A 57,671-nucleotide genomic window follows, 5' to 3' on the forward strand; every position below is an offset into this window, starting at 1 on the left:
AGAAGCAGAAGCAGAAGCAGAAGCAGAAGCAGAAGCAGAAGCAGAAGCAGAAGCAGAAGCAGAAGCAGAAGCAGAAGCAGAAGTTACTGAAGTCGTCAGCGAGCCTGTTGTTGAGGAAGCGCCAGCTCCGAAAGAGAAAAAATCACTCTTTTCGCGCCTTAAAGAAAGTTTGTCTCGCACTAAAGCAAACTTAGGTAGCGGGCTAGTTAGCCTTTTCAAAGGCAAGGCGATAGATGATGAATTATACGAAGATTTAGAAACCCAGCTATTGGTTGCTGATGTGGGAATGGATACCACGCAAAAAATCATTACTCACTTAACAGACAGCGCGAGTCGTAAAGATCTTAAAGACGCAGAAGCCTTGCTGGATATCTTGAAACAGCAAATGGCGGGTATGCTCTCAAAGGTAAATGAACCGTTGAGTGATGCCATTAATGCTCATAACAGCGATGAAGGACCCTTCGTTATTCTAATGGTTGGCGTGAATGGGGTAGGTAAAACTACCACCATCGGTAAATTAGCTAAACAGTTCCAGCAGCAAGGCAAAAAGGTCATGCTGGCAGCGGGTGATACCTTTAGGGCTGCTGCAGTAGAGCAATTGCAAGTATGGGGTGAGCGAAATAGTATTCCTGTTATTGCGCAGCATACGGGAGCGGATAGTGCGTCAGTACTTTACGATGCGCTAGAAGCCGCGAAATCGCGCAAAACAGATATTCTTATCGCCGATACCGCAGGTCGTTTGCAGAATAAAGACAACTTGATGGAAGAGCTCAAGAAAGTGGTTCGCGTGATGAAAAAGTTGAACCCTAACGCGCCTCACGAAGTTATGCTTACCCTTGATGCGGGAACGGGGCAAAATGCCATTAGCCAAGCGAAGTTATTCAATCAGGCTGTTGGTTTAACCGGTATTACCCTTACCAAACTAGACGGTACTGCAAAAGGTGGCGTTATCTTTTCAATTGCTGATAAGTTTGGTATACCTATCAGATATATAGGGGTTGGCGAAGGTATTGATGACTTACGCCAGTTCGACGGCCAAGAATTTATTGATGCGCTATTTAGTGAAATTGAGAGCGGCGAGTAGACAGCATTAATAGCTAATTACGGGAATAGGGTAGTAGGAAACATGCATGATAAAGTTTGAGCAAGTAAGCAAAACCTACCCCGGCGGACAACGTGCGCTGAGTAAGGTCGACTTTCACATCGCCCCTGGAGAAATGGCTTTTCTTACTGGCCATTCTGGCGCTGGGAAAAGTACGCTGCTTAAACTTATCAGTATTATGGAACGCCCAACCGTAGGTCGTGTACTGATTAATGGTCATGATCTAAATGCTATTACCCGAAGAGATATTGCCTACATTCGTCGCGATATAGGCATGATCTTTCAAAGCCATCAATTGTTGATGGACAAGTCAGTTTTCGACAATGTGGCGCTACCACTTGTGATAGAAGGTTACACCCACAAGGAAATTGGCAAGCGTGTCGATGCTGCATTAGAAATGGTAGGCCTGCGAGATAAAAGCCGTAACTTACCCATTATGTTATCGGGCGGCGAACAGCAGCGTGTTGGTATAGCCCGCGCCGTGGTAAACAAGCCACCATTACTTCTTGCTGATGAACCTACCGGAAACCTCGACCCGAAACTGTCTATGGAAATTATTCGCTTGTTTGAAGATTTCAACCAAGCCGGCGTGTCGGTGTTCATCGCTACTCATGATTTAGGGCTAATTGCTCGAATGAAATATCGCACACTGACGTTGAAAGATGGCCAAATGATTACCGACGGCTTAACCGATGATTTAAATGGGAATTGGCAATGAGTATTCTATTTAAAGGTAGGAGCCAAGGCGCGTCGTCTAGAAAAGTAGGGCTAGTACAATCTATTGTAATGTTCTTCGTAAGCCATGTCAGGCAAGCCCTTTCAAGCTTGGGCGAACTATGGCGTCAGCCTGCTGCATCACTAATGACCATAGGGGTGTTGGGGTTAAGTATTACCCTTCCCAGCACCCTTTATATCATGGTTAAAAATACCGAAAAAATTACCGCAGGGTGGGAGCAAGCATCAGAGATATCTTTGTTTTTGAAACCTGATATTTCAGCCGCCAGTTCACAGCAATTGGTCGCTAGGTTAAACACATGGGAAGAAATCGATTCTGTGGTGTTTATACCTGCTGATGATGCCTTAAAAGAGTTTCAGCATTTATCAGGGCTAGGCGACGCTATTGCGTATTTGCAAAGCAACCCACTGCCTGATGTTGTTTTAGTGACACCCATTGATAAACATGCCACGCCGAATGCGGCTAAAACACTGCTTGATAAGCTTAAGCAGCAGCGTGAGGTTGATATAGGTAAGTTAGATATAGAATGGCTGGAGCGCTTGTATGCCGTTATTGATATCGCAAGCGACCTTGTCACCTTTATTGGAATTTTGTTGTTCTTCGCTGTGGTGCTGATCATTGGCAACACTATTCGACTGAACATTCTTAATAAGCACGATGAAATAGTAGTAATGAAGCTAGTGGGTGCAACCGATGCCTTTATTCATCGGCCATTTTTATATACTGGTTTTTGGTATGGTTTGCTTGGCGGGCTGATGGCATGGTTTGCTGTCATTATCATTTTATGGTGGATGGATAGCAGTATTGAGACCTTTGCCGCCATGTATCAAAAAGATTTCAATATCACTGGCCTGACCGGTACAGCGCTATTAACGATGTTGGGGCTATCTATTGCATTAGGGTTGCTTGGGTCGCTTATTTCAGTGCAACGCCATGTAAGACAAATCGAACCAAAGTAAGCATTAGTTTACTGGCTAGCTTTGAACGGCAGCACGTGGGAAGTGCGCAGAAATGGCGCTTCTCACACCGTTACCCCAAACAATGGCTTGGTTATAAAGAATATGCAGCTGCTTTTGGTCAATATCTAATACTTTCGCCTGCTTAATCACATTCATCCAAAGCGCTCCTTCAAAAGCGCGTACTAGGCTCATGTAGCTATTGAATTCAGGCGTCTTTCCTAAAATAGCGTCATTTAGGTCTTCAGATAGCGGAAGTTGTTTAAGCACAGCTTCTATGGATTGATCTAATAGTGCATCGAGTAACGAAAATAACCCAACTAAAAAGCCGATAGGTGGGTTAGCTTTTAAGCCACGCTTTGCTGACAATAAGTCGAAAAATTTGGCCCTAACTAACGACATGTGAATAATCTCTAACGGCTTATCATCACCTAAATTAGTTAGGCTGAGCAGAGCGATAAACTTCTTCACCTCCACTTCACCCATATAATTAAGGGCATGTTTGAGCGAGGTTATCTTGTGGCGCTTGTTTATCATTGGGTTATTGATAAATTTAAGCAATACGTAGCTCAGCGCGGCATCACGCTCAACAATTTGGCTAACTCTATTAATATCAAATTTATCATTTGAACATTCGCCAATAAGGTCGACAATATTCATCTTTGACGCAGGTAATTGGCGCAGGATGCGGGCTTCCGGTTGGGCAAAGAAATACCCTTGGAAGAAATCAAAACCTAAATCCATGCTGGTCGCAAATTGGTCTTGGGTATCAACTTGTTCGGCCACTAGTTTAACGTTTGCATCAAGGTATCGTGGGATATTCTTCTCTATATTTTCGAAACGAATTTGCGAGACATCCACTTTTACAATATCAACAAGGGGCAGAATTTCATGCTTGGCACTTAGCATCATAGGGTCGTCAATAGCAATACGAAACCCAAGATGCTTAATGTGTTGGCACGCTTCTAACAACCCGATTTGAGCGAAAGGATTGTCAGCTAATTCAACCACAACTGACTCTGGGTTCAGTGTGGTAGGAAAGCGAGAAATAATGGTTTCAGATGAAAAGTTGATAAACGAGGTCTTTTCACCGCTAATGTCGTCTAGCCCTAAAGGATGAAAGTGCTCAGAAATATATTGCGCTTTTTCAGGAGAGTGTTCGGGGTACGCGCCAGCCTTGCCATCTCGAAACAAAAGTTCGTAAGCAAATACATCCTTTGTTTTATCCAAAATTGGTTGGCGAGCGATAAACGCGAACATACGAGTTCCCTACTGGCACGTTGAACAATCATCAACGAATATTATTGCAATTTACACCACCATAACATGCATTTACGGAAATCGCGTTAATTTGCGCATTACATTTCGTAACTTATATTAATGAATGGATATTCCTCAGTGTTATTTCTCTACCTGAGCTGAAACATGTACGTGATGAGCCCATTTCATCGCTTCATTATAGTAGCCGTGAAGCAGAGTCTGCTGAATTTTATATTTACCTGAAAATTTCTTGATGCCTGCCCAGTTTGCCCTTTCAAAGTACTTAGCCAGAGTAAGACAGTCTTTCAACACGCCAGGCTCACCACAAAGCGCATCTTTTACATTATCGCTAATGGGTACTTTGCTAACCAACTCGTCGATATGCTGTTCCATCATGGCATCAAGCATAGATAATAGACCGGTTAGAAAGCCGGTGAGCGGATTTTCTCTTTCTTTAAAAGAGATAAACACAAGCTCACAGAATTTTGCCCGCACAAGGGCCATCTGCATCAACTCTTGAGGTTGACCGTCATTAAGGTTGGCCAGAGCAAGCAGCGCGATAAATTTTTTAACTTCAACTTCACCCATAAAGTTAAGCGCATGCTTAAGGGATGTAATCTTATTTCGCTTATTAATAAGCGGGTTATTGATGAAGCGTAATAGCAAATAGGTAAGGGAAGGATCGCGCTCAATGATTCGATTTACTTCATCAAAATTTAGCTTGGATTGGCTACTTAATGTGAGTAGCTCCATCATGGTAAGCGCACTTGGACCTAATTTGCGATGACGTACTATTTCGGGTTTAGCTAGAAAGTAACCTTGAAAATAGTCGAAGCCCATTTCTTTGAACTTGTGAAACTCTTCGTAGGTTTCAATTTTTTCGGCCACAAGTTTGATGTTATGCGATTTGAAGCGTTTAACCAACGAAGGTATGGTTTCGTGAGCAATTTCCGTAATGTCGATTTTAACAATACTGGTGAACGGGACAAAGGCATCCCATTTATCCTTCATATCGTAATCATCAAGTGCAATGGGGTAGCCGAGCCCTCGAATGTGCTTGCATGCGGCAATAAGGGCATCATCTACATCAACGGTTTCAACAATCTCAATAACCACTTTGCTTGCATCTAACGAGGTAGGAAATCGGTACATTAAGGTATCGCGGTGGAAATTAATAAATGCTTTTTTATCACCTGTTATTTCTTCAATACCCAAGCTTAAATGGGTAGACGTTAGAATTTTAGAGGTCGCCTCATCGGGCGGAATATCTGGAAAGCAATTATCTTCCCCTACCCGAAAAAGTAATTCGTAAGCGTAAACGTTCCTGTTTACGTCGAATATGGGTTGTCTTGCTACGTATGCGAACATCGAGTGCCTCTTTGCTCTCGCCGCGTAAAAACGCGATTGAAGTCGTTAAAAAGAAAATGAAAATCTTATTATTGTTATTATGCCGAGCGATTCTAAAACATAAAATTTATATCTCATTGTAAGTAAAAAAGCGATGCTAGCAATCGAAACTTTGTAATAGTCTTCGTATCTGAGAGTGGGTAATATAGATTTGTTGATACAGGAAAAGAATACGACCGAATTTAAGGTTGATATAACTTTTTGAAAGATGAATGGCATGTTTTATATACATTTTGAATGTATAATGGTGGCGTATCGTGAATATCTGCTTCGATAAGCTGTTTCCTCTGGGGAAGCGCTTATTCTTCTGTGAAGCGTTCGGCGATATTTATTGAGCGTTGTAGCGTAATAATGAATTCGATATACAACGTATGAGTGATTTGGAAAGAGATAGACGCTAATTGAACTGTTTTTTGGGTTTGTGGTCTTGATCTTTAGAAGATGGGTACTACATACCAATAACTGGTTTAGTTTCTCATCGCAATTAAGTCTCGCGCGGCTGATGTTACTTTGCTAATATCGAGTTGCAACGAATGAGGTGAATAATGAGCAATAAATTGCAATCCCTAGCACTATCAGTTCCTCACAGCGGTAGCATTGAAGGCTACGTACAAGCTGTAAGTCGTATTGATATGCTAACTGCAGAAGAAGAGCGCGCATTAGCGGTGCGTCTTCGTGAAGATGAAGATTTAGAAGCAGCACGTAAGCTGGTTATGTCTCATCTACGCTTTGTTGTGCATATAGCAAAATCTTATTCAGGATATGGTTTGCCACAAGCCGACCTTATTCAAGAAGGTAATATTGGTTTGATGAAGGCGGTTAAGCGTTTCGACCCAACAGTGGGCGTTCGTTTGGTTTCTTTTGCCGTACATTGGATCAAAGCTGAAATTCATGAATTCGTACTTAAAAACTGGCGCATTGTTAAAGTTGCTACTACGAAAGCGCAACGTAAATTGTTCTTCAATTTACGTAAAGCGAAAAAACGTCTTGGTTGGTTTACCCACGAAGAGGTGCAAACGGTAGCTAGCGAGCTGGGTGTGAGTACGAAGGAAGTGCTTCAAATGGAAGCGCGAATGAGCAGTCAAGATCAAGCATTCGATCTTTCTGCTGACGAAGACGAAACGGGCAATTTTGCGCCGGTTCAATTTCTTGAAGATAAATCAACTGATGTTGAAATGGACGTTATCAATAACGATTGGGATACTAATGCGAGCAAGCGTTTGTATTCAGCCATTAAAACGTTAGATGACAGAAGCCAAGATATTATTGAGACTCGTTGGTTGGCTGACAGCAAAATTACACTTCAAGATCTTGCTGATAAGTACGAAGTATCTGCTGAACGTGTTCGTCAAATTGAAAAGAACGCGATGAAAAAACTTCAGGCTGCCATGGTGGCTTAAGTAAGAGCTGCTTAAAAAAGGCTGCCCTAGTTAAACTTAATTGAAAAAAGCGCCTATTGGCGCTTTTTTTGTACGTGTCAATTATGAAAGCAAGAAGCGGTTAATAATATACCTTTGCACGTTACGCCTCAGTTTGCTCTGGAAGCACCCAAAACACCCCTTCAAACTCTGCCACGGCATTATCGCCATCTAAGATATCTACGTTCAAAGCGAATCGCGCCTTTTCCCCTTTTTCCAAAGGCTTAAATTTGCCCGATAAGGTTTCTATATTACAGATTGCACGAGGCTTCATGGTAATAGGCTTATGATAGTGGATATCGCCGTCTCCCAATACAATATCACCGGTTAGCCCACGCTCTTTTAGCTGTAAGTAAATCATTCCCCAGCCAGTTAAGGTGGCTAACGAAAAAATACTGCCGGCAAACATAGTGCCGTGAACATTAATATTCTTATTAAGTGACGCGCGGGTTTCTAATGTCCTGCCTGTATATTGATATAATTTAATGCCCATATGTTCTGTAATGGGAATGGTATCAGTCCAGGTTTGCTGTAATGATTTACACCATTTAGGATGCAGCACTAAGGTGTTATTTTCAGTTAGCTTTTTCACCATTTGCTGGCGTCTTAGCATGCCTAATTCGTTAGGCGCTTCACGTTCAACAACGAAGCCGCAGGAACTGAAAAAGTCGATAGAAACTTCTCGGCTGTTTGTCACCGCACGTATAGCACCCAATTCTTTCGCCACGTTCTCTAAAGCATCCATTATCATCTGTCCAAGCCCTTTACGCAGATGGTCAGGGTGTACGGCGATATGACGAATTTGTGCTTCTTCAGCGGTATTTAAATGGACACGGCCACAGGCAACAATGTCGCCTTTACCATTCACTATGGTGCGGTGCTCTGCCACCTGTTCATATTCATCTTTCTCTGAACCAGGAGGAAAATTCCATGGCTGGCGAAGGTAAGCCCAGCGAAAATGAAAATAGGCTTCGAATTCAGTATCGCTTTTAGGAGTTACAACCTTATACACAATAGAGAGGCCTTGTATGAAAGAGTGAAAAAACTATTTAACCTTACGCATGAAAACTGCACAAGATTAATTCTGGTATGTTCATTATACCTGAAACTGGAAGGTAGCGGGTCCGTCATTCACTAAGGCCACTTTCATTTCAGCGCCGAATTGACCTGTTTCCACGGGAATGCCTTTCTGTTTAAGAGATTCCACAAATTGCAGATATATAGCATTACCATGTTCAGGTGTCGCGCCCCTAGAAAAGCCAGGACGATTTCCTTTTTGCGTGTCGGCCACAAGGGTAAATTGCGATACTACAAGAATTTCTCCCCCAATTTGCGCGACGTTTAAATTCATTTTTCCATCGCTGTCTGAAAAAATACGGTAGCGGCATAACTTATTAGCTAGTTTTTCTATTTCTTCAGGGCCGTCATCTTTCTCAACACCAAGCAGCACTAGCATACCTTGCGCAATTTCTCCGATGATTTCATTGTTCACTGACACGCTCGCTTCAGACACCCGTTGAACTAACCCAATCATTGCTTTTGCTCCTTTAAAAACTTTGCCATATCTTTGGTTGCGCGGCACAGCGCATAAGCAATGCCCGGCTCAGACGTGCTGTGGCCAGCATCAGGAATGATTTGAAGTTGGCTTCCTGACCACGACTTATGTAATGATTCTGCCGCTTCAGTTTTGCATATCATGTCGTATCGACCATGGATAATAGTGCCAGGAATATCGCGTATTTTTTCTATATTATCAAGTATGTAGCCTTCGTCTATGAAGCACTTGTTCGTTAAAAAATGGCATTCGAGAGTGGCTAAGCTGGTGACAAGGGATAGGGGGTATTGGCTGGTGGAATCGCCAGTGCCAGGAGGTAAGGATATCCGAGAAAGCCTCTCCTCCCACTGATACCAGCGCTTTAACGCTGCATGACGCTGTACTTCGTTATCGGCTTTCAATGTAGTGAGGTAGTGCGCACAAATAGTGGAAGTACTTAGTGGGGCGTCTACCCCTTTAACAAACTGGCGATAGTATTCTGGAAAAAGCTGAGCAGCGCCACCTTGCGGTGACAAGAACCAGTCTCTGTCTTGCTGGCGGGCTAAGAATACGCCACGAAGAATAAGGCCGCTGACATGAGCAGCATACCTAAAAGCATAAAGGAGCGCTAACGTTGAACCCCATGACCCCCCAAACACTAACCAACTCGGTACGTTGAGCTGGCGCCTTAGTATTTCAATATCTTCTACATTTAGCCATGTATCGTTGTCTTTTGTACTCGCTAACGGCGTTGAACGCCCACATCCTCTTTGTTCGAATCCAATAATACGGTATCGGTTACTGTCGAAGAAACATTTATAATTCGGCGGTAAACCAGCACCTGGACCACCATGAATAAATAGTACTGGAATACCCTCAGGGGTGCCGCTCTGCTCGTAATATAGAGAGTGCCCACATCCCACCTCGATAAATCCATTTTGATAGCAGGTAACATCTGGGTAAAGTCGTTTCATTTTATTTCCGCGCGTTGTGCGGGTGCCTGTTTTAGTTTAGTTTATTCTTATGAAATACTACATAATCATATTCTGATAACAATTGCGAGGAAGTTTATATGTCAGGGCAAGGATCTGGCGGCAATGTAATTGCTGCAATTTGTAACTTTTTTATCCCAGGGTTAGGGCATTTAGTACAAGGGCGAATACTTGGCGCGCTATTTTATTTTATTGTGGTGGGAGTGAGCTATGCGCTTGCCGCAACCGTAGTATTAGCAATTGTATTTTGGCCACTTGGCGTTATTTTGCACATTATTTGTATTATTAGCGCGGCCCGCTATCGAGGGAGAGAGATGTTATGAGGCTAATAGCAACCGCTATTATTGCTATGTTGGTATTAACTGGCTGCCAATCTGCGTATTACGCAGCGTGGGAGAAAGTAGGCGTTGAGAAACGGGATATCCTTGTTGACCGTGTTGAAAACGCAAAAGAGTCGCAAGAAGACGCTCAGGAAGAGTTTAGCTCTGCGCTGGAAGCTTTTAGTGCTGTGGTGGCATTTGAAGGTGGTGAGTTAGAAGATGTTTATAACAAGCTTAACAGCGAGTATGAAAACAGTCTTTCTGCTGCTAATGACGTAACTGATCGTATCGATAAAGTAGAAAGCGTGGCTGAAGCGTTATTTGATGAATGGGAAGACGAGCTTGATAAGTATCAAAATGCATCGTTAAAACGAGAAAGTACTGCGAAATTGCGTGATACTGAGCGCAGATACAGCGCACTCATTAAAACCATGCGTAAAGCAGAAAGTAGAATGGCCCCAGTATTAAGTGCGTTTCAAGACAACGTTTTATACTTAAAACATAACTTGAACGCTAGCGCGATTGGCGCGTTGCAAGGTGAACTTTCAACTATTCAAAATGATGTTGACCAACTTATCGAACAAATGAATTCAGCGATTGCTGAATCTGATGCGTTTATTGCCGCTATGTCTAACTAATGAGTGTCTAATTAAAGCGTGTCCGACTACAGAGTGACAGGCTCGCTATTACCGATAACACGCCAGTACCCTACTAAAAAGGCGTTGTAGTTCCTACAACGCCTTTTCTTATTCCTCTGGTATTTGCCTTGGCTCGTCTTCCGCTTTTCGGTTTTCAAACGCTTGGCCTAAGCTACACGTAAACTCGGCGCCTAATAGCACCAATATCCATGAAATATAGACCCACAAAAACAAGATAGGCACCACAGCTAGCGCTCCGTAGATCAACTCATAGGAAGGGAAGTTGGTAATATATAGGGCAAAGCCAGACTTCGTTAACTCGAACGCGACAGTGGCCAATATGGCTCCTGAAATAGCGTGGCGGGCAAAAACGCGTCGGTTGGGTACTATCATGTATAAAATAAAGAAAGCCAGCATGGCTGCGAAGCTAGGTACAAGAGTAAGTAAAAATGTGCCTAACCCTGGCGTATATTCTTCCGCAAAAGCAGCAAGGCCTGCTAAATAAGAACTGATAATAACGCTAGAGCCAATCAGCATGGGGCCTAAGGTAATTACCATCCAATAAATGGCAAACGTATAAATGATAGGTCGATCGCTTTGCGTACGCCAAATCCGGTTGAGGGTTTTATCAACGTTGGATATCAACATTAGTGCCACTACCAGTAGCGATAGAATACCAATTGCGCCCATTTCAGAAGCATTGCCAACAAAGTCAGACATATACTCATGAACCGTATCGCTAGCGGTAGGCACAAAGTTATTAAAGATAAAGTATTCTAATTTACCTCGCACAGAAGCAAACGCAGGAAACGCTGACATGATGGTGAAAGTCACCATGATAAAAGGAACGAGAGAAAGTAGCGTAACGTAGGCTAAGTGGCCTGCGGAAATGGTAATATTGTCTTCACGGCAACGCTTGATGAAGATAGTGAAAAGATCGACAACTTGTGGTGCGAGCTTATGATAGATGGCTTTTACCCGATCCCAATTCACACTTTACTCCTAGTTATAACTCGCCTTGGTCATTAGCTACTCACCTTGGCATTTAAGCAGCGCAGGAAGGTGACAACGAGGCAAACGAGTCGTTCAAATACCCAATAATAGGTAAATGGTATACTGGTCTGCCCTATAGGAGCAAAGGTTTAATCGAAATTAACCTGCTCGAACACCTAGCATGTGGCAAATAGCGTAGCTTAATTCACTTCGGTTAAGGGTGTAAAAGTGAAAATGCTTCACGCCTTCTTTGGCGAGTACCTTAACCTGATCCATTGCGATGTTAGCACCAATGAGGTTCCGAGTAGCTTGATCGTCATCGTCAAGGCCATCGAACATTTTGTGCAAAAAACCAGGTACGTGCACATTGGTGAAACCAGCGAATTTTACCAAGGTTTGGTAGTTAGTTACTGGCAGTATGCCAGGTACTAAGTCTAGGTCGATACCCGCTGCTGCCGCACGGTCACGAAAACGCAAGAATACACTGGTGTCGAAGAAAAACTGTGAAATTGCTTCGCTCGCACCGGCTTCTGCTTTGCGCTTAAGGTTCAGTAAGTCGAATTGGGCATTAGGGGCTTCAGGGTGCTTTTCAGGGTAGGCGGCCACTGATATATCGAAATCAGCCACGTCTTTTAGTAGTGCTACCAAATCAGAGGCATACATTTCGGTATCTTTCACGCCAGGCGGTAAATCACCGCGCAAGGCAACAATACGACGAATGCCAGAATCCCAGTAGTCTTTTGCAATCTGCTTAAGTTCGTCTCGGCTAGCATCAACACATGTAAGGTGAGGCACGGCTGCAACACCAGTTTGTTGTTGGATACGTTTTACCACGTCATGGGTGCGATCACGCTCACCACTGTTTGCACCATAGGTAACCGACATGTAACTCGGCTTTAATGGTGCTAAACGTTCAACTGACTTCCACAAGGTTTGTTCCATTTTCTCTGATTTTGGCGGAAAAAACTCAAATGACACATCAATGTCACGCAGTTCCGAAAGGGACTGATTGAGTGCATCAACACCTTGTGCGTAAGAAACCATGGTAAATTACTCTTTTATAGACGTTTAGACGTCTAAATTAAAGAATTTACGTCTAGACGTCAAGAGGTTTACACTGCTCAATTGACCTTTTCGTCAACTTGTTTAGAATTTCTCTTCATAACATAAATAAGATCAGACAGAGTTAGCATTATGGCAGAGTGGAACGGTAAGTATATACACCCCTACGCAGAGCACGGTAAAAAGAGTGAACAGGTTAAGAAAGTTACCGTTTCTATTCCTATTAACGTGCTAAAAGCATTAACCGATGAGCGTACCCGTCGGCAGATAAACAATTTACGTCATGCGACGAATTCAGAATTATTATGTGAAGCATTTCTTCATGCATTCACAGGTCAGCCTCTACCGGATGACGAAGATTTGCGAAAAGACAACCCTAACCGTGTACCAGCTGAAGCTAGACGTATAATGGAAGACATGGGTATAGACGTTTCTATCGAGAACGAACAAGAAGATTAAAAAAAACGGCAATGAAAATTGCCGTTTTTTATAATATTTGAATACTAAGCTGCGCGCTAAATTCTACTTCTATATTGCCTTTACTCTGCGCGGCTAGGTACTTCTGGAAGCCTTGCAACGCCAGATTCAATCGCCGCTTTCGACACGGCAGTAGCAATGCGTTCACAAAGGCGGGGGTCCATTGGCTTAGGGATAATGTATTCTTTGCCGAAGGTCAGGCTTTTACTATTGCTAGCCGCTAACACAGATTCAGGTACGGGCTCTTTGGTAATAGCGCGAAGTGCTTCTACCGCTGCCACTTTCATCTCGTCATTAATGGCCGTTGCGCGAACATCTAATGCGCCACGGAAAATGAACGGAAAGCACAGAACATTGTTTACCTGGTTGGGGTAATCAGAACGCCCTGTTGCCATAATTAAGTCACTTCGAACCTCATGTGCTAGTTCAGGTTTAATTTCAGGGTCGGGGTTAGAGCAGGCAAAAACAATCGGATTAGGCCCCATTAAAGCTAGGGTTTCTGGGGGTAATACATCAGGTCCAGATACACCAACAAAAATATCCGCGCCTTCCATCACATCTTCTAGCGTACGTTTATCAGTATTATTGGCAAACATGCGTTTGTGTTCAGTAAGGTCTTCACGGCGGGTATGAATAACCCCTTTTCTGTCTAGCATGTAAATGCGCTCTCGTTGTGCGCCACACTTAATTAGCAATTCCATACATGCTACTGCTGCTGCGCCAGCACCCATACAAACTATTTTCGCGCTCTCGATATTCTTGCCTTGAATTTCAATGGCGTTCAACATGCCTGCAGCCGTAACAATAGCAGTACCATGTTGATCATCATGGAATACAGGAATATTGCAGCGCTTAATGAGTTCTTGCTCTATTTCAAAGCACTCTGGGGCTTTAATATCTTCAAGATTGATACCCCCAAAGGTGTCTGCAATGTTCGCAACAGTATTAATAAACTCTTCTGTTGTACGATGTTTTACTTCAATGTCGATAGCATCAAGCCCTGCAAAGCGCTTAAACAGCAGTGCCTTACCTTCCATAACTGGTTTAGAAGCTAACGGCCCTAAATTACCCAAACCTAAGATAGCGGTACCATTACTGATCACCGCTACCATGTTGCCTTTTGCGGTATATTTATAAGCATTATCAGGATCTTCAGCAATTTCTCGTACCGGTTCAGCTACCCCTGGACTGTAAGCCAGAGCAAGATCATCCACACTATCTGCTGGTTTCGATAGCTCCACGCTAATTTTACCTGGCGTGGGTTTGGCATGATAATCTAGCGCACGTTGTCTGAAATCTGACATTAGTAAACATATCCTTCGATGTAGGGGTTAGGCAATCTTCGTTACCGTAGGGGCAATCTGCGTTGCCGCAGTAGAATGACTTCGACTTTATCACAGGGTCATTTAAGTACATATCTGATCTGCCCTTAATACCTTTCAATCTAGGACAGTCTTGCTTGTATGACCAGTGACATCGTCGAATATTTGCCATTCACCACATTAATGACACTTTTGAATTTAATACATTATTTCTATTTTATAGACATATGTATAGTGGGTATCGAATAGGTCTTTGCAAAAAGGCACTAAGTCGACCGTTCAAGACGCTGGTGAGTGGAATAGGTATAATAGTAAACATGAAGAAGAAAGCGTAACTTAACATGTCTGAAAAGAAACTGATTGAAGCGCTAACTGCGGTGTGTGAGTGGGCAAAATCTGAGTCGGTAGGCTTTGAATGGCTTACGCATATGGGACACTGGCGCAGGCCAGAAATTATTGCGGTGTTTAAAACCGAAAAGCAAAAAAGCGAAGCACTTTCAACAAACTGGATCCAAGCATTCGAACTTGAACTTGATAATGTTTGCCCCGAATTGAAGGTGCACATTAAAGGAGTTCGCTACGACAGCGAGCAAGCATGCACTTTGCAAAGTAACGGCAACTGGGAACGACATCTAAAACGCCGGGATTTTCACTAACAGAGCTTTTCAATAATAGAGCATTGCATTAGCCGAGCATTCCACTTCGCTGCTCTATACTGGGCGAGCACGGTATTGGTTGAATACAGAATGAAGTGCAGATGTAAATCGCGGACACAAAAAAAGCGCCGATAGGCGCTTTTTTTAAAGAAACATAGTGTTTCTGAGTACTGAGCTTATTTAGCGCCCAAAGCACCGAAACGTTTCTTGAAGCGGTCAACACGACCACCGGTATCAACGTTACGTTGCTTACCAGTGTAGAATGGGTGACATGCAGAACATACGTCTAGGTTAATATCTTTACCTAGAGTAGAACGGATTTTCATTACGTTGCCGCAAGAACATGTTGCTGTCATTTCAGCGTATTCTGGGTGGATACCATTTTTCATTTTGGATTACCTTCAATATGAGGCCGTATCGCTATTTGGCCCGAAGCCAAACACCATACGCAACTTTAAATTCAATGACCGACCGCAGAAATTGCAGTCAGCCGCAAAAGAGCGGCGCATAATAAAGGAAGCAACTAAAGTGATCAAGCACTTTTTGTATGCGAAGTAAACAGAGGCAGCGTTAATTAAGCCCACTGGCGAAAATAAATTCCCTTCCCTTATTTGACATTATGTTTAAATGCCAGATCATTAGCGATTCTGAATTTACGTTTACTCACTTTAGGTTCATCAATTTTGGGGTATCAATTTTAATGGTATTCATTCAGGTGGCTGTACCTGTGCCACTTCGCCAGCTATTTACCTATTCTCATACCGATACGCTACAACCGGGTGTGCGGGTAAAAGTGCCTTTCGGGCCACGTCAACTGGTAGGCATTGTGGTTGAATCCGGTGTAGACATAGATGATACCAGTAAGATAAAAGCCATTATTGAGGTGGTAGATAGCGCACCTGTTATCGACGAATCGCTAAGAAAAATGGCGCATTGGTTATGGCAGTATTATCACCATGCGCCAGGGGAAGTGATACATGCCATGCTTCCTGTGCCGCTTCGTAAAGGTGAGACAGCCACGCCATCACCCGCACAATATATTCAAGTCACGCCAGAAGGTGCTGATACCGATATTAAGAGTTTAAGCCGAGCTCCGAAGCAGATGAGCTGCTTAGAAGCGGTTCAAACCACATCACTTATTGCTAGCGAAGCGCGTAAGACCTTTTCACCCGCAGTAGTGAAAGCGTTATTAGATAAAGCACTTATTGAGCTCGTAGAAATTACGCCTGAACTCACTGCACAAGCGTGGTTAGATACCTTCGAAATTGGTGAAAAACCCGTGCCTGATAAAGAGCAAGGGGTAGCGATAGCGGCATTAAACCAGCAACATGGCACCTTTGCGATCAGCTTGCTTGAAGGGGTGACAGGTAGCGGTAAAACCGAAGTGTATCTGCAATCTATTGAACCTTTGCTTAAAGCCGGTAAACAAGTGCTTATATTAGTGCCTGAAATTGGTTTAACGCCGCAAACCGTTTCGCGCTTCGAAAAGCGCTTCAATATTCCTGTAGGCGTATTGCACTCTCAATTGACGGACGCAGCGCGATTATCGGTATGGCAGCGGGCAAGGGCAGGCGAACTAGGTATTATTATAGGTACTCGCTCAGCGATTTTTACGCCCCTTAAAAAACCCGGCATGATCATTGTAGACGAAGAGCATGATGAATCGTTTAAACAACAAGACGGGCTTAGGTATCACGCGCGCGATTTAGCGGCCATGCGAGCCAAAGAGCACAGTATTCCTTTGTTGCTCGGCAGTGCTACCCCAGCGCTTGAAACGCTTAATAACGCGTTAAACGGCCGCTTTGCGCATTTGCAACTAACACGGCGCGCAGCAGGGGCGCAAAGTACCAAGCAGTATTTACTAGATGCAAGAGACCAACCTATTCATTACGGCATTTCAGAAGGCTTGCTGACAATTATGCGTCAGCATGTAAATGCAGGGAACCAGATTCTGGTTTTTGTGAATAGACGAGGTTATGCCCCCGCGCTTTTATGTCATCACTGTGGTACTACGGCAACGTGTAAGCGTTGCGACAGACCCTATACCGTGCATAAAGGGCAAAACAGACTGCAATGCCACCACTGTGGCGCTACCCGTTCAATGCCCAAAGAGTGTGAAGCTTGTCACAGTCATGAAATGGTAACGGCGGGAACGGGCACCGAGCAGGTAGAAGAAGGATTAATGAAGCTCTTCCCCGATGCCAAACACGTGCGCATAGACAGTGATACGGTAAGAGGAAAAGACAAGCTACATCAAACCCTCGATGCGATTAACCGCCAAGAACACCAAATACTGGTAGGCACGCAAATTTTATCGAAAGGGCATCATTTCCCTCACGTTACACTGGTGGTGGTGTTAGATTGCGATGGGGCGCTATTTAGTGCTGACTTTCGAGCTCCTGAAAAGCTAGCGCAGCTCGTTACGCAGCTTGCAGGGCGAGCAGGGCGTGCAAGCAAACCCGGAGAAATGTGGCTGCAAACCCACAATCCTCACCATCCTTTATTACAAGATTTAGTGAACAACGGCTATGCCCACTTTGCTCGTCATGCATTGATGGAGCGAAAAGCATCTGCATTGCCTCCTTATATTAGTCAATTTGTGATTCGGGCTGAGGCAACCGAGAGCTCATCGGCCTATGCATTCCTGCAACAGGCTAGGGGTGTACTTTCAAACTCAAATACTGCAAATGCAAATTCTAAGGGCTTAGTTCCGCAGATGAGTGGGCCATTTCCCTGTTTAATTGAAAAACGACAAGGGCGTTTTCGCTTTATGCTGGTGTGCAGTCATGAAAAAAGAGCGCCGTTACATAACGCATTGCGGCTAGCTCTGCCGTATTTACAAGGGCTACCGCAGGCGGCAAAAGTACGTTGGTCGGTAGATATCGACCCCACCGATTTCAGTTAGCGCACAGGTTGGGAATACGGTAAAATCTCAACACTAATGTATACAAGTGTTTCAGGGTTGTGCACTATGTCCTCGTCTGGTGGCACCACCTGTTTAAAATAACGATAAGTAGTAGGAAAACTGCCGAATATGGCTCAACGCGATTATGTATCTCGTGGTAAAGCACCACAAAAAAAGAAGCCGGAAAACAAAAAGCGCGGTAAATCACAGGTGAAGATTGGCGCCACTGCCTCATTCCCTATTGTTCGCCTTGTCATTGTGGTGATATTGCTTATAGGCTTTGCGGTTTTCTTATGGTCTATTAAAGATAACGCCAGTTCTGAGGTAGATACCGAAGTTGTACGCCCTGTTGCGCCTACCCAAGAAGCGTTGCCTGAATTGCCTAAAGAAGAGTGGGAATATATTCGTACTCTGCCGGGGTATGAAGTGGAAGTAGATGTTGCTGAGCAGGAAAAGTCGGACAAACGTTATCTTATGCAATGCGCGTCGTTCAGAACCCGCGCTCAAGCTGAAGAAATGAAAGCGAAAATTGCCTTTCAAGGTTTAGAAGCACTTATTCGCCAGAGTTCTGGCAGCAACGGCGAATGGTTCAGGGTTATTTTAGGGCCATTCGAATCGAAACGAGATGCCGAGAAAGCCAAGCACAGCCTTCGTAAAGTGAATATTGCGACCTGCCAAATTTGGTACTGGAATTTATAAGCGTAAACGTTTTTCATTCACTCATCTATTGATTGGGCATTCACCGCATGATGTGGTGGATGCCTTATATTCACCTCATAATAACCATCTCATAATAGCCACCACATACTACTTTGCAGCGCTTAACGCTTTAATACGTACCCGTTTACTATATGTCTTCACTGCTTTTTCTTTTAACAGCCCCTTTTAGCTGCCCGTTTTAACTGCTCCCCTTGAAAACCAAAACCCTTCCCCCATTTCATAACAAAGTCTTTTTTCAGTTATCGCCCGAGTCTGCGATAGCGCCCACCTTAAATGGGGATTAAACGTGACAACGATTGTATCTGTAAGACGTGGAAATCAAGTTGTGATGGCTGGCGATGGTCAGGTGTCACTCGGCAATACCGTAATGAAAGGTAATGCACGTAAAGTGCGCCGCTTGTACCACGATAAAGTATTAGCTGGTTTTGCAGGCGGCACTGCCGATGCCTTCACCTTGTTTGAACGCTTTGAAGCAAAACTTGAAGCTCACCAAGGCCACTTGACCAAGGCGGCGGTTGAACTTGCCAAAGATTGGCGAACCGATCGCATGCTGCGCAAATTAGAAGCGCTATTGGCCGTAGCCGATGAAACCGCGTCATTCATCATTACCGGTAACGGCGATGTCGTACAGCCAGAAAATGACTTAATTGCTATTGGTTCAGGCGGCAACTATGCCCAAGCTTCTGCTACTGCGTTGCTAGAAAACACCGAACTTACCGCGAAAGAAATTGCGGAGAAAAGTTTGACCATAGCTGGTGATATCTGCGTATTCACTAACCATAGTCAAACGGTAGACGTACTCGATTACTAAGTGGCTGTTTAATTAACAATTAACAGCCACTTGTGCCTGCTTGGCACCAAAACAGATAAGGGTTTATGCATGTCTGAAATGACACCTAGAGAAATTGTTCATGAGCTAGATCGACACATTATTGGTCAGCAAGATGCTAAACGTGCGGTATCAATTGCACTTCGAAACCGCTGGCGCCGTATGCAGCTTGAGCCTGATTTGCGCCAAGAAGTGACGCCTAAAAATATTCTTATGATTGGGCCAACCGGTGTGGGTAAAACTGAAATTGCCCGCCGTTTAGCAAAATTAGCGAATGCACCTTTCATAAAGGTTGAAGCGACAAAGTTCACCGAAGTCGGTTATGTGGGTAAAGAAGTAGAAACCATTATTCGCGACCTTGCTGACATTGCCGTGAAGATGACCAAAGAAACGGAAATGAAAAAGGTGAAATTCCGCGCTGAAGAAGCGGCGGAAGAACGTATTCTTGATGTGCTTATTCCACCCCCTGAAGATGCATGGGGCAAGAAAGAAGACGTTGAAGATAGAGGCACTCGCCAAGCGTTCCGTAAAAAGCTTCGTCAAGGCGACTTAGACGACAAAGAAATTGAAATTGATGTGGCACTTCCACAAGTAGGCGTTGAAATTATGGCACCTCCTGGGATGGAAGAAATGACCAATCAGCTTCAAGGCATGTTTCAAAACTTGTCGGGTTCGCAAAAGAAAAAGAAGAAGCTAAAAATTAAAGATGCACTGAAAATGCTGGTGGAAGAAGAAGCCGCACGTTTGGTGAATCAGGAAGACTTAAAAGAAAAAGCGATTGAGTCGGTTGAGCAACACGGCATTGTGTTTGTTGATGAAATTGACAAAATTTGTAAGCGTGAAGGCAATACGTCAGGCGATGTATCGCGTGAAGGTGTGCAGCGTGACTTACTACCCTTGGTAGAAGGGTCAACGGTATCGACCAAGCACGGCATGGTGAAAACAGACCATATTTTGTTTATCGCCTCTGGTGCGTTCCAAATGAGCAAGCCGTCAGATCTTATTCCTGAGCTTCAAGGTCGTTTGCCTATTCGCGTTGAATTATCAGCCTTAGAAGTAGGTGACTTCAAACGTATTCTTACCGAGCCCAATGCGTCGCTTACCGAGCAATACAAAGCCCTTATGCTGACCGAGGGCGTAAATATCGATTTCGTAGAATCGGGAATTCAGCGTATTGCTGAAGCTGCATGGCGTGTGAACGAACGTACTGAGAACATAGGTGCGCGCCGTTTACACACGGTACTTGAACGTTTAATGGAAGATATTTCGTTTGATGCGTCAGAAAAAAGCGGTGAGTCTTTCGTGATTGACGAAGACTACGTAAACAGCCACTTAGAGTCGCTTGTAGAAAACGAAGATCTATCGCGCTTCATTCTATAAAGCCCTAAGGCTAGTAACACAAAAGAGCGCATTTATTTAAATGCGCTCTTTTTTTATGTGGTTAATAATTTCACTAAACGGCCGGTAATATCAACACCAGTCTCGTTTTCGACGAACAAGAAGAACGGGCAAGGGTTGGCTTCTAAGAAATAATATTCACCCTTGGTGTTTTTACGCCAATCGATAGCGCACCAATGCATGCCTAAGCCGGTACATATCTTTCGTGATAAATCCTGCATTGGTTTAGGAAGAGGGGTTAGCAAAGGACGTGCGTTTATATCTTCTCTGAAATCGAGATTGTGAGAGTCTATTTGTACACTGACTACTTCATCGCCAAGTACGTAACTTCGAATATTCGTCCCTTCAACAAATGCCTGAAAGGTGACAGGGCGCTCTTTTAACAAAGCCTGCACTAAGCCGCGAGTATCGTCCCCCTGTTGCACAAATTTCGCTGTTTCGCCGCCTTTAACGGGTTTATAGACCACCTCGCCTATGTTCGCACAAAACTGTAAAGCTACATCACAAGCGTTACCTATGTAGGTATATGGCACCTTAGCGCCTAGCTTTTTTGCCATCCGCAGTTGAATTGGTTTGCAGTGATGGGCGCGGATGGCGTCAATACCATTAACCCACTTAGTTTCACTGAATAAAAACCAGCATAACAAGGTGCTGGCATATTCCTGATCTAACCATTGTGAAGACACACTATCAGAGGCTTTCACAGAGGGGGGAATATATTGATGCCAATAGGCAGATGTGATGTCTGATAGAGGAATTCGAAACAGTCCGTTGCGGATAGGCTGGTTAAAATGTAACAGGCCATCATTAAAATCTGGGTCGTAGCTGAGTTGCCAGTGCTCACCAAAGTAGTTGGTATTAATAATATAGGGGTCGTTTTTATCGGCAATTAAGGCTTCAGCCACATGTACAATTTGCGGGTCGGCCTCGCTCCCTATTAATGCAATCTGCATTGAAATATCCTTTTTAAATGGTAAAAGGAGGACTGCTTAACCTCCTTAATCTGCTATGACAATAAATCGGGTAATTGTCCGCCGTCCTCACCAATGGCTAAGGTGATATAGACAGGTGGTTTAACAAAGCGAATGGGGTCTTTGTCTGCGCCTGCAGATACCCCAGACTTCCCGCCCGTCACTTGCAGCAACTCTTGGGTCTCAAGGTGAAGGCCAGAGCCGTTCTGTGTATTTTCTTGTGTATAGCTATGCGTGTTATGTTGCATTTTTCGCTCCTTATATAAGCGTTTTAGTGTAGTTAAAAAGGCTAGCGGTTAGACCAACCTTAGGGGGTGGTAAATGGATCGAAAGCAACTCGCGATGAGCGCAGTGCGGCTGCTTATTTTCAGTTTCTTGTAGATGTTGGCGCAGTGGAACTTAACGGTGCGTTCGCTAATAAATAGCTCTGCTGCTATCGCTTTATTCGACAAGCCTTCCATGATCTTTCGCGCAACCTGAAGCTCGCGTTTAGACAGGGTGTCGATAGGAAGGGCATTACTATTTAAGTTATCTACATGCTTAACGATTTGTTGACGCTCAATATCGGTGAGCAAGGGTGTAGATTCTCTAACTTCGGGCGTTATCATTATGAATCTCCTAGTGGGGTATTATCATTTTCTTCTACTATTTCAGAAGCTGGGCAGTGCTGCAGAATGCCGTCTACCAACTGATAGACAGTATTTGCAAGGGCAATCGTTTGAGGGCGATGGGCCACCATGATGCGGGTAATATTGAGCGCCTTTAGATGTGTATTGATAACGTGCTCATTTTGAATGTCTAAATGGCTACTCGCCTCATCAAGAAACAAGATATCTGGCTCTCTGTATAGCGCTCGCGCGAGAAGTAGCCGTTGTTTTTGACCACCACTTAAGCTACTTCCCATATCACCGACCAACGAGTGATATTGCATAGGCATGGCACAAATTTCGTCATGGATACAGGCCAATTGGGCGGCACGTATGACCTTTTCTTGATTTGGTATCTCATCAAAACAACTGATGTTTTCAGCCATAGAGCCACAAAGGCACATGTCTTCTTGCAATACAGAAGCAATGATCGGGGCATGATTTGATGAAATAGTATTGTGACTAACCGTTCCTTCAAAAGGTGCATATAGGCCCATCAGACATTTAAGTAGGGTGCTCTTTCCACTGCCGCTTGCACCAACGATGGCAATTATCTCCCCTGCGGTAACTGATAAGTTGAGGTTTTCGAAAATACATTTACATCCCTCACCATAGCGATAACTGAGGTTGTGGGCCTTTAAGTGAATGACTGGAGTATTTGAAGCGATGGCATGAGAAGAACCCACTGCTGATACTGATGCTACGCTTGAATAAGGGCTAGATTGTTTTGACAGCACCGTGGTTTCAGCAGGCTCCGTTAGAACAATATCGCTCAGGCGAGAAAAGTGTACGGCCAGCATTCGCAATTCGATAAATTTGGAAACTAACCCGTCTACTGCGGCAGTGAATTTTGTTTTGTAAGCGATGAAGGCAAGCATCATTCCTACCGTCAGCATATTATCCATCACCAAAGATGCCGCAATAAAGATCACAATGATGTTTTCAATACCAAATAAAACTTGGTTTACCGCGTCGCTTCCAATATTGAGTTTTCCCAGACTAATATCTTTATTCAAAGTGGCGACTAACTTGTTTTGCCACTGACTATGGCGTTGGGATTCTTGATGGTATACACGAATAGGCAGCATACCCCGAACGCTTTCCATAAAGTGACTTTGTTCAGTAGCGGCCAGTGCAATTTTCTCTGTTGTAAGCCGCTTAGTGACAGGTATTAACGCGATGCGGAAAAGTAAATATATTGCCACCACTAGCACCACACACAAGGTAAGTTTAACGGAGTAAAGGCCCATCACGACAAGCGTGATAATGGCCAATACGCCATCGAGAAATGCAGTCACAAGGCCCGTAGTGAGGAACTCACGAATATGTGCAAGGGAACCAAAGCGAGACACCACATCGCCCACGTGCCTTTTGGCGAAAAAATCCAGCGGTAGCGAGAGTAAATGTTGAAAGACGGAAGCCGACATTTGAAGTTGAAGCCGGCTCGATACAGCCAGGATAAGAAAGCGACGCAACACACTAGTGAAGATGCTTATTACTAGCAAAAAAGTAAACCCAATGGCAAGCGCGGTTAACAATGCTTGATTCCCTTGCAACAACACATCATCAACCACGGTTTGCACGTAATAAGGAGACGCTAAAGCAAAAAGTTGAAGTAGTGCAGATAGCGCCAGCAAGGTGGCTAAATTACGTTTAAACCCTATCGTTCGAGTGAAGAAGTTTCTTAGCTTTAATAAAGGCTTTGCGGGGGGCGGCGAAAAATTGTCTTTAGGCGTAATTTCTAACGCTATTCCCGTTAGGTGTTTACTCGCCTCATCAAAGGTGAAGGTGCGTTTGCCAATACTAGGGTCGTGTATGGTTAATCGCTCTTGCTTTACCTTAGTCAGTACAACGAAATGACGCATATCCCAATGTAGAATTGCTGGTAGGGTTAGTTGAGATAAATCCTGAGGCTCAATTTTTAGTGCACGACATTGAAATGCCATTTGCTGCGCAATATCCATAATATCTTTAAGTGTGATACCACGAAGTGAAACGCTAATGTGCTGGCGAAGGTGGGTCATATCCCGTTTGTCGCCATAATACTGAGCCACCATGCTGACGCAGGCCAAACCACATTCAGCGGCTTCAGTTTGAAGCACAACCGGCACTTTGTTTTTAGGTGATAAGGCGCTAAGTGCAGGTGAAGCAAACCCGTGAGTAATAGTCATAATTACAACCTTTTCGTGACGCTTAACAGCGGCTCTAAGATCCATTCCAGTAAGCTACGCTGGCTAAGTGCTACGTCTGCAGAAAACGTCATTCCAGCTTTAAGCATTACCGGGTTTCCATAGGCAATAATGGCGTCGCTATTTACTCGAGCGGTAACCAAATAAGCGGGTTCGCTCACGGTTAAAGGCGCGTTCGCCCATTCACCAGGCAGTAAAATGGTTTCGGAAATGCTAATTATCTGTCCCTGTTGCAAACCAAACTTCTGATAAGGAAAGGCATCGTAGCGAATAGCGAGTTGTTGCCCTTTGGCGATGAATCCAGCGGCGCGCACAGGCACTAACAATCGTGCTTCTATAGGGGAATTTTCTGGAAGTAAGCTGAGTAGCGGTCTGTTTTGATCGACCATCAACCCAGCACTCGCCTGCAGACTTGAAACCACACCGTTCTGCGATGCATATAGAATGCGCTGCCGATCGCGATTTAATGTCAGCAACTGCTGATTGATATCACTTAGTTGGTTTTCGTGTACGGTGCGCTCATTGGCTTGAATCTCGGGTAAACTGGCAATTTCATGTGTCAGCCGGCTTACTTCAGCTTCGCTTTTCAGGTTATTTCGCTCAGCTTGTTTCCATTGTTGCTGGCTACTTAAAAGCTCAAGCTTATAATTATCGAAATCTGCGTTACTTACATGGCCAGCATTGCGTAGCACCTCAAATGAGGTAAATTGACTGAACGCTAACTGCCACTGTTGATAAGAAATCGCTAAAATATGGCGTATTGATTCAGCGTCTTTTTGCGCGTGCTGAAGTTGTTTTAAAAGCTGCGTTTTGTCATTTTGGTGAATACCAATGCTGCGTGCCAACGCGTCGCTTATCCGCTGTTTTTTAGCAAGAAGCTCTTGTTGCAGTTTTAGCTCTACGGTTTCGCCTTGTGGCTGCTGAACCCCGTATTCAATCGACAATAATGGTTCGCCTCTTTTAACTTTTTGCCCCTCGTTTACATACACTTGTGATATGCGGCCTTTTCGGGCGTCGGCGTACAGTCTTAATACGCCGCGGGAGGGCTCTAGCCACCCTTCAACAGTGGCTTTACGAGCATAGCTACCCTGTGTGAGATATATCCCCACACCCACTATCCATAAAATTAGTATTGCCGTTATCCCCATATGGGATGGTCGAGGCGTCATCAATAGATCGCCTTGAAATGGCGAGGTAGGCTGCATTGCCTGATGACGGAATAGTCCTTTTCTCATAACAGTTCATCCCATGAAATTAAAAAAATGGTATTCAGTTGCCATTTCCCTATGGACATAGCGCTTAATCAGCAATCGATGCTTTTTAAGCAGCGAAAACCTGAATACCGACAAGTGGTCTTGGGTAAAGCCTTGACGCTGTAAACGTTAGATGAAGGAGGCTCGGTATATCGAATAAGGCGAAGTCAGGGCGTTTGCCGCCCTTTATTCATAAGGTGTTGGCGCAAAATTTAATGAAGTTTTGATGAAATGGCTCAAATTTAAATGTGGTTAAAAATTGATGGAAATGCAAAAGGTTAGTGATACTGTACAAAGGATGTACTATAAAAAAGTAGTGTACTTAATTCACGCAGTGGCTTAACCAAAACGGAATAGGAACTCACATGTTTGTACCAAGTATTTTACTCAAGCAGCTATATACTCACGGAAGCCTAACCAAAACTGACAACGGCATTTCCTTTGCACTAAAAAACCGTTTAAAAGATGCCACACTAAAGGAGCTTAAATGGATTTCATTTGATGGTGAGAAAGTTCCAAGCCATAAAATTTCTATTCAAAGCAGCAACGACAGTGGCATTAGTTTTGATGCGCTTAATAATAACGGCGGCATGCCGTTTTCATTACGACAAGTCATTACCGTACACCTAGAACTGAATGAAGAAGTCAGCCCTGAAAAACGCAAAATAGGTATTTGTTTTTCAGCGTCTCCTTTTGGAAAGCTTAAGTTCGAAGTAGAAGATAATGTAACGTCACCAGCGAGTCGCAAGCTGCATATTCCCCGCGACGATCACGACGATTATGGCGATAAAATCATTAAGCAGCGTCAGTCATACTTTGAAAGTTTTACTGGCGCCAAAATTGATCATGTGGGCAAGTACTCAGTCGATCCAGACAAATTAAAAGGGAATATTGAGCACTTTATTGGGGTGGCTCAGGTACCCATTGGCATTGCAGGGCCATTAACTATAAATGGCGAGCATGCTAAGGGTGAATTTGTTGTGCCATTGGCAACAACAGAAGGCACCTTGGTGGCGTCGTATAATAGGGGGATGAAGCTGCTTAATATGAGTGGTGGGGTAAAGGCTACGGTGGTAGATGATGCCATGCAGCGAGCTCCGGTTTTTATTTTTAGCGATGCCCGTGGTGCAAGAGATTTTGTTACTTGGGTAAACCAAAACATCAGCAAAATTCGCGAAGAGGCTGAAGCAACCTCGAGTATTGCCAAACTCACTTATATTGACCACTTCTTATCAAACAAATTTGCGTTTTTGCGTTTCAACTATTTAACCGGTGATGCGGCAGGGCAAAACATGGTGGGGCGGGCTACTTTTGCGGCGTGCGGGTGGATTTTAGATAATTATGAAGGTGTTGAAAACTTCTACTTAGAGTCTAACTTTGCTACCGATAAAAAAGCCTCGCAAATAAATATTATGCGTACACGTGGTAAACGGGTAACCGCAGAGGCCACGATAAAGCGTGAGCATTTACTGCAAATTATGCGGGTAGAGCCTAAGCAAATTGACTATCACGGCAGGGTAGCAGGAGTAGGCTCGTTTCTATCTGGGGTGAACAATACGGGTTTACACTCGCCTAATGGTATTACCGCCATGTTTATTGCTACGGGGCAAGATGTTGCGAACGTAGCGGAATCATCGGCTGCTATTATGTATTCAGAGCTTACTGATGAGGGCGATTTGTATGTGTCTATCACCATTCCTTCGTTAATAGTGGCCACCTATGGTGGTGGCACTGGAATGGGCACTCAGCGTGAGTGCTTAGAACTTATCGATTGCTATGGCAAAAACAAGGTGTATAAATTCGCCGAAATCGTTGCCTCGGTAGCCTTAGCGGGGGAAATATCGTTAGCCTCAGCCATTAGCTCATCAGATTGGGTGTCGTCTCACGAACAATATGGACGCAACCGCTGACGGGGACAATACGAAGTGTGGGGCACACAAACACAGGCACGCCGTAAATCCATCCCTGGAGGCTCCGCCCCGGCATCCCTGCCGGGGAGGGCCTGCTTATTGTGTGCCCCACACTTCTAATACAGACCTAGCTCCCAACAAACCTATCCATGGGGCTCTGCCACCGCATCCATGCGGTGGAAGGTCTATCATGGTGCTTCCTACCCTCTTGGATAAATCTGCTGATGGCTTGAGGGAAATGTGGGACATAAGGTGAATCAGTAAGCATAAAAAAGCCGGCGATTTACGCCGGCTTGATAAGTGCTAGTAACTTACTAGATTATTAGTGTTTCCAATGGAAGTGATGTGCTTTCGCGTCAATCGCTTCCGCGGTAGTTCTTGGCATAAAGGTGGCGTTGTTTTCTTCAAAGAAGAAAGGGGAGCGCTTGGTTTTACTGCCTACTTCGTTCATGGTGGCGGCTTCGTATACACGGCCGTTAAGTACGGTAAATTCTACATATTCACTACGGCGTAAGTCTGCTAATACATCGCCGTCAATCACGACTAAGTCAGCCAATTTACCTTTTTCAATACTGCCGATGTCGTTACCCATACCTAGGTGTTTTGCGCCATCGATAGTACCGCCGCGTAATGCTTCCCACGCGGTGAAACCGCCTTGCTGCATTATCCACAGTTCCCAGTGGGCGGCTAAGCCTTCACGTTGGCCATGAGCGCCAATATGTACACTAACCCCATTATCTCGAAGCTCTTTGGCGTAGCTGGCAACGTTTTGGTGGTTGTACTGGTTATCGGGCGCGGTAGGGCGTCTTATAGAGCGGCTATGCAACATGGTGGCAGGTGTGTAGCGAAGTAAGCGTGGGTTCTTCCATACTTCTGTACGGTCGTACCAATACTCTTCACCCATCATGCCGCCGTAAGAAACCACAAATGTAGGTGTGTAACCAAACTCGGTGGCTTTCCATAGCTGGGTTACATCACTATAACCGCGCTCAATAGGCAAGCTGTGTTCTAGCCCTGTATGGCCATCGACCAACATGGTTAGGTTTTGCTGAAACTTACCGCCACCCTCGGGGACTACCATCATGTCTTGATTTTTCGACGCCCATAACACTTGTTGGCGTTGATCCCGACGTGGTTGGTTGTAGCTTTTCACCGAAATTGCGCCGCTTTCTTTTAAGCGTTCTACGTGGAAGTACGCATCTTCATAGTTATTGATGATGGCTTTGTAGCCTAGGCCTTCTGCGCCGTACAAAATAGTACCGGTAGAGTAAATACGCGGTGCCACTATGTCGCCTTTACGCTGAAGCTCAGAGGCGGCAAAAATCTCTGTGGTATCGTTTGATGGGTCATGAATGGTGGTAACACCAAAGGCCACATTCGAGTATTGGCTCCAGTTTTTATCTGGAATAATCTCATTCCTGCCTTGTGCACCATGAGCATGAGTATCAACCAACCCAGGTATAATGGTTTTGCCACTGGCATCTATTTGCATAGCACCTTCAGGAATAGCAATATCTCCGCGCTTGCCCACAGCTTCAATACGATTATCTTTAATGATAATAACGCCGTCTTCAATCACTTCTTGGGTGTTGTCGGCATCACGCATGGTCACGACCTTTCCACCAATTAAGGCTTTGTAACCGCTTGGTTTATCGGCTTCGGTAGTGAACGATAAATTAATACCATCGGCTACAGGGTCGGGCAGGGTTTCTGGCGCGCCATCTACAAACGCAAAAGCTTCTTTAAGCGAGCGACTGTAGAAAGTGGGGCCATTAAACCAGCTCACCGTTTCGTTATCCGGCGACCATGTTAAGTACTCACCAGCTTTAGATGAAAGCTGAGTAACCGGAAGTGAAGTCATGTTGGGGCCAATGGTCACTTTCTTACCATTTTCCACAAACGGGGTAACGAAGGTTTTGAATTGGTAAACAAACGCCACCCATTTTTTGTCATGTGAAAGTTTGTACTCACTTACGTCATCAGCTCCGTATAAATGAGTTCGTTTGTCATTGCCTTGCAAGTTAACACTTGAAAGTTGTGTTTCTCGATACGGCGTGCCGCCTACCGATTCAGTGAAATACACTCGTGAATTGTCGCCTGCAAAGTGTGGGTTAATACCCCCATCAGACACTTTCTTTTCGGTTTTTCTATCAAGGTCTGCTACATAAATACCAGGGTCCACTGAGTATTTAGGGTCGAGTAAATAGCCGCCAGTAAACTTGCGGTACACCACCTTTTCACGATCACTTGAGAACGATGGTTCTATATAATGGCCAGGTTGCTTAGTAATCACTTTACCTTTACCGCCGCGGGCCGAAACAATGCGTACTGATCCTAATTCATCATCATTCCACGTGGTGTAAACAATGGCTTTGCCGTCGTTAGAAAAACGCGGGTAATATTCGCCATGGGCATTTTGCTTAGTCAGGCGTTTCATCTTGCCCGACTTTACGTCTTTAACGTAAAGCTTACCTAATGCTTGAAACAAGAGTGTCTTACCGTCAGGTGACATTTGCGACCAGCGAATCATGTTTACATCAAATTCATCCGGTGCCACATTTACATCAAAGCGCAGTGCATCCGCATATTGAAGGGTAGCTTCTACGTTAATGTTAATATCAGAGATAGTCTTATCGTCAATATTGATGCTATGGAAAGTACCACCAGTCCAATACACAATGGCTGATGAATCTGGCATCCAGTCGAAGTAGGCGAAGTAACCTTCAGAACCAAAGCCTTCTTGCATGTCACGTTCAAGTTCTGTGGTAAGCGGTGTTTCTTCACCGGTTCTAATGTCTTTTAAAAACAGAGCGGTTTTTTCTTTTACCCGGCGAACAAACGCAACGTATTTACCATCCGGTGATGGCGTAGGTACCACTGCACCGCCGGTGCCACTAATATAACGGCTTTCGTCGCCGTTCTCACGGTCAAAGCGGGTGATGGCGAATATGCCACCTAATGGGTCGCGGTTATAGTCGAAACGACTCCCAGGCACTGTGTTCTCTGTGAAGTAAATATATTTACCGTCGTGAGAAAAAACAGGGTCAGCTATGTTTTGCTGGTCTTTTTTACCATGATTACGAGCTTTAATTTGCAAGCCGTCACCACCGGTATTGTGGTACATCCAAATTTCACCTGCAGGAATACTGCGGCTAGACATAATGCCTTTCGATACCAGCAAGTATTCACCATCTGGGCTCCATTTAGGAGAGTGAATAAGGTTGTTCTTTTCTTTGGTCACTTGGCGCAGATTTTCGCCATTGCTGTCCATTATCCAAAGATTATTAATGCCATCGCGGTCAGAAATAAACGCAATCTTTGAACCGTCCGGTGAAATACTTGGGTGTATGTTCCATGCGAAATCTTGCGTGATAGGTGTGGCATCGCCGCCATCAATATTCACTTTATAAATATCACCTAGCATATCGAACACCATATACTTGCCATTCGGGGCTATATCCAAGCTAGACCAAGTGGTTTCGGTGGTATTGATAGTGACTTCATTAAGTGCAAATGGCGGGTTACTTACATCCCACTTTTCTTCATTAATCGTTGCTTCTTTTTTGATGTCGTCAGCTGCATGCGCAGAGTACGCGGTACTTAAGCCTAAGGCGCTGACAAGTGTGGCGGCTAAAAAGCTTTTTGTTGTTTTTATCATAATGTGTTTCCAATTGCTTGAAATGCGTTTTCTGTCTATTGATGAGTATGCCCGTGAGCGTCTCATCTATTTGTAAATTTGTCGTTAACCTTAACCTAAAATGGTGGGGTGCTACCTAACTTATGAGATTTTACGCATAAATCTAACGACCAAATTACAGTTTTACCACCCACCCGTCTATTTATCCATCACTCACGATGATGCTTGTCTATTAAGTGGATAAACGCTAATTTTGCAACAAGCTGTTAACAATGTTTGATGTAGGTGCTATTCGTGGTTAATTCAAAGCAAGATGTGGTCATTTCAGAGCAGAAACTCCATTATTCAACCTGTACGCTGTGCGAAGCTATGTGCGGCATTGAAGTTGCCACACAGGGTAAACGCATACTATCCATTAAGGGCGATAAAGATAATCCTTTTAGTGCCGGCCACGTATGCCCCAAAGCCAGTGCGCTGAAAGATTTATATGATGATCCTGACAGGTTAAAACGACCGGTAAAAAATGTAGGCGACGAGTGGCAAGAAATACCGTGGAGTGAGGCCTTTGACTACGTTGCTGAAAAACTACACCATATTCAGTCCCAACATGGCAAAGATGCGGTTGGTGTCTATCTAGGTAATCCGAATGCCCACAACATGGGGGCTATTTTGTTCGGCCCTTATTTTTATCGCGCCCTTGAGTCACACAATAGATACTCTGCCACCTCGGTGGATCAGCTCCCTCATCATATTGTTAGCCGAAGGCTGTTTGGGCATATGTCACAAATTCCTATTCCAGATATCGATCACACCCAACACTTTGTGATTATCGGTGGAAATCCACTTGCTTCCAATGGCAGCATCATGACTGTGCCCAACGTTAAAAATCGCTTAAAAGGCGTGCAAAAACGGGGTGGTAAAATAGTGGTCATCGACCCTAAACGAACAGACACTGCTGATTTAAGCTGCGAGCATCACTTTATTCGCCCCGGCAGCGACGTATTGCTATTACTTGCTATGTTACATGTAGTATTTGAAAAGCAATTTCACAATGCCGAGGCGCTCTTACCTTACGCCGAAGAATTGCTTGAAGTTGAAGGCTACGTAAAAGACTTTTCTCCCGAAAATGTTAGCGAACAAACCGGTATTGAAGCGTCACAGGTAATCAAATTGGTTACCGATTTTTGCGAAGCTGAATCGGCTGTATGTTACGGACGCATGGGCGCGAGTGTGCAAGCATTTGGCACACTCACTCAATATCTCATCATGCTGTTTAACATGTTGACCGGAAACTTAGATAGGCAAGGGGGGATGATGTTTACCCAGCCTGCTGCCGATATTTTACCGGTATCAAGCAGGGGCAGCATGTCAGGCTATAGTTCACGGGTAAGGGGTTTACCCGCTTTTGCTGGGGAATACCCAGTGGCGTGTTTAGCAGAAGAAATATTAACGCCTGGTGAAGGCCAAATTAAAGCCATGGTCATAGGTGCTGGAAATCCAGTGGTGACTACGCCTAATACCGAGCAGCTGGAACGTGCGTTTTCACAACTCGATTTTATCGTGTCTGTGGACTTCTACATTTCTGAAACTTCTCGGCATGCAGATATTATATTACCTCCCGTTACACCGTTAGAGCGGGACCACTATGATGTGGTTTTTCATAATTTCGCAGTAAGAAACTACGCCACCTATTCTGAGGCAGTGGTCGATATAGATGATGATCAATTAACAGATTGGCAGATATACCTATCGCTGGCAGAGCGTCTAGATAAATTAAATGGCAAAAGTACCGCGCACTATCAAACACTATGGCAAAAACAGCCCAAAGGTGTGATAGACGATTTATTAAAAAGTGGCCAATACGGTGCACATGCTCGCGTAAACTCCAGTGCCAGTGATAACGCGAACGGCAATAAAAACGCTAACGCTCAGGGACAAACAGACGGCATTGGCAAGGAAGGCTATAACTTGTCGCTAGATAAGCTGAAAGCGCATCCACATGGCATTGACCTTGGGCCATTGCAGAGTGCACTACCTGACGCCATTTTTCATGAAGATAAAAAAATCAATTTAGATTTTGATTACTTTATGCCAGATATTGCCCGAGTAAAGACGCATTTCTTTGACCAGAAGCGTAAGGAAAATCAAATGGTACTCATTGGCAGGCGTCATATTAAAACGAACAACTCTTGGTTACACAATAGCCCTAGAATGGTGAAGGGAAATAATCGATGTACCCTACAATTGCACCCTGAAGATGCTGCTAAATACCAAGTCCAAGAGGGTGATAGCGTTAAGGTCACTTCAAGAGTGGGGGAATTATTCGTAGAGGTTGAAATTACCAATTCTATTATGCCAGGCGTGGTCTCTATACCGCATGGTTGGGGCCATAATAAGAAGGGAATAAAGCTGGGTGTTGCTAGCCAGTACCCTGGCGTGAATACGAATATTCTGACAGACGAAATGCAGGTAGATACCTTGTCGGGCAATGGTGTATTAAATGGTGTGCCGGTTTCGTTAGAGAGGATGTGAAAGAAAGGCGATAATCAACATATTGATTATCGCCTTACATTTTATAAGTACGCTATCGTTTTTACTAAGCTTGGTTAACCTGAGCTCAGCTACAGTCTAACATTCCAGAACGCGATCTACATAGTAACGTATTCTTCAGCACTAGTAGGGTGAATGGCCACACATGCATCAAAATCGGCTTTGGTCGCGCCCATTTTTATGGCGACGGCAAAGCCTTGTAGAATTTCATCCATACCGTGGCCTATACCGTGAAGGCCAACCACTTTTTCATCATCACCTGCACACACCAATTTCATTTTGGTCATTTGGCGGTGACGGGTTACTGCGGTGTACATAGACGCAAAGCTCGACGAATACACTTTAATATTGTCTTCACCGTACTGTTCTACCGCTTCTGGTTCGGTTAAGCCCATGGTGCCAATAGGCGGGTGGCTAAACACCACGGTGGGGATCATGGAGTAATCCATGTGCGCGTCTTCTTGGCCGTTGAATAAACGTTCGCTGAGTAAGCGACCTGCTTTTACTGCCACAGGCGTCAATTCGGCTTCACCAGTAATGTCACCCACAGCATAGATGTTCTTAGCTGTCGTGTTTTGGTATTTATCTACTTTCACGGTGCCGTTTTCGGCAAGCTCTACACCGGTGTTTTCAATCGCTATCACATCGGTTGATGGTTCGCGGCCAATGGCCCAAATTAGGCAGTCTGCTTCAAGGACTTCACCATTAGTTAGATGAATTGAAAGGTGCTTACCTTCACCGCGCTCTACTTTTTCAACGCTGGCGTGGTTGTGTAATGTGCAGCCTTCAGCGTGGATCATATCAACTAGGGTTTCATGGATGATAGGGTCGAAGTGACGTAGTGGAGCATGTTTACGCACCACTAAATGGGTCTCTGTCCCCAAACTATGCAATACGCCAGCGAGTTCAACACCAATGTAACCTGCACCCACTACAACGGCTTTTTTAGGTTGTTCTTTTAGCGCAAAGAAGCCATCAGAGTTAATACCGTGCTGTGCACCTGGAATATCAGGTATGACAGGGCGACCACCAGTGGCAATAGTAATGTGATCAGCGGTATAGGTTTCGCCATCGACTTCAATAGTATTGTTATCAACAAACTTAGCGAAACCACGAATAAGGGTGACGTCGTTAGCACTGAGCGAGCGGTCATACGATGCATGAATACGTTCGATATAGGCTTGGCGGCTGGCAATTAGGCTATCCCAACTGAAGTGGTTTACTGTTATATCAAAACCATATTCTGGTGCGTAGCGGTGAATAGCTTCGGCAACTTGTGCGCCGTACCACATGGCTTTTTTAGGCACACAGCCTACGTTAACGCATGTGCCGCCAATGTCTTTAGCTTCAATAATAGCTGCTTTTTTGCCATGCTTGGCGGCGCGGTTTGCAGACGCAATGCCGCCACTACCGCCGCCTATGCAGATATAATCAAAATGTTTCATGTTAACCGCCTTATTATCCGTTAGGCCTAAAATTGTCATTTATTGTGACACGAAATTGAAGGAATACACACTGTATACGCGTTTAAGGGACCGAGGCACAAGGTAGAAGATTTCATTATCGTAGGCATCATTTGTAAAAAAAAAAGAAGCACTAATTGCATTAGTGCTTCTTTGTTCCAGTGTTATGGGTACTGCCACAGATACACTTAAGATCACGCGTCTTGAGGTGTAGCACCTTCTTCGCTTTCATTTAATGGCGTATCTGGCTCAATCAAAATGCTGAACTCTCGTCGACGTTCTTGTTCAAATTGAGTCAGCTTTTGAATAGTGGCGTCAGTGAAGATATGCCCTTCAGGCAGTATAAGAATATGGCTATCATTGTATAAATTCTTGGCTAACACCATGCCTGCTTTTAGCTGTGATGCTTTCATGGTGTTGTAAATGTATTTTGACGTGCTCACATTTTCATCTGCAAGTAAGAACGACAAAATTTCACCATCATACCGTGTGTTGGTATGCTTTTTCATTTCCGCTTTTGCATCTCGTGGTGTCATCTCTTCACCACTCATTCGGCCGGTGACTAAACGCCAGTAGTCTCTGGCTATTGAGACTATACGGGCACCTATGGGAATTTCTTTCGCCACCACATTACGTGGGCCAGCACCGTTATAATGCTCGAATTGAAATTCAATCATGTCTGATACAGGTTGTAACTCCATTGCGGGAGCAAGCATTAGTGCAGCTTTTTTGGTTTGATCCAAGTAGTTCTGTTGCTGCTGATACTTCAGCTTCGCAAACGGCGCTTGAAAATCATCTGTACTTAGCCCCAACAGGCCCAGCTCACAGATTAAACCCGCATAGCTAACGCGTTTAACTTCTTCAGGAGAAAGTTGAAGGTACTTCGCTAATTTAGCGGCAAGTTCGCTCACTTCAATGGCAAATTTTCCATCTATGTTCGGGTTTATACTGATAACGTTGAACAGTACTTGTTCCATTGCAAGATTATGTTTTTCAATCTTGTTCAGGGCAGCTTTAATTTGGCGAGTACGCTTATGTACCATTTGCTCAAGCGACGTATTAACTTCTTTTAATTTACGGTTTTGTAACCGTGTTAATTTTTGCAAACGGGCATTTTCATTTTTTAATTTTACCCGCTCTAACCCGTCTTCAATGGCAGATATAAGCTCTTTGTTGTCCCAAGGTTTTTGCAAGTAACGATGAATTTTTCCTTCGTTAACCGCTTTGATGGTAGATTCGATATCGGCATAACCGGTTAGCACCAACCGATAACTTTCAGGGTACAACTCTGCAACTTGTTGAAGTAATTCAGCACCAGACATCTGTGGCATTTTCATATCTGAAATGATCACGTGAACATCATTTTCTTTCATGATCTCCAATGCTTTTGCGCCACTGTCAGCCAGCAATAAATTGACTTTTAAAGAAAAAAGCGCGCGCTTAATGGCGCGAAGAATATTAGGTTCATCGTCGACAAATAAAACAGTGTACACGTCTGCGTTTTGGTCAGTGGTATCATTCATAGTGAATCGTCCTGAAAAGAATCTTCGGCGTTGTCGTCTAACGGGTTATGTATTGGTAGGCATAGTGTGAAACAGCTTCCTTCCCCATCTTTACTTGAAGCATGAAGGGTGCCGCCGTGCTCTTGAGCAATGCCGAAAGAAATAGAAAGCCCAAGCCCGGTACCTTGCCCTTCTGGTTTGGTAGTGAAAAACGGGTTAAACAATTTATCTAAGTGACTCGATTGAATACCGCAGCCAGTGTCTTGAATGCTAAGCTCAATGTAGCCATCTACTTCTCGCGTCGTAATCGTAATCGCACCCTGCACACCAGTGCTTTCGATAGCTTGCCCAGCGTTTATAAGAAGGTTAGTCACCACTTGGGAAATTTTACCCATGTTCATCATGGTATGGGGAATCGACCCTAAATGGGTTTCTACGCTACATATGTATTTCAGCTGGTTGTTCACCATCGCTAGGGTGGTTCGAACGCAATCATTTAGGTTGTAAGATTGCATTTCATCACTGTCTACGCGAGAGAACAGTTTTAGCCCTTTAACTATTTCGGCCACCCGAATCAAACCATCTTTCGAATCGGTGATGAGTTCAGAGATATCGCTGTTGATAAACTCCATGTCTTGCTGCTGTATAATGTTGCGCAGCTGTTTAATCGCTTCATCCTGATGGATAGCGGTATCTTTTGAGAGCACATCATTAAGCTGTTGGAATATCATTTGATAGGTGGATACATATTCGCTGAGGGTATGCATATTACTATTTACAAACCCGATTGGGTTATTGATTTCGTGCGCTACACCCGCAGCCAACTGGCCAACCGATGCCATTTTCTCTGCTTGTAACAATTGAACCTGTGCTTCTTTTAAGTCTTTATTTGCCTCTTCAAGTTGGAAGTTTTTCTGGTTTAACAACGAGGTACGTTGTTTAACTTTTACCTCCAATAAGCTATTGAGTTCTTTAAGTTCACCTTCAACGCGCTCGCGATGCGTATTTTCTTCTTTTAAAAGCTCAACCAATTGATTAAAGGCTTCAGCAAGCTCACTGAGTTCATCTTTGCCGCGCACTTTTACAGAGATATTCTGGTAATTTTTATCTTTAACTGCCGCCCCTAAATGCCTAGTACCTGCACGTAGCAGCTTTAACTGCGACATTAAGTACGAGCCAAGCAAATATGAGCACAATGCAATGAGGCCTAGTTCTATGGCGGCAAGTGTTAATGTCCAAGTACGTACCCGTTTTACCGACTGATTAATAGAATCAACATCAAGGCCTATTTCTACTCTGCCAAATAAGGTTTCGCCAACTTTAATATCAGCTGCGGTATCGTAAATACCATCCACTGCACTCATTACATCGCTGTCTTGCTGAAAGGGGTGACTGAGAGCTTCAGGCTCACCTTTTTCGACATATACATTGTTGTTGTTATCGAGAACCCGAACATAACTGATATTTGGGTTTGAAAGCATTTCAGTTGCATCTGCCTCTAGCGAAGCGAGGTCGTAGCTTAAAAAAGCATTTTTCGCTGTGGACACAAATAGGTTTGTAGTGGTTTGGGCTGACGTATCAACACTGGTGTCGACTAAGTCATTTAGCAGTTTAAATACGGTTGTGATAAGAATTAAAAACAAAATGGCAGCAATAAGCGCCACCCCAACAATGGTTTTTGTTCGTAGCGATAGCGTAAGCAACGCATCCCTTTTCACAATTGTGGCCTAGCCAATGAGGTGATGCCAAGTGCCCGTACGTCGTCCCAATCTTCATCTGCTGACGACATAAATCCTTTAAAGCCAATATTTTTCAATAGCTGATGATTGTCTTTGTCCTTCGACAGGGTAAGCAATGCATTTAATAGTGCGTCTCTTTGCGCCTCGGTAACCCGAGGGTGGGTGGCTACAGCATGAGGGGTGTACCCATCACTTTCCCATAAAATACGAAGGGCATTTTGAGTACTGTCATCAGTGTTATTGAAGGTTCTTATTATGCCGCCGCCGGCGTCAAAAAAGCCTCGTTGCACATTGAGGTACACCGAGTCATGAGAATGCACATAGCGCGGTGTAAAGAGAATATCTTGTTGTCTCAAATATGCACTAGGGATAATGGTGGCAGCGAATGCAGCAGGAGAGGGAAAGGCTATGTCCTTACTGTCCAGATCATCAAGTGACATAATATCGCTGTTCGCATTCACAACAATAATGCCTTTAATTCGCTTATCTTTTTGACGAGCCAACGCGCGATAGCCAACCGTGTCATGAAATACCACAAAGTGGTATGGGTTCATGTAAGCAACGTCATATTCACCCTCAGCCAGTCTTTGTTCGAAGGTAGGAATATCTTTGGCTGTTTTAAACACCACATTAATGTCTGAGTGCGCAGAGATATAGTTAATAAGTGGCTGCCACGTTTCAGCGAGCTTCTTCGCAGACTGTTGAGGCACTATGCCAAGCGTTAACGTATTGCATGCACCATGAGCAGCGAACAATGCGAGCGCTAAAAAAACAAACATATGTCGTGCAGCTTGAAAAACTGATTTTTCCACCATGATTCACCTCAAACCGACCCAGTTAAAAAGACCATATTAAAAACATTGGCCACAGCTACTTACTATGAACTTACTCAAACATAAACTTTTCGATAGTTTCAATAAGTTCGCCATTCGCGAATGGTTTGGAAAGCGCTGCATTTGCGCCAAGGTCTATTGCCCGCTCAAGACTAATGTCGTCAAGAGCAGAAATGACAAGAATTTTTAAGTTTTTGTATTTAGGTTGCTCTCGAACAAACTGGATAACGCTGTAGCCATCCATGCCAGGCATACTCAAATCGAGAGTCATCAACTTTGAATTATACTGGCTCAACATAATGCCAGCTTGAAAACCACCCGTAGCAATATGGCTTTCGAATCCCCCCCGGCGTGCCACGCGTTGAATCGACTTTGCCACCGGCATTTCATCATCGACAATGAGAATGGAAGGTGAAATCTCACTTTGGAGGTCATCAGGAATAGGAATGTTATGATGTTCAAGAAAGGAAACGAAGTCTGATACTAGCACGCGATTATTGCCACGACCTGGCAGCTTAAACCCTTTAAGTTTTCCGCTTTCTATCCAGCGGATCACAGTTCGAAGGTTTACATCACAATAAGTTGCGATTTCGCCCGATGTTAATGTCTTCATTGTTCAATTCCTATTGCCAACTTGTAACGTTATAGCACTGAATAGGATTGTTCACAATTTAGACAAAAGTAGTGAATGTGACATTTGTGACACTCTTTTTTCTCGTTTTTAGTCGCCAAATTAATGAGTTACATGATTCACACCACGCGTTTAAAAAGAAATAATTAGTCAAAATTTGATCTGCACGCTTACCGTTTACAGTAATCCTAGTATAGAACCTAGAAAAATCACTGTTGTGTTGAACAATTACAGCGCTTGTTTTTATTGCAATCAACCCCAACATAACTTGCTATACGAACTGAAAAGAGTAGACGGATTATGACGACCCCAGCAATTGAATTGGTAGATGGTTTGCCTTTGTTTTCATCCATTAAGCCCGCACAGATAAAGCCCGCCATCGAAAAAGCGATAGCTAAATGCAAGCTTGAAATTGATGAGGTGGTTGCATCTAAAGATTACTCTTATGCGAACTTAGTACTGCGCTTAGAAGAGGTAGACGACAATTTAAGTAAGATGTGGTCACCGGTTTCTCACATGAATTCAGTGGTGAGTAGCGACGAACTGAGAGAAGCGCATGATGCTTGCTTACCTTTGCTTTCAGAATATGGCACTTGGGTAGGTCAGCACGAAGGCCTATATAACGCTTATGTGGCGATTAAAGCGTCAGACGAATATGCCAACCTTGATGAGCAGCGTCAAAAAGTTATTGATAATGCTATTCGCGATTTCACTTTAAGTGGGGTGGCACTGCCTAGCGGGGAAAAGAAACGCTATGCAGACATTCAAGCGAAGCTAAGCGAGTTATCATCCACATTTTCAAACAATGTGATGGACGCGACTATGGGGTGGAGCAAACATGTCACTGACGAAGCCATCCTCTCTGGTATGCCAGAATCAGCCCGCGATGCAGCTGCACAAGCGGCACATCAAAAAGACTTACAAGGCTGGCTATTTACATTAGATATTCCTTCTTACTTACCTGTTATGCTGTATGCAGACAATGCAGCGTTACGAGAAGAAATGTATCGCGCTTATGCCACGAAGGCGTCAGATCAAGGCCCCAATGCGGGTAAGTGGGACAACACCGACATTATTCAACAAACACTGGCTCTTCGTAGTGAAATTGCACAATTACTCGGTTTTAGCAGTTATTCTGAACGTTCTCTTGCCACCAAAATGGCTGAGTCGACTGGTCAAGTTACCGGCTTTTTACGTGATTTAGCTGCTAAATCGAAGCCACAGGCTGAAAAAGAGTTAGAAGAAGTGCGTGCCTATGCGAAAGATACCCACGGGGTAACAGAGCTTAACGCGTGGGACTTACCTTACTACAGCGAGAAGCTGAAACAGGAAAAGTACACCATTTCAGATGAAATGCTGCGTCCGTATTTCCCTGAAGACAAAGTATTGTCGGGTTTGTTCGAAGTGGTGCATAGATTGTATGGCCTTAAAATCATTGAACAGCCAGGTATTGATACATGGCATAAAGATGTACGCTACTTCACTATTACCGATAGTGCAGATGCCCTGCGTGGTAGCTTTTACCTAGACTTATACGCTCGCGCTAAAAAGCGAGGTGGTGCGTGGATGGACGAGTGCCGTGTTCGCCGCGAAAAGTTAGACGGCGAATTACAGTTACCTGTGGCGTATCTCACTTGTAACTTTAATGCACCAGTAGGGGATAAGCCTGCCTTATTCACGCACGATGAAGTGGTTACTCTTTTCCATGAATTCGGACACGGCATACACCACATGCTAACTAAAATGTCGGTGGCTGGTGTATCTGGAATTAACGGTGTGCCGTGGGATGCCGTAGAGCTACCAAGTCAGTTTTTAGAAAACTGGTGCTGGGAAGAAGACGCACTTAACTTTATCTCGGGTCACTTCGAGACGGGGGCCCCCTTACCCGCTGATTTACTTGACAGAATGTTAGCGGCCAGAGATTACCAAGCCGCTATGCAAATGGTGCGTCAGCTGGAATTCAGTTTGTTTGATTTCTTATTGCATAGCGAGTCTGGCGACAAGGTTGATGTTCAAGCCATTCTTAATAGCGTGCGCGATGAAGTTGCCGTTAACACACCTCCAGCATTTAACCGTTTTCAGCATAGCTTTGGGCACATTTTTGCTGGTGGTTATGCAGCAGGGTATTACAGCTACAAATGGGCAGAAGTGTTATCTGCCGATGCTTACAGTAAATTTGAAGAAGATGGTATTTTTAACCGAGATACGGGTAAAGCATTTTTGGAAAATATACTTGAAATGGGCGGAAGCCGTGCGCCTATGGACTTATTCGTTGCCTTCAGAGGCAGGGAGCCAAACGTAGATGCCTTACTTCGCCATAGCGGCATTCGTGGCTAATTAGTATTAGGGTAATAATCATGGGAATAGAATCTTTCTCCACCATTTACCAGCGGGCATGCAAGCGAAAAGGTGGTGAAAAGGCGCTTGAAAGCATGCTTTCAGCGCCGCTTTCCTCTGAGCACGTTGCCAAAATACCGGACGATCGTTTTTTAGCAGCCATGACGAAGCAAGTGTTTCAGTCAGGCTTTGTTTGGCGCGTAATCGAGAAAAAGTGGCCTGAGTTTGAAACCGTGTTCTTTGGTTTTGATATCGAAAAAGTGCTGCTGATGCCTGATGAGATGTTAGAGCAAAAAGCATCTGATAAGCGCATTGTGCGTAATTACAAAAAAGTAATGACCGTTCGCGACAACGCCATGTTCATTAAAGATATTAGCCGTGAACACGGCGGCTTCGGTCAGTTTGTGGCTAAATTCGACGCCAGTAATATTACCGATTTATGGACCACGTTAAAGAAACGTGGGTCGAGACTTGGTGGGAACACGGGGCCCTACATGCTGCGTGCGTTAGGCGTAGATACCTTCTTGTTCTCACGCGATGTTGAAGACTACTTAAGAAAGCACGATATCATTGATGGTGGCCTCACTAGCAAGAAAAGCTTAACCGCTGCGAATGCGGCTTTTGCACAGTGGCATCAAGAAAGTGGCCGCACGTTACAAGAAATAAGCGTTATTATTGCGTTCAGTTGGGGCACAAACCAGTATTTAGCATAAGGTAAATACTGTTGCTGGGCGCTACAATCCGATACACTTCAGCCTTTACTATGAATCACTATTGCAGGAATGCCATGAGCGACAACCATAACAACACATCGCCCACCGAGGCATCGGATGCACCTACTACTCATTTCGGCTTTAAGCAGGTTGAGAAAAACCAAAAAGCGTCGTTAGTAGCCAATGTATTCGATTCTGTTGCCGCTAAATACGATGTCATGAACGATTTAATGTCGATGGGTGTGCACCGTTTATGGAAGCGCTTTGCCATCGATTGTTCAGGTGTGCGTGCAGGGCAAAAAGTGCTTGATATCGCTGGTGGTACTGGCGATTTAACCGCAAAATTTTCTCGTCTTGTTGGCCCTACGGGCAACGTAACGTTGGCCGACATTAACTTATCGATGCTAAAAGTTGGCCGCGATAAACTAAGAGATCGCGGACTAGTTAGCAATATCGATTACGTTCAAGCAGACGCTGAGGCGTTACCTTTCCCTGACAACCACTTCGACGTGGTTACCATGGCTTTTGGTCTAAGAAACGTGACCGAAAAGCAAAATGCACTTAATTCAATTTACAGAGTGTTAAAGCCGGGTGGTCGGCTCTTGGTATTGGAATTTTCTAAGCCAACGTCAGAGCAATTAAGCAAACTTTACGACACGTATTCGTTCCATATATTGCCTAAAATGGGGCAGTTAGTGGCCAACGATGCCGAGAGTTATCAATACTTGGCAGAAAGTATTCGTATGCATCCTGATCAAGAGACCTTGAAAGGTATGTTCGAAACCGCTGGATTTGACCAGTGTGATTACCAGAACTTAACTGGTGGAATTGTAGCACTGCACCGAGGCTATAAGTTTTAATGCCAACGTCAGCATTGGTAAGTGCCGTTATTGAAACGGCAGCGAATAAAATTTTAGCGTTAGATCCAGACAGCGTTGCCAGAATGGCCTCGCTGAAAGGCGCGCGACTTATTGCTTATGTAGACCCCTTACCTTTTGCTGTAGTGCTTGTATTTTCTGAGCAGGTAGATGTACTGGCCTTACATGAGCCGTTTCAAGACACAGTCGCTACGCTAAATCATAAAGACTGCTGTATTAAAACATCCTTAGATACCCTGCCTGAACTTAAGCACATCAATCAGCTAACCCGACTTATTCAGCAAAACAAATTGCAGGTTGAGGGGGAACTTGCTGTGGCTCAGCAGGTTAGCGGCTTATTTCAGCAGCTAGATATTGATGTAGAAGAGCTGCTGGCTGCTAAAACCAACGATGTGGTAGCCCATCAAGCGATGAGCTGGTTTAGCGCTGTTAAGCGCAAAGCGACGGGTGCCCTGTCAGAGTTTAATAAAGTCGCTAGCAATGCCTTGATAGAAGAAAAGCAAATAGCAGCGCCCAAATTAGCGGTATTACATTTTAGTGATGAAGTGAACGCACTACGTGACGATGCAGCGCGATTAGACGCCCGCTTACTTCAGCTAGAACAAAAATCAATTTAAGAGACAAGCATGCGCATTGTTAGGTTGTATAAGATTAATAAGGTGTTGTTAGAGCATGGGCTAGACGACCTTATCCCTGCGAAATGGCTACCATGGTACGCACGCCTTATGCGTCACAGCATCTTTTGGATCTGCAATAAACACAAAGATAAGACTGCCGGTGAGCGCATTACGCTTGCACTACAAAGCCTTGGCCCGGTTTTTATCAAGTTTGGCCAAATGCTCTCGACACGCAGAGATTTGCTCCACCCTGCCATTGCTAATGAACTTGCTCGTCTGCAAGACAAAGTGCCTCCGTTTTCGTCAGAAGCGGCACAACAGATTATTAAAACCTCCCTTGGTCTAACCCATTTATCTGAGTTATTTAGTGAGTTTGATGAAGCGCCGTTAGCTTCAGCCTCTATTGCGCAAGTGCATGCTGCAAAATTAAAAGCGAATAATGAAGATGTGGTGGTTAAGGTTTTACGCCCAGATATACGTGAAACGATTGTGGCAGACATGGAGCTGCTTTTTAGTTTAGCGTCAGTTCTGCAAAAATGGCTGCCAGATGGCAAACGTCTTCGCCCCGTTGAAGTGGTGGTGGAATATCGCAAAACCATAGTAGATGAATTAGATCTTCTTCGTGAATCGGCAAGTGGTATTCAATTAGGGCGCAATTTTGAGGGCTCAGATTCACTATATATACCTAAAATATACAGCGATTATTGTCACAGCAATGTCATGGTGATGGAGCGCATATACGGGCTACCTATTTCCAATATAGATGCCTTGCTGGCACAAAACACCAATATGAAAAAGCTAGCAGAGCGAGGCGTAGAGGTCTTCTTTACCCAAGTATTCCGCGACAGCTTCTTTCATGCTGATATGCACCCCGGTAATATTTTTGTTTCTACCGAGCATCCAGAAAACCCCAAATACATTGCAATCGATTTTGGCATTGTGGGCACGTTAAACCGTGAAGATAAACGTTATTTGGCTGAAAATTTTATTGCGTTTTTTAACCGAGATTATCGCAAGGTAGCGCAACTTCACGCCGACTCTGGTTGGGTGCCAAACGACACCAATATTGATGAGTTCGAAATGGCGATACGCACGGTATGCGAGCCCATCTTTCAAAAGCCCCTTGCTGAAATATCGTTCGGTAATGTGCTACTACAGTTATTTAATACTGCCCGCCGGTTTAATATGGTGGTGCAACCTCAGCTAGTTCTGCTGCAAAAAACGCTGCTTTATGTTGAAGGATTGGGGCGTCAGCTTTATCCGCAATTAGATTTATGGAAAACCGCAAAACCCTTTTTAGAAAATTGGATGCGCGAGCAAATTGGCGTAAAAGCCATGCTGGGTAAGGTAAAAGCAAACCTGCCGTTTTGGTCTGAAAAGCTACCTGAAATGCCGGATTTACTTTACGACAGCTTACAGCAAGTTAAGCGGCTTCCTTTGCAACAACAACGAGCTCAACTCGCTCTATTAGAACAGCAGAAAAGAAGCGCGCAATCCATTCAATGGGGCGTAGCGGGCGCTACCCTTATCTTGTTGTCGGCTATCTTACCCATGTATGAATTGAACTGGTGCTTCCCTGCACTTTCTGCCTGTGCAGGATCCCTCTGTTGGGTATTGGCGTGGCGTAAGAACCGTTAGCGACTGTTACGCTGGGGTGAAATTTTTATGAAATGCATTTTTTAGTGAATAAATTGTATATTAATCAGTTCGAAGAGTGTTATAGTTGCTTTGGCTTTAAGCCAAAAGTCTTTAAATAGACGAGATATGAAATTATTTGCTATATGTAAAACCGCTCAAGTTACCTTGTGATTTGTAGTAAGTTGTTGCCCATTCGTAAGTAAGACCAACTCCGCCTATTAAAGACACTCGCTATACGCGCTTATTGCGCAATTTAATATGATATTTGAGGTCTATACGACATGTCTAAAGTTACAGGCACCGTTAAGTGGTTTAACGCTGATAAAGGTTATGGTTTTCTAACTCAAGATAACGGCGGTAAGGACGTATTCGTTCATTTCCGTGCTATCGTTTCTGACGGTTACAAAACTCTTCCAGAAGGTCAGCGCGTGGAATTTGAAGTAGAAGAAGGTCAAAAAGGTCTTCAAGCTGCTAACGTGCACGCCATCTAAGAAATTCAAAAACGGCGGTCTGAAAAGACCGCCGTTTTTCTTTCTTTTATAAACACTACATTCGTTAATATAGTTGGTTTTCCCGCTATTAAGTGCTTTACTGTTGCAGTAATAGACTTAATGAAAGGATTTGCTAATGTTAAGGATGAATAGTGTTTTTTTCGCTTTTATTCTACTTACCGCGTTTATATCTTCTTCGTCATTCGCGCAATCATCCAGTAATATACAAAATACTTCCCAAGGCACCCAAGCTGCCAGCAGCGCCAGTAGTAAACAAACTAATAGCAAACAAAATAGTGCTATTGCCAGGCTATTCGGTGAACCGATTACCCTAGCTGACATTACTCCCGACCAAGACACTATTTCGAAGATTCGAAAGCAAGCGCCAGATAACGTCACACAGCTTGTTACTCAGATGCGAGCTATTAACCTAGCGAATCAGATTATAGAAGCCGTGCTTAGCGACTACGCTAGCACACACAATATCAAGGTAGACTCAGCCTTGGTTGATATTTTTAAGCAAAAATTTGGGGCAGAATATGAGAAGAACAACCAGAAAGTAGCTGCTAAGAAAGATGCTCAACAAAACGATAAAGGGTTAGAGGAAAGTGCTAGCGCTGAAGACATTACCAGTATTGATGAGATTGCATCAACGCAAGTAGAGCGCTGGCAAATAGAAAAACACTTGTATAACACCTATGGCGGGGTAGTGATTTTCGAGCAGTCTAACCCTTCAATGCCAGTAGAAGCATACTTAACACTAATGAAAGAATATGAGAGCAAAGGCAAATTCCAGGTGGTAGATGAAGCCTTGGCCGAGCGCTTTTGGGAGGCCTTCAAGCCGCCATATGAATTTGTGATCGCGGCGGAAGATGTCGACTTTAGTCAGCCATGGTGGCGTTAACGTTTAAGTGGCATTACCTCTGGCAACACCGCTATTCGCTGTTAGTCGGCGAATAGTGGCGTAGAAAAGTAACGTTCAGCGCCGTCGGCAAGAATGACCACAATGTTTTTACCCTTACTACTAGGTTGTTGGGCTAATTGAGTGGCGGCAAACAGAGCGGCTCCCGAAGAAATGCCTACTGCTAAGCCTTCTGCCCTGGCGATCTGCTGGGCGTAGGCTATGGCCTCGTTGTCTTCTACCGTAATTACCTGATTAATTTGGCTTACATCAAGTACATCAGGAACATGGCCTGAACTTAGCCCCTGAATATTGTGCACCCCACCATGACCTTTGCTTAACACCGGACAACTTGCTGGTTCTACAGCCACTACTTCCAAATGAGGAATATGAGCTCGCATGCTTGTGGCTAAGCCAGTTAGCGTACCACCAGTACCCACACCCGCAACCACAATATCAATATTCCCATTAGTATCGCGCAGCAGTTCCTGAGCGGTAGATTGGGCGTGGGCGTTAGGGTTAGCTTGGTTTGAAAATTGGGACAGACCCACAGCATTCGGGTTTTGACCGATAAGTGCAGCAGCTTGCTCTATAGCCCCTTTCGTTCCGAGGTGCTTTGGCGTAGTGATTATATCGGCGCCATAGTGGCGAATCAGTTTCTGGCGCTCGATAGACATGTGTTCTGGGATGCATACCGTCAGCTTAATACCGTTGATGGCGCAAAGCCAAGCACAGGCCACACCGTTGTTTCCTGACGACGCCTCTATTATTTCAGTTTTCTCATTAAAGTCAGAACTCTCCATTAGCGCGTTAAGCATGGCCATTGCCGGCCTGTCTTTTATCGAGCCAGCGGGATTAAAAAATTCCACCTTGGCTAAAAGCGTTGCACACACGTTATGGCGTGCAGCAAATTTACTCAAGCGTATTAATGGTGTGTTTCCAATGGTTTGCGTTACATCGTCAACCACACCAGGCATGGCATTTCTCGCGTAATCAAGCATTTCAAAAATCTCTACAAGTCAGTCTTACTTAATAGTGACAGCTAGAAAAAGAGAAATTTACTCATTCCTACCCTTTTGATAAGCTGAATGTAGTAAATAATTCTAACTTAGTTGTTAAATATGAAAAATATTACTCTTGATGGTGTCGATAGAGCTATATTGTTGTTGCTTCAGCAAGATGCCGATGTACCAGTCGCTGACATAGCAGAGAAAGTTGGGCTAACGGCAACGCCTTGCTGGCGACGTATACAGCGTCTTGAAGCTCAAGGCGTTATCACTCGTCGTGTGGCGCTATTGCAGGCGCACAAATTAGGCTTGGCAATGACGGTATTTGTTCAAATTAAGGCCGCACGTCACGACGGAAAGTGGTTAACAGACTTCGCCAAGCATGCTTCGTCATTTGAAGAAGTGGTTGAATTTTATCGCATGTCTGGTGAATATGATTACCTGCTTAAAGTCCTGGTAACCGATATGGCAGCGTTCGATCATTTTTATAAAAGACTAGTTAATGGGATTGATCTCAACGATGTCACCTCTAGTTTTGCCATGGAACAGCTTAAATATACCACTGCACTTCCGCTTACCCATCTTTAATAATGTCCGAATAATGCTTCAATGGTTTTTGATTTACGAAAGTAAAAGAGCGGAGATCGGGTCTATGTTACTTATGCAGTACTAAAGACACTATTATCAGTTAGTTATTAATTCATGCTTTAAGGTGTTTTTAGTATTGCTTCAAATTAACTTTTTCCCCGGAAGGCAGTATGTAATGTTGAACACTATAAAAGTACGAATTTTAACGGGCTACGCGGGAATATTACTCGCTACTCTAGTTGCTGCCGTGGTATTAACACTTAATAATAAGCAGGTGACGCATCAGGTCGACACCTTTGTGAGTGAAACCTTACCCGCGTTAAGTACATTGGATAACGTGCAAAGTAATAGCAAGCAACTCGTGTTAATTGGTTACTCACTTTATGGCACAACGTTATCGGGCAATGCCTTTAAAGAACAAAAACAAGTATTAGTGCAACACGTTGATGCTGGATTCAAAGCACTAGGCTATATGGCCGGTGATACCCTTAAATCCCAGTTTAATTCGCTGGTTTCTAGTATGGACTCACTTCATGCAACTATGTCTGCATCGCGGGTTGATTGGGATCGAGCCCGAGATGATTTGCAGTCACTTAATGAATTAGCCTCTGTTTTTGATAACGCATTAATTGAAGTAAGAAATCAGGTGGCAAGCAAAGCCGGTGAGCGTTCTCAGGCGATAGGAAGTCAGTTACAAACCAGTCAATTCACTATTTATTTTCTTGTAGTCATTCTGGCTGTTGTTGCCATGGCAGGTTTCTATAGCGCAAAAAAACAAATTGCTCAGCCTATAGAAAGCATGGCTGAGAAGCTCGATAGTTTAGCAAAAAGCAGAAATTTAGTGGCGCGCCTGCCAGAACAAAGCACCCATGAGCTTTGTCGAATGACCAACAGTATTCAAGGCTTGGTATCGGTTTTTCAAGCGGGCATGAATGAAGTAAAGGGGGCGGTTTCTGGGATAGAGGGTGCAGTTAGTTCTTTATCTGCATCATCTGAACAGTCAAGTTCGTCTGTTGCGACTTTGCTCACCGATATTACCGGCCTTGTGAACATCATGGACTCATTAGAGGCTGATATGGTGGAGAGCCTTCAGCGTTCACAAACTGCAGCAAGTGCAGCCCAGGACAGCGCAAAACAGGTGGATGCAGGTCGTGTGCAAGTAAAAGAGACCGCCGACGCTATTGCTGACTTAGCAAGCGATATTGAGCAAACGGCGAGTATGCTAGAAACCCTTCAAGTTGAAGGGAACAACGTTTCAAGTGTAGTAAAGACCATTGCAGACATTGCCGATCAGACAAACCTACTGGCATTAAATGCCGCTATAGAAGCTGCAAGGGCTGGAGACTCTGGAAGAGGTTTCGCGGTAGTCGCTGATGAAGTGAGGACCTTAGCTGTAAGAACTCACCAATCTACGGTCGAGATAAACACCATGCTAGAAAAAATTGTGGTTTCAATTACCTCTGCGGTATCCACTATGAGCTCAAACCAAAATAAGGCACATGACTCAGTGGGGCTAGCGAATGATTTGGTATCAACCCTTGAAGCAGGAACGCAAAGCATTTTGGCGTTAGTAAGTGTTAGTGAAGAAGCGGCTGTCTTGGCGAAACATTCACAGTTGCAGGCCAATGAAGCGAAAAATGGTGTTAATCAATTCAAAAATTTGGGAGATAGACTGTCTCAGAACAATAGTCAGGTAAACGATGCGGCTGAAGATTTGTCTGCACTTGCAAATGGATTAAGTGCTAATGTGAACCAATTTAAAATAGGCTAATGCAAGAAGGGCCCTGTTAGGGGCCCTTCGTTACTAATGCTGTTGTTCTTCAGTTTGCTTGCTAGCAAAAATCTTGGATTTCTTTTGGATCTTACATCCTAAAATATTTTGAGCATTTTTCCGACCTATATAGTAAGCCACTGTATAGGGGTGAGCACGCCTGAAGAACCTTGAAAATGATTTAACTACATTATTCATAATGGTCTCCTTTTAATTCTGCCCAAAATAAGCATACGTATATTTAATAATTATGTCAACACTGTCACAAAAGAAATTCATAACAAATTTATTTTATTTTTAGTGTAATTGTTTGTTTACATTAGGGAGGGATCTAAATTGGAAAGAAAGTGATCTAGTAATTTAGTTATGAAGTTAATGTGTTCTGGGTGAAAAAAAGGCTCCGTAACCAAGTGGTTAGGAGCCTATTATCTTTTTTAAGGGTGAACTGGTAGACAGGCGCTAATAGTAGCTAAGCTTTTCTGATTTACCTGAAAATATTTTGTATACCATTGCGGTGTAAGCCAGAATGCAAGGTACTACAATAACGACACCCACTAATAAGAAGCGAAGTGAGTTCGCGTCGCTGAGTGCATCTTGCACCGTAAGATGTCCTGGTATGACAAACGGGTAATAGCTTACCCCGAAGGCGGTGAAGCAAAGTACAAACACGGTTAATGCTATGGCAAAAGGCATCCATTCGCCTTTCCCGCCCGCATCAGGTAGCTTTTTCAATAACACGCCACATAAGCTAAGTAATAAAAAGCAGGCAACAGGAATAGCCATCAATACATAGCCAATAGTGGATGATAACCACAAGTCACGCACATCATCATGCAAGGTTAAGTTTGCTAGGCTTACCGCGACTATCCCTATAGAAAGCGCAAACAACCCTCTGCGCGCCCAATAATAGGCTTTGGCTTGTAAGTCGTTCTCTGCTTTTAATATTAACCAGCAAGAGCCAATAAAAGCATACGCAGCCGTTACGCCAATAGCAGACAATAAGGCAAACCCTTGTGCCCATATGTCAGTACGCAAGCCGGTTACATAGATGCCTAGCATATAACCTTGCGCCAGCGTGGTAAGTAGTGAACCGTACTTAAAGGTGAGGTCCCACTTACGTTTATGTACTTGAACGACCTTTGCCCTAAAATCGAAAGAGACGCCACGCAAAATGAGCCCCAGTAACATGATAGTGGCAGGGATATATAAGCTTTGAAGCACCTCACTGTGTGCCTCGGGAAAGGCAATCAGCAAAAGTCCAACGGCCAATACCAACCAAGTTTCATTGGCATCCCAGTAGGGGCCAATAGACGCAATCATATCGTCACGAAACGTTTCTTCTCGGGGCGGTATTAAAACACCTACCCCTAAATCGTAGCCATCTAAAATAGCGTAGAGCAATACTGCTAGCCCAAGCAGGCCAACGTAAATATTCCCTAATGTTTCTGCTGATACATTTTCGAATAACATAGCTGCTCCTTAAGTATTGGCCGGCGACATTTTGCTGGCTTTAGCCATTTCACGCTCTTCTGTAGAAATCTCTTCAATTTCAACGGCGCGCCGACACATCAACATGAGTGTACCCATATAAGCGAACAGCAAGATGGTATAAATCGTTGCGTACATGGTGAACGAGAAAGCGATATTAGAAGGAGGAAGCGTTGTTACCGCTTCTTGGGTGCGCAAAACACCACTGACGAGATAAGGCTGTCTACCTATTTCAGTCACATACCAACCCGCTAAGGTCGCTATCCAACCACTAAACGCCATGCCTGCGAATACACGCTTGAGCCAAAGTGGGAAAGATTTTCCTCTAAGTAAATAGCTACTACCAAGCCACGAAACCGCCAACATTAAAAAGCCCATGCCTACCATCACCCGAAACCCGAAGAACACAGGCGCTACCGGTGGATGTTCGCCTTCAAAGTCGTTCAGGCCTTGAATTTTGCCATCCATTTTATGGGTTAAAATTAAACTTGCACCGTTGGGCACTGGTATTTCAAAGTGATTTTCTCTGCTTTCTTCATCGGGAATAGCAAACAGCAGTAAGGGCGCGCCTTCAGTGGTATCCCATAAGCCTTCCATTGCGGCGACTTTTTGTGGCTGATGCTCAAGGGTATTTAATCCATGCATATCACCCGCAAAAATCTGTAAAGGAATAAGCACTGCTGCGGTATAAGTCGCGGTTTTAAGGGCAAGCTTTGGCGCTAGTTTGTCATCACCTTTCAGCATACGATATGCAGATAAACCGGCAATTAAGAAACTGGCTGTCAAACCCGAGGCTAGCATCATGTGTACAAAGCGATAGGGAAACGAAGGGTTAAAAATAATTTCGCTCCAGTCTACGGCATACACTACCCCGTCGATAATTTCATGCCCTTGAGGCGTTTGCATCCAGCTGTTAAGCGCCAAAATCCAAAAGGCTGACATGGTAGTGCCCACCGCCACAATCAATGTTGAAAGGGTGTGCAACCAATTGGGTACCCGACGAATACCAAATAACATAATACCAAGGAACGTGGCTTCTAAGAAAAACGCAGTAAGGACTTCGTAACCTAATAGTGGGCCCGCCACATTACCCACCCGCTCCATAAAGCCAGGCCAGTTGGTCCCAAATTGGAAAGACATGGTCACGCCACTCACTACACCAAGAGCAAAACTTAGTGCGAATACGCGCACCCAGAAGCGGTACATACGCATCCATACAGGGTGACCGGTTACATTTGAGCGAAATTTGAAGTAAAAAAGAAACCATCCCATTGCCATGGTGATAGTTGGAAACAGAATATGAAAACTAATATTTAATGCAAATTGTAAACGAGACAGCAAAAACGCATCCACAGATAGTCTCCTTAGTTAACGGAATTTTTTCCCGGCAGAATTTTGTCTTTCAGTTCTAACATACGGCCTACGCCCGAGCCGAGTTTCATCAAGGTGTTAAGTTTATCTGGGCCTAGGTTCTGAAGCTCTTGTGACCACGCGGTCACCGACTCTAATAAGTCGTGAATTTCATTCAGCTTATCTTGCGCATTGGCTTCAGTTTTGTTGGCGGGGGTATCTAATAGCAAATCCCGCAATAAGCTCATGGTAGGGTCTATTTCACGTTTACGGCGTTCTTCGAATACGCGGTTAGCAAGTGTCCAAATGTCACCGCCGGCAATAAAAAACTCTTTGCGCTCACCGGGAACAAGGTGTTGCTTAACCAAACGCCATGATTGCAATTCTTTTAGCCCCATACTGGTATTGCCTCGGGATATATTTAGCGCGTCGGCAATTTCTTGTGCTGAGATGGGCTCATCAGCAAGTACAATCAGCGCCAAAATTTGGCCCACAGTACGGTTAAAGCCCCAACGACTGCCCATTTCGCCGAAATGCATAACCGCAGAAGTAATAAGTGGTGTCATTTTCATGTCTATACCTGCTGAACTTTCAGAAATTACTGAAAGTTTATGCCGAAGTTTGATTGAGATCAACAAGTATCAGATGATAATTATGTTAGGAGGAACTCGAAGTCTAAATTGAAGGGCATAGTGAATCTTATGTGTGTTGATAAGTTGTCTCGTGACGTTTCGATTTATTGTTAAGTTTTAAAGATAGATGCTATAAACAATTTAGAATTAAACAGGAAACGCGATGTTGAGGTTTTTTTGCTTTTAACACGCTAAAAAATAGGAATAAATGGTGAAAATATTTTCTGCGTTATTATGCGTGTTATTGATAATGTTCAGTGCTACCTCTTTTGGCAATGGCAACAGCAAAGAAGTTAAAGCCGCCAAAATAATAAAAAATGCTAACAAAGTGGAAGAGGCCTTTACCTCGCGCGGAGGGATGGAAGGTTGGACAAGAGTTTCATTTATAATAGACAAAGACGGTACAACGAAAGACATCGTTGTTTTTGATTATTCAGGCAAAGACAGATACGTTAAAAAAGTCACTAAATACATAAGAAACCTTCAATATTCTCCTGCACTCGTTAACAATAAGCCAGTAGCAAGTGCTCAAACCCTGTTTGTTAAACACACATACTCAGAGGCTGGCCATAGCGAAGGTAGTGTGACGCCTGCTTTTGCAAAAGAATACCAAGCTACCATAGATGCGCTTTCTAGCCCTACCGCGGATATGCTTAGCATAAAAAAATCCATAGACGATTTGGTGGAAGACCATACTAAAAATTTAAACGAACATGCTTTGGCTGCGTGGTTAAAGTCTATCTATTATTATAAAAATGAAGAATTTTTAGAATATATGCGCCAATCCCACATTACAGTAGATTTATACGAACACTTGCCTATAGCAATATTGGCTAAGTCTACGGTGAATCTTTTTCAGTCACAGCTTTATTTCGGCAATTTTAATGGCGCCGCCGAAACCCTTTCGCGTATGGGGAGTGTTAATGGCCTTAATTTATCTGAAGAAACCTATCAACAATTTGCAGACGCACTTAACGCTGCTAAAGCGACTGAATCAGCAAACGTCACTAAAGGTCAGCTTAGTAGTTTGGGCGCGTGGTCTCAATTTTATGAATTCTCAACATTTAAAGTTGAAGTGTCTCAAGGGAATGTTGATTCAGTGGAACTTAGATGTAACGATTATCAACAAAAATACGTAGAAGGTTGGGAGAACAAAATAGAGTTTCCGGCGCATACTTCTGATTGCATTTTGTTAATCAGAGGGGATGCGGGCTCAACATTTGATATTCTCGAAATTACTAGTTGAAAACCAAGAAAGCGAGAGCGGTTTCGCAAAATCATTGACTACAAGGCCGCTCTTCTAGTTTGCTAGCAAAAGACGCTGCTAAAAAGCGCGGCTAAATAATTACCAGCGCCTAATCATGGTTTGATAAACATCAGGGTCGAGTAGACTTTCTCGCTCGGCTTTAACGCCATCAAGCATAGCCATCGCCTCAGCTTTAGTTTCAACGATAACACCATCAATAACGTAAACACTGCTATCACCAGGTAATGCTTTATCTAATGGGTAGGCGATAAGTGCACTTGCTGGCACAAGGCTAACGCTAGTTTCACCAATATAGTCGGCAATACCATCGTCGTTAATATCTTTGGTAAGCCAAGGCAGCCCTAGAATTTTATTGTAACTGCCATCTTGCTGCATGACGTCAATCGTTTGTTCAAACGCTTTAATAGTGGCCTTAGCGTTAGGCGTATTGTTGCCCAATGCTAAAGAAAAACCTGCGTTCATTAATGCTGCTGAAGACACATGTAAAAGCTCTTCACCGTCTTTATCAAGAAGTAAATTAAACTCTTCAATAAGCAAACGGGTGGTAATTAAGTACGGCGCTCTGTCATCGGCCAATTGCTTAAATGCGTCGTACGTACTGGGATTACGTGACCACTTCACTTCTTTTAGCATGCGGAACTTTGGCGTATTAGCAAAGCGGTTTTCTATCGCTACGCGACTGTCTTTTAAATGCGGTATCAGCTTAATCTCTTCCACATCGTATTTTTTGCCCGTGGCATACAAATAGATGGGTAAGTAGGGGGCTGAAAGGGTAATCGCGTCTTTTCTTTCGCCTAAGTCTATATAGGCGAACTCGCCATCCACCTTACCAGAACGTACTGCGCTACCTAAGAAGGCATCGCGCATAACCTGAAGCTCTAGGTCGGTTTGCATTCGCGAGAACGCCGCTTCAACGATAGACGTGAGTCTTGAAGGTTCGCCCTCATCGCTTACGTAAGTTTCAAATGGCGCTGCGGCAAGGGTGACACTGTTTGCCTTTAACGGCGCCACCACTGTGATAAAACTTAATAAAGCGATGACTCTCACCAACACGGGCGACATCTCCTAAACAACGTTATTATTATCTATAGGCGCTATTACCTATTAACAGTATAACCGTTACTGGCCAAAACTGCCTGTAGCGCCTGGGAATACAACTGGGCTTTCAATGCCATCGTTGTTCACACTGGCAACCCCGAAAAAGTAGTTATCAATCACTACGTTTTCTAACGTGGCTTCGTTCACCTTACCAACAAACTTACTAAATTCCCATTGCGGTGCATCGGTATGACGCCAGTAAACTTTATAGCCCGACAGTTGAGGGTTTTGCGCTGTATCTGCTATATCCCACATTAATGTGGTAGAAGGCTGAACGGCGCCTTTAATTTTTACATTAGATGGTGGGTTGGGCGCCCAAGCCATAGCCGCTAGCGATACTGCGTTTAAACCAGTTAGCTTGGCTGCGTAATCAAAATTCACACCGTCTAAGGTATCGCCATACTTGATACCATCTTCTTCTCGAAGGTCCTGATGCTGGCGAGTGTAGTTTTCATTGGTTTCCATAATACGAATACCGGGAAAACCTAAATCGTTGAAGGGGCGATGGTGCCCGCCACGACCAAAGCGATCTAATCGATAAATGACCATGGTATCTAGATTCTCAATGTATTGGTCGGCAATTTTATCAATGTATCTTGCTAAGTTTCTGCTTGGTGAATCGACTTCTCCACCTGTGAAGCGGCGGGTGCGAGCTTCATCTGTGGTTTCGGTTACGCGAGTGCCTTCAGCAAATATGCGCGCCGTGGTGTTGTTGATAACCCCATTAACGCCCTCTATATTGCCAATCATGTCGTTGTTCAATACGGCTTTTAACCGCCAGCCGTCTTTTTGCGCTTGGTTTGCCATAATACGCCCACCAAACAGGCCTTGTTCTTCACCTGCCA

51 protein-coding genes (1 of these 51 running past the window's edge) are annotated in these 57,671 nt (G+C 44.1%); 24 read left to right on the forward strand and 27 right to left on the reverse strand.

What is annotated here, in order from left to right:
• The 3 genes from ftsY to ftsX form a co-directional block, all read left to right on the forward strand.
• Nucleotides 1-1,084: signal recognition particle-docking protein FtsY (gene ftsY, locus JKP82_RS16020; RefSeq protein ID WP_258544417.1), on the forward strand; the 1,084-nt coding region annotated here is incomplete at its 5' end.
• A gap of 46 nt (nucleotides 1,085-1,130) precedes the next feature.
• A complete protein-coding gene (gene ftsE, locus JKP82_RS16025; RefSeq protein WP_129740240.1) occupies nucleotides 1,131-1,820 on the forward strand; it encodes a cell division ATP-binding protein FtsE in 690 nt (229 codons plus the stop codon).
• Nucleotides 1,817-2,797: a permease-like cell division protein FtsX gene (gene ftsX / locus JKP82_RS16030; protein ID WP_159533579.1), complete on the forward strand. Its 981-nt coding sequence runs from the start codon at nucleotides 1,817-1,819 to the stop codon at nucleotides 2,795-2,797. Before ftsE ends, ftsX begins: the two co-directional genes overlap by 4 nt.
• A gap of 15 nt (nucleotides 2,798-2,812) precedes the next feature.
• On the opposite strand, the gene JKP82_RS16035 is transcribed toward ftsX, so the two are convergent.
• Complete coding sequence (locus tag JKP82_RS16035) at nucleotides 2,813-4,054, reverse strand: EAL and HDOD domain-containing protein (protein WP_159533577.1); 1,242 nt, start codon at nucleotides 4,052-4,054, stop codon at nucleotides 2,813-2,815.
• Nucleotides 4,055-4,195: 141 nt separating this feature from the next.
• Nucleotides 4,196-5,422 carry an EAL and HDOD domain-containing protein gene (locus JKP82_RS16040; protein WP_159533575.1) on the reverse strand — a complete coding sequence of 409 codons (1,227 nt, stop codon included), beginning with the start codon at nucleotides 5,420-5,422 and terminating at the stop codon, nucleotides 4,196-4,198.
• 584 nt (nucleotides 5,423-6,006) lie between these two features.
• Here JKP82_RS16040 and rpoH point away from each other — a divergent pair.
• Complete coding sequence (gene rpoH / locus JKP82_RS16045) at nucleotides 6,007-6,861, forward strand: RNA polymerase sigma factor RpoH (RefSeq protein ID WP_013786286.1); 855 nt, start codon at nucleotides 6,007-6,009, stop codon at nucleotides 6,859-6,861.
• A 121-nt stretch (nucleotides 6,862-6,982) separates the two neighbouring features.
• Here rpoH and JKP82_RS16050 read toward each other — a convergent pair whose 3' ends face one another.
• The 3 genes from JKP82_RS16050 to pip all read right to left on the reverse strand — a co-directional run bounded on the left by JKP82_RS16050 (nucleotide 6,983) and on the right by pip (nucleotide 9,387).
• Nucleotides 6,983-7,891 (reverse strand): bifunctional GNAT family N-acetyltransferase/hotdog fold thioesterase, encoded by a 909-nt coding sequence (locus JKP82_RS16050; RefSeq protein WP_159533573.1) that lies wholly within the window; start codon nucleotides 7,889-7,891, stop codon nucleotides 6,983-6,985.
• Nucleotides 7,892-7,975: 84 nt separating this feature from the next.
• Nucleotides 7,976-8,413, reverse strand: coding sequence for a D-aminoacyl-tRNA deacylase (gene dtd, locus JKP82_RS16055; protein ID WP_159533571.1), 438 nt, complete (start codon nucleotides 8,411-8,413; stop codon nucleotides 7,976-7,978).
• Nucleotides 8,410-9,387: a prolyl aminopeptidase gene (pip, locus tag JKP82_RS16060; RefSeq protein WP_159533569.1), complete on the reverse strand. Its 978-nt coding sequence runs from the start codon at nucleotides 9,385-9,387 to the stop codon at nucleotides 8,410-8,412. The genes dtd and pip overlap by 4 nt, the downstream gene beginning before the upstream one ends.
• Before the next feature lie 98 nt (nucleotides 9,388-9,485).
• Here pip and JKP82_RS16065 point away from each other — a divergent pair, with 98 nt between their 5' ends.
• On the forward strand, nucleotides 9,486-9,728 hold the full coding sequence (locus JKP82_RS16065; RefSeq protein ID WP_013786282.1) for a hypothetical protein: 243 nt from the start codon (nucleotides 9,486-9,488) through the stop codon (nucleotides 9,726-9,728).
• Nucleotides 9,725-10,363 (forward strand): DUF2959 domain-containing protein, encoded by a 639-nt coding sequence (locus tag JKP82_RS16070; protein WP_159533567.1) that lies wholly within the window; start codon nucleotides 9,725-9,727, stop codon nucleotides 10,361-10,363. Before JKP82_RS16065 ends, JKP82_RS16070 begins: the two co-directional genes overlap by 4 nt.
• Nucleotides 10,364-10,471: 108 nt before the next feature.
• On the opposite strand, the gene JKP82_RS16075 is transcribed toward JKP82_RS16070, so the two are convergent.
• Both JKP82_RS16075 and metF read right to left on the reverse strand, forming a co-directional pair.
• On the reverse strand, nucleotides 10,472-11,356 hold the full coding sequence (locus JKP82_RS16075) for a virulence factor BrkB family protein (RefSeq protein WP_159533565.1): 885 nt from the start codon (nucleotides 11,354-11,356) through the stop codon (nucleotides 10,472-10,474).
• A 159-nt stretch (nucleotides 11,357-11,515) separates the two neighbouring features.
• Nucleotides 11,516-12,400 (reverse strand): methylenetetrahydrofolate reductase, encoded by an 885-nt coding sequence (metF, locus tag JKP82_RS16080; protein ID WP_159533563.1) that lies wholly within the window; start codon nucleotides 12,398-12,400, stop codon nucleotides 11,516-11,518.
• A gap of 150 nt (nucleotides 12,401-12,550) precedes the next feature.
• On the opposite strand from metF, the gene metJ reads away from it, so the two are divergent.
• On the forward strand, nucleotides 12,551-12,877 hold the full coding sequence (metJ, locus tag JKP82_RS16085) for a met regulon transcriptional regulator MetJ (protein WP_013786278.1): 327 nt from the start codon (nucleotides 12,551-12,553) through the stop codon (nucleotides 12,875-12,877).
• Between the two features lie 80 nt (nucleotides 12,878-12,957).
• Here metJ and JKP82_RS16090 read toward each other — a convergent pair whose 3' ends face one another.
• Nucleotides 12,958-14,199 (reverse strand): malic enzyme-like NAD(P)-binding protein, encoded by a 1,242-nt coding sequence (locus tag JKP82_RS16090; protein WP_218397817.1) that lies wholly within the window; start codon nucleotides 14,197-14,199, stop codon nucleotides 12,958-12,960.
• A gap of 359 nt (nucleotides 14,200-14,558) precedes the next feature.
• On the opposite strand from JKP82_RS16090, the gene JKP82_RS16095 reads away from it, so the two are divergent.
• Nucleotides 14,559-14,873: a hypothetical protein gene (locus JKP82_RS16095; RefSeq protein WP_218397819.1), complete on the forward strand. Its 315-nt coding sequence runs from the start codon at nucleotides 14,559-14,561 to the stop codon at nucleotides 14,871-14,873.
• Nucleotides 14,874-15,049: 176 nt separating this feature from the next.
• Here JKP82_RS16095 and rpmE read toward each other — a convergent pair whose 3' ends face one another.
• The gene (gene rpmE / locus JKP82_RS16100) at nucleotides 15,050-15,262 is read right to left on the reverse strand and encodes a 50S ribosomal protein L31 (protein ID WP_159533557.1); all 213 of its coding nucleotides are present in this window, start codon (nucleotides 15,260-15,262) and stop codon (nucleotides 15,050-15,052) included.
• A gap of 311 nt (nucleotides 15,263-15,573) precedes the next feature.
• On the opposite strand from rpmE, the gene priA reads away from it, so the two are divergent.
• From priA to hslU, 4 genes are all read left to right on the forward strand, one after another.
• Nucleotides 15,574-17,778 carry a primosomal protein N' gene (gene priA / locus JKP82_RS16105; protein WP_218397820.1) on the forward strand — a complete coding sequence of 735 codons (2,205 nt, stop codon included), beginning with the start codon at nucleotides 15,574-15,576 and terminating at the stop codon, nucleotides 17,776-17,778.
• A gap of 129 nt (nucleotides 17,779-17,907) precedes the next feature.
• Nucleotides 17,908-18,477, forward strand: coding sequence for an SPOR domain-containing protein (locus tag JKP82_RS16110; protein WP_218397822.1), 570 nt, complete (start codon nucleotides 17,908-17,910; stop codon nucleotides 18,475-18,477).
• Between the two features lie 307 nt (nucleotides 18,478-18,784).
• Nucleotides 18,785-19,309, forward strand: coding sequence for an ATP-dependent protease subunit HslV (gene hslV, locus JKP82_RS16115; RefSeq protein ID WP_159533551.1), 525 nt, complete (start codon nucleotides 18,785-18,787; stop codon nucleotides 19,307-19,309).
• Between the two features lie 69 nt (nucleotides 19,310-19,378).
• Entirely contained in the window at nucleotides 19,379-20,707 is a 1,329-nt protein-coding gene (gene hslU, locus JKP82_RS16120; RefSeq protein ID WP_218397824.1) for an ATP-dependent protease ATPase subunit HslU, read from the forward strand.
• A 53-nt stretch (nucleotides 20,708-20,760) separates the two neighbouring features.
• Here the strand turns inward: hslU and JKP82_RS16125 are convergent, their stop codons facing one another.
• The 5 genes from JKP82_RS16125 to JKP82_RS16145 are packed head-to-tail and all read right to left on the reverse strand — an operon-like array spanning nucleotide 20,761 to nucleotide 25,767.
• On the reverse strand, nucleotides 20,761-21,678 hold the full coding sequence (locus tag JKP82_RS16125) for an ATP-grasp domain-containing protein (RefSeq protein WP_159533547.1): 918 nt from the start codon (nucleotides 21,676-21,678) through the stop codon (nucleotides 20,761-20,763).
• Between the two features lie 53 nt (nucleotides 21,679-21,731).
• The gene (locus tag JKP82_RS16130; protein ID WP_159533545.1) at nucleotides 21,732-21,944 is read right to left on the reverse strand and encodes a hypothetical protein; all 213 of its coding nucleotides are present in this window, start codon (nucleotides 21,942-21,944) and stop codon (nucleotides 21,732-21,734) included.
• A gap of 48 nt (nucleotides 21,945-21,992) precedes the next feature.
• Complete coding sequence (locus tag JKP82_RS16135; RefSeq protein ID WP_159533543.1) at nucleotides 21,993-22,304, reverse strand: helix-turn-helix domain-containing protein; 312 nt, start codon at nucleotides 22,302-22,304, stop codon at nucleotides 21,993-21,995.
• On the reverse strand, nucleotides 22,304-24,514 hold the full coding sequence (locus tag JKP82_RS16140; RefSeq protein WP_218397826.1) for a peptidase domain-containing ABC transporter: 2,211 nt from the start codon (nucleotides 24,512-24,514) through the stop codon (nucleotides 22,304-22,306). The genes JKP82_RS16135 and JKP82_RS16140 overlap by 1 nt, the downstream gene beginning before the upstream one ends.
• A 2-nt stretch (nucleotides 24,515-24,516) precedes the next feature.
• The gene (locus JKP82_RS16145) at nucleotides 24,517-25,767 is read right to left on the reverse strand and encodes an HlyD family secretion protein (RefSeq protein WP_232370699.1); all 1,251 of its coding nucleotides are present in this window, start codon (nucleotides 25,765-25,767) and stop codon (nucleotides 24,517-24,519) included.
• 383 nt (nucleotides 25,768-26,150) lie between these two features.
• Between JKP82_RS16145 and JKP82_RS16150 the strand changes: the two genes are divergently transcribed.
• Entirely contained in the window at nucleotides 26,151-27,695 is a 1,545-nt protein-coding gene (locus tag JKP82_RS16150; RefSeq protein WP_159533539.1) for a hydroxymethylglutaryl-CoA reductase, read from the forward strand.
• Between the two features lie 322 nt (nucleotides 27,696-28,017).
• On the opposite strand, the gene JKP82_RS16155 is transcribed toward JKP82_RS16150, so the two are convergent.
• The gene (locus tag JKP82_RS16155) at nucleotides 28,018-31,353 is read right to left on the reverse strand and encodes an amidohydrolase family protein (RefSeq protein WP_159533537.1); all 3,336 of its coding nucleotides are present in this window, start codon (nucleotides 31,351-31,353) and stop codon (nucleotides 28,018-28,020) included.
• 348 nt (nucleotides 31,354-31,701) lie between these two features.
• On the opposite strand from JKP82_RS16155, the gene JKP82_RS16160 reads away from it, so the two are divergent.
• On the forward strand, nucleotides 31,702-33,864 hold the full coding sequence (locus JKP82_RS16160; RefSeq protein WP_373996606.1) for a molybdopterin oxidoreductase family protein: 2,163 nt from the start codon (nucleotides 31,702-31,704) through the stop codon (nucleotides 33,862-33,864).
• A 116-nt stretch (nucleotides 33,865-33,980) separates the two neighbouring features.
• Here JKP82_RS16160 and gorA read toward each other — a convergent pair whose 3' ends face one another.
• The 5 genes from gorA to JKP82_RS16185 form a co-directional block, all read right to left on the reverse strand.
• The gene (gene gorA, locus JKP82_RS16165) at nucleotides 33,981-35,327 is read right to left on the reverse strand and encodes a glutathione-disulfide reductase (protein ID WP_218397828.1); all 1,347 of its coding nucleotides are present in this window, start codon (nucleotides 35,325-35,327) and stop codon (nucleotides 33,981-33,983) included.
• 212 nt (nucleotides 35,328-35,539) lie between these two features.
• Nucleotides 35,540-36,868 (reverse strand): response regulator c-di-GMP phosphodiesterase, NosR family, encoded by a 1,329-nt coding sequence (gene nosR, locus JKP82_RS16170; protein WP_159533533.1) that lies wholly within the window; start codon nucleotides 36,866-36,868, stop codon nucleotides 35,540-35,542.
• Complete coding sequence (locus JKP82_RS16175; protein WP_159533531.1) at nucleotides 36,865-38,565, reverse strand: HAMP domain-containing sensor histidine kinase; 1,701 nt, start codon at nucleotides 38,563-38,565, stop codon at nucleotides 36,865-36,867. Before JKP82_RS16175 ends, nosR begins: the two co-directional genes overlap by 4 nt.
• Nucleotides 38,562-39,401, reverse strand: coding sequence for a phosphate/phosphite/phosphonate ABC transporter substrate-binding protein (locus JKP82_RS16180; RefSeq protein WP_232370698.1), 840 nt, complete (start codon nucleotides 39,399-39,401; stop codon nucleotides 38,562-38,564). Before JKP82_RS16180 ends, JKP82_RS16175 begins: the two co-directional genes overlap by 4 nt.
• Nucleotides 39,402-39,471: 70 nt before the next feature.
• Nucleotides 39,472-40,032 (reverse strand): response regulator, encoded by a 561-nt coding sequence (locus tag JKP82_RS16185; RefSeq protein WP_159533529.1) that lies wholly within the window; start codon nucleotides 40,030-40,032, stop codon nucleotides 39,472-39,474.
• A 318-nt stretch (nucleotides 40,033-40,350) separates the two neighbouring features.
• Between JKP82_RS16185 and prlC the strand changes: the two genes are divergently transcribed.
• The 7 genes from prlC (at nucleotide 40,351) to JKP82_RS16220 (ending at nucleotide 47,628) form a co-directional block, all read left to right on the forward strand.
• Nucleotides 40,351-42,387, forward strand: coding sequence for an oligopeptidase A (gene prlC, locus JKP82_RS16190; RefSeq protein WP_218397830.1), 2,037 nt, complete (start codon nucleotides 40,351-40,353; stop codon nucleotides 42,385-42,387).
• 20 nt (nucleotides 42,388-42,407) lie between these two features.
• Nucleotides 42,408-43,100, forward strand: a complete 693-nt coding sequence (locus JKP82_RS16195; RefSeq protein ID WP_218397833.1) for a DNA-3-methyladenine glycosylase I — start codon at nucleotides 42,408-42,410, stop codon at nucleotides 43,098-43,100.
• Nucleotides 43,101-43,174: 74 nt separating this feature from the next.
• Nucleotides 43,175-43,960 (forward strand): bifunctional demethylmenaquinone methyltransferase/2-methoxy-6-polyprenyl-1,4-benzoquinol methylase UbiE, encoded by a 786-nt coding sequence (ubiE, locus tag JKP82_RS16200; protein ID WP_013786255.1) that lies wholly within the window; start codon nucleotides 43,175-43,177, stop codon nucleotides 43,958-43,960.
• A complete protein-coding gene (locus JKP82_RS16205) occupies nucleotides 43,960-44,595 on the forward strand; it encodes a ubiquinone biosynthesis accessory factor UbiJ (protein WP_218397835.1) in 636 nt (211 codons plus the stop codon). The genes ubiE and JKP82_RS16205 overlap by 1 nt, the downstream gene beginning before the upstream one ends.
• Nucleotides 44,596-44,604: 9 nt before the next feature.
• Nucleotides 44,605-46,233, forward strand: a complete 1,629-nt coding sequence (gene ubiB, locus JKP82_RS16210; RefSeq protein ID WP_218397837.1) for a ubiquinone biosynthesis regulatory protein kinase UbiB — start codon at nucleotides 44,605-44,607, stop codon at nucleotides 46,231-46,233.
• A 281-nt stretch (nucleotides 46,234-46,514) separates the two neighbouring features.
• Nucleotides 46,515-46,724: a transcription antiterminator/RNA stability regulator CspE gene (gene cspE / locus JKP82_RS16215; RefSeq protein WP_013786252.1), complete on the forward strand. Its 210-nt coding sequence runs from the start codon at nucleotides 46,515-46,517 to the stop codon at nucleotides 46,722-46,724.
• 136 nt (nucleotides 46,725-46,860) lie between these two features.
• Entirely contained in the window at nucleotides 46,861-47,628 is a 768-nt protein-coding gene (locus JKP82_RS16220; RefSeq protein WP_218397839.1) for a hypothetical protein, read from the forward strand.
• 41 nt (nucleotides 47,629-47,669) lie between these two features.
• Here the strand turns inward: JKP82_RS16220 and cysK are convergent, their stop codons facing one another.
• Nucleotides 47,670-48,626 carry a cysteine synthase A gene (gene cysK, locus JKP82_RS16225; protein WP_218397841.1) on the reverse strand — a complete coding sequence of 319 codons (957 nt, stop codon included), beginning with the start codon at nucleotides 48,624-48,626 and terminating at the stop codon, nucleotides 47,670-47,672.
• 120 nt (nucleotides 48,627-48,746) lie between these two features.
• On the opposite strand from cysK, the gene JKP82_RS16230 reads away from it, so the two are divergent.
• Together JKP82_RS16230 and JKP82_RS16235 are read left to right on the forward strand one after the other, a co-directional pair.
• Nucleotides 48,747-49,220, forward strand: a complete 474-nt coding sequence (locus tag JKP82_RS16230; protein WP_159533515.1) for an Lrp/AsnC family transcriptional regulator — start codon at nucleotides 48,747-48,749, stop codon at nucleotides 49,218-49,220.
• 175 nt (nucleotides 49,221-49,395) lie between these two features.
• Nucleotides 49,396-50,991 (forward strand): methyl-accepting chemotaxis protein, encoded by a 1,596-nt coding sequence (locus tag JKP82_RS16235; RefSeq protein ID WP_218397844.1) that lies wholly within the window; start codon nucleotides 49,396-49,398, stop codon nucleotides 50,989-50,991.
• Between the two features lie 33 nt (nucleotides 50,992-51,024).
• Here JKP82_RS16235 and JKP82_RS16240 read toward each other — a convergent pair whose 3' ends face one another.
• From JKP82_RS16240 to JKP82_RS16255, 4 genes are all read right to left on the reverse strand, one after another.
• Nucleotides 51,025-51,189 (reverse strand): hypothetical protein, encoded by a 165-nt coding sequence (locus tag JKP82_RS16240; protein ID WP_167347530.1) that lies wholly within the window; start codon nucleotides 51,187-51,189, stop codon nucleotides 51,025-51,027.
• A 261-nt stretch (nucleotides 51,190-51,450) separates the two neighbouring features.
• Nucleotides 51,451-52,461, reverse strand: coding sequence for a cytochrome d ubiquinol oxidase subunit II (locus tag JKP82_RS16245; RefSeq protein WP_159533511.1), 1,011 nt, complete (start codon nucleotides 52,459-52,461; stop codon nucleotides 51,451-51,453).
• Nucleotides 52,462-52,470: 9 nt separating this feature from the next.
• Nucleotides 52,471-53,832 carry a cytochrome ubiquinol oxidase subunit I gene (locus JKP82_RS16250; protein ID WP_159533509.1) on the reverse strand — a complete coding sequence of 454 codons (1,362 nt, stop codon included), beginning with the start codon at nucleotides 53,830-53,832 and terminating at the stop codon, nucleotides 52,471-52,473.
• Nucleotides 53,833-53,843: 11 nt separating this feature from the next.
• Complete coding sequence (locus tag JKP82_RS16255; protein WP_013786244.1) at nucleotides 53,844-54,401, reverse strand: GbsR/MarR family transcriptional regulator; 558 nt, start codon at nucleotides 54,399-54,401, stop codon at nucleotides 53,844-53,846.
• A 268-nt stretch (nucleotides 54,402-54,669) separates the two neighbouring features.
• Here JKP82_RS16255 and JKP82_RS16260 point away from each other — a divergent pair, with 268 nt between their 5' ends.
• Nucleotides 54,670-55,707, forward strand: a complete 1,038-nt coding sequence (locus JKP82_RS16260) for an energy transducer TonB (protein ID WP_218397846.1) — start codon at nucleotides 54,670-54,672, stop codon at nucleotides 55,705-55,707.
• A gap of 99 nt (nucleotides 55,708-55,806) precedes the next feature.
• Here the strand turns inward: JKP82_RS16260 and JKP82_RS16265 are convergent, their stop codons facing one another.
• Together JKP82_RS16265 and JKP82_RS16270 are read right to left on the reverse strand one after the other, a co-directional pair.
• The gene (locus JKP82_RS16265) at nucleotides 55,807-56,781 is read right to left on the reverse strand and encodes a substrate-binding periplasmic protein (protein ID WP_159533505.1); all 975 of its coding nucleotides are present in this window, start codon (nucleotides 56,779-56,781) and stop codon (nucleotides 55,807-55,809) included.
• Nucleotides 56,782-56,847: 66 nt separating this feature from the next.
• Nucleotides 56,848-57,671, reverse strand: partial view of a M28 family metallopeptidase gene (locus JKP82_RS16270; RefSeq protein WP_258544418.1) — the 3' portion only. It continues 559 nt past the right edge of the window; only the last 824 of its 1,383 coding nucleotides appear in the window; its start codon lies beyond the right edge, outside the window — the gene reads right to left on this strand; it ends in the stop codon at nucleotides 56,848-56,850.

The sequence above is a fragment of the Alteromonas lipotrueae genome, assembly GCF_019249215.1.
In the GTDB taxonomy this organism is placed as follows: Bacteria; Pseudomonadota; Gammaproteobacteria; order Enterobacterales; family Alteromonadaceae; genus Alteromonas; species Alteromonas lipotrueae.

What these genes read in the sequence shown, in the direction of transcription:
- ftsE (WP_129740240.1), top strand. Translation starts at nt 1,131, where the DNA reads ATGATAAAGTTTGAGCAAGTAAGCAAAACCTACCCCGGCGGACAACGT.
- ftsX (WP_159533579.1), top strand. Translation starts at nt 1,817, where the DNA reads ATGAGTATTCTATTTAAAGGTAGGAGCCAAGGCGCGTCGTCTAGAAAA.
- JKP82_RS16035 (WP_159533577.1), bottom strand. Translation starts at nt 4,054, where the DNA reads ATGTTCGCGTTTATCGCTCGCCAACCAATTTTGGATAAAACAAAGGAT.
- JKP82_RS16040 (WP_159533575.1), bottom strand. Translation starts at nt 5,422, where the DNA reads ATGTTCGCATACGTAGCAAGACAACCCATATTCGACGTAAACAGGAAC.
- rpoH (WP_013786286.1), top strand. Translation starts at nt 6,007, where the DNA reads ATGAGCAATAAATTGCAATCCCTAGCACTATCAGTTCCTCACAGCGGT.
- dtd (WP_159533571.1), bottom strand. Translation starts at nt 8,413, where the DNA reads ATGATTGGGTTAGTTCAACGGGTGTCTGAAGCGAGCGTGTCAGTGAAC.
- pip (WP_159533569.1), bottom strand. Translation starts at nt 9,387, where the DNA reads ATGAAACGACTTTACCCAGATGTTACCTGCTATCAAAATGGATTTATC.
- JKP82_RS16065 (WP_013786282.1), top strand. Translation starts at nt 9,486, where the DNA reads ATGTCAGGGCAAGGATCTGGCGGCAATGTAATTGCTGCAATTTGTAAC.
- JKP82_RS16070 (WP_159533567.1), top strand. Translation starts at nt 9,725, where the DNA reads ATGAGGCTAATAGCAACCGCTATTATTGCTATGTTGGTATTAACTGGC.
- metF (WP_159533563.1), bottom strand. Translation starts at nt 12,400, where the DNA reads ATGGTTTCTTACGCACAAGGTGTTGATGCACTCAATCAGTCCCTTTCG.
- metJ (WP_013786278.1), top strand. Translation starts at nt 12,551, where the DNA reads ATGGCAGAGTGGAACGGTAAGTATATACACCCCTACGCAGAGCACGGT.
- JKP82_RS16090 (WP_218397817.1), bottom strand. Translation starts at nt 14,199, where the DNA reads ATGTCAGATTTCAGACAACGTGCGCTAGATTATCATGCCAAACCCACG.
- JKP82_RS16095 (WP_218397819.1), top strand. Translation starts at nt 14,559, where the DNA reads ATGTCTGAAAAGAAACTGATTGAAGCGCTAACTGCGGTGTGTGAGTGG.
- rpmE (WP_159533557.1), bottom strand. Translation starts at nt 15,262, where the DNA reads ATGAAAAATGGTATCCACCCAGAATACGCTGAAATGACAGCAACATGT.
- priA (WP_218397820.1), top strand. Translation starts at nt 15,574, where the DNA reads ATGGTATTCATTCAGGTGGCTGTACCTGTGCCACTTCGCCAGCTATTT.
- JKP82_RS16110 (WP_218397822.1), top strand. Translation starts at nt 17,908, where the DNA reads ATGGCTCAACGCGATTATGTATCTCGTGGTAAAGCACCACAAAAAAAG.
- hslU (WP_218397824.1), top strand. Translation starts at nt 19,379, where the DNA reads ATGTCTGAAATGACACCTAGAGAAATTGTTCATGAGCTAGATCGACAC.
- JKP82_RS16125 (WP_159533547.1), bottom strand. Translation starts at nt 21,678, where the DNA reads ATGCAGATTGCATTAATAGGGAGCGAGGCCGACCCGCAAATTGTACAT.
- JKP82_RS16130 (WP_159533545.1), bottom strand. Translation starts at nt 21,944, where the DNA reads ATGCAACATAACACGCATAGCTATACACAAGAAAATACACAGAACGGC.
- JKP82_RS16135 (WP_159533543.1), bottom strand. Translation starts at nt 22,304, where the DNA reads ATGATAACGCCCGAAGTTAGAGAATCTACACCCTTGCTCACCGATATT.
- JKP82_RS16140 (WP_218397826.1), bottom strand. Translation starts at nt 24,514, where the DNA reads ATGACTATTACTCACGGGTTTGCTTCACCTGCACTTAGCGCCTTATCA.
- JKP82_RS16145 (WP_232370699.1), bottom strand. Translation starts at nt 25,767, where the DNA reads ATGAGAAAAGGACTATTCCGTCATCAGGCAATGCAGCCTACCTCGCCA.
- JKP82_RS16150 (WP_159533539.1), top strand. Translation starts at nt 26,151, where the DNA reads ATGTTTGTACCAAGTATTTTACTCAAGCAGCTATATACTCACGGAAGC.
- JKP82_RS16155 (WP_159533537.1), bottom strand. Translation starts at nt 31,353, where the DNA reads ATGATAAAAACAACAAAAAGCTTTTTAGCCGCCACACTTGTCAGCGCC.
- JKP82_RS16160 (WP_373996606.1), top strand. Translation starts at nt 31,702, where the DNA reads ATGTGCGGCATTGAAGTTGCCACACAGGGTAAACGCATACTATCCATT.
- gorA (WP_218397828.1), bottom strand. Translation starts at nt 35,327, where the DNA reads ATGAAACATTTTGATTATATCTGCATAGGCGGCGGTAGTGGCGGCATT.
- nosR (WP_159533533.1), bottom strand. Translation starts at nt 36,868, where the DNA reads ATGAATGATACCACTGACCAAAACGCAGACGTGTACACTGTTTTATTT.
- JKP82_RS16180 (WP_232370698.1), bottom strand. Translation starts at nt 39,401, where the DNA reads ATGGTGGAAAAATCAGTTTTTCAAGCTGCACGACATATGTTTGTTTTT.
- JKP82_RS16185 (WP_159533529.1), bottom strand. Translation starts at nt 40,032, where the DNA reads ATGAAGACATTAACATCGGGCGAAATCGCAACTTATTGTGATGTAAAC.
- prlC (WP_218397830.1), top strand. Translation starts at nt 40,351, where the DNA reads ATGACGACCCCAGCAATTGAATTGGTAGATGGTTTGCCTTTGTTTTCA.
- JKP82_RS16195 (WP_218397833.1), top strand. Translation starts at nt 42,408, where the DNA reads ATGGGAATAGAATCTTTCTCCACCATTTACCAGCGGGCATGCAAGCGA.
- ubiE (WP_013786255.1), top strand. Translation starts at nt 43,175, where the DNA reads ATGAGCGACAACCATAACAACACATCGCCCACCGAGGCATCGGATGCA.
- JKP82_RS16205 (WP_218397835.1), top strand. Translation starts at nt 43,960, where the DNA reads ATGCCAACGTCAGCATTGGTAAGTGCCGTTATTGAAACGGCAGCGAAT.
- ubiB (WP_218397837.1), top strand. Translation starts at nt 44,605, where the DNA reads ATGCGCATTGTTAGGTTGTATAAGATTAATAAGGTGTTGTTAGAGCAT.
- cspE (WP_013786252.1), top strand. Translation starts at nt 46,515, where the DNA reads ATGTCTAAAGTTACAGGCACCGTTAAGTGGTTTAACGCTGATAAAGGT.
- JKP82_RS16220 (WP_218397839.1), top strand. Translation starts at nt 46,861, where the DNA reads ATGTTAAGGATGAATAGTGTTTTTTTCGCTTTTATTCTACTTACCGCG.
- cysK (WP_218397841.1), bottom strand. Translation starts at nt 48,626, where the DNA reads ATGCTTGATTACGCGAGAAATGCCATGCCTGGTGTGGTTGACGATGTA.
- JKP82_RS16230 (WP_159533515.1), top strand. Translation starts at nt 48,747, where the DNA reads ATGAAAAATATTACTCTTGATGGTGTCGATAGAGCTATATTGTTGTTG.
- JKP82_RS16235 (WP_218397844.1), top strand. Translation starts at nt 49,396, where the DNA reads ATGTTGAACACTATAAAAGTACGAATTTTAACGGGCTACGCGGGAATA.
- JKP82_RS16240 (WP_167347530.1), bottom strand. Translation starts at nt 51,189, where the DNA reads ATGAATAATGTAGTTAAATCATTTTCAAGGTTCTTCAGGCGTGCTCAC.
- JKP82_RS16245 (WP_159533511.1), bottom strand. Translation starts at nt 52,461, where the DNA reads ATGTTATTCGAAAATGTATCAGCAGAAACATTAGGGAATATTTACGTT.
- JKP82_RS16255 (WP_013786244.1), bottom strand. Translation starts at nt 54,401, where the DNA reads ATGAAAATGACACCACTTATTACTTCTGCGGTTATGCATTTCGGCGAA.
- JKP82_RS16260 (WP_218397846.1), top strand. Translation starts at nt 54,670, where the DNA reads ATGGTGAAAATATTTTCTGCGTTATTATGCGTGTTATTGATAATGTTC.